Source organism: Amycolatopsis decaplanina DSM 44594 (assembly GCF_000342005.1).
GTDB classification, from domain to species: domain Bacteria; phylum Actinomycetota; class Actinomycetes; order Mycobacteriales; family Pseudonocardiaceae; genus Amycolatopsis; species Amycolatopsis decaplanina.
The window spans coordinates 1-57671 of sequence record NZ_AOHO01000043.1; the positions used below are offsets into that span (position 1 = coordinate 1).

Sequence of the window (57671 nt, forward strand, 5' to 3'; positions counted from 1 at the left end):
CCCGCCAGCAGCCACCACATCCAAGCCTGCCAAACCAGACTCGAACACAACCCATTAGGCCTCCTTGAGGGACTCTGGGTCCCTCAAGGGGTCCTTCACGGACACGCGCCATCCGGCACCGCAAGTAGCCGGCGAAACGCGAGCGGCAAGCCGTCGGCGAAACGCGTGCCGCCGGCAGGACACCCCCTAAACTCCATCCCGTGCGTGAATACTTCTCTCGCCGCCGCGCGGCGCTGCGTTCCCTGCTGGCCGACTCCGGGGTGGACGCGCTGCTGGTCACGGACCTGCTCAACATCAGGTACCTGACCGGCTTCACCGGGTCCAACGCCGCTCTCCTCGTCCACGAGAGCGGGGACGACAAGACGATCTTCTGCACCGACGGCCGCTACACGGTCCAGTCGGCGACGGAGGTGCCCGACCTCGAACGGGTGCTGGACCGCGCGAGCGCGGCCAAACTCGCCGACCTGGCGGCCGAAAAGGACTTCGGCAAGACCGGGTTCGAGAGCCAGCACGTGAGTGTCGAGCAGCACGAAGACCTCAAGGTCCGCTTCGACCGGGTCGAGCTGGTCCGGACGCCCGGTCTCGTCGAGCAGCTGCGGCTGGTCAAGGACGAGCAGGAGATCGAGGCGCTGCGCCAGGCATGCGCGGCGGCCGACAGGGCGCTGGAGGATCTGGTGTCCGCCGGCGGGCTCCGGCCGGGACGCACCGAGCTGGACGTCGCCCGTGACCTCGAGAATCGCATGCTCGGCCACGGGTCGACCGGGCCTTCCTTCGACACCATCGTCGCGGCGGGTGTCAACTCCGCGATCCCGCACCACCGGCCCACCTCGGCCGTGCTGGCGACCGGCGACTTCGTCAAGATCGACTTCGGTGCCACGGTCGACGGCTACCACTCCGACATGACCCGCACGTTCGTGCTCGGCAAGCCCGCGGCGTGGCAGGAGGAGATCTACGAGCTGGTCCAGCGCGCGCAGGCGGCGGGCTGTGACGCCGTCCTCCCCGGTGCCGAAGTGTCCGAAGTGGACAAGGCGGCCCGTGGCGTGATCGTCGGCGCGGGGCGCGGCGAGGAGTTCGGACACGGTCTCGGCCACGGGGTCGGACTGCAGGTGCACGAGGCGCCCAGCCTCGCCGCCACCGGCGTCGGTACACTGTCCGCCGGTATGGCCGTCACCGTCGAACCTGGTGTGTATCTGCCCGGACGCGGAGGCGTGCGCATCGAGGACACGCTGGTCGTGCGGGAAGGTACGCCCGAACTCCTCACGCTGAGCACCAAGGAACTCGTGGTCGTCTGACGGCGGCCCGGAAGATCGACACAGGAGACTGCACACTCGTGGCCACCACCAACGACCTGAAGAACGGGCTCGTCCTCAACCTCGACGGCCAGCTCTGGACCGTCACCGCGTTCCAGCACGTCAAGCCGGGCAAGGGCGGCGCGTTCGTCCGCACCACGCTCAAGCACGTGCTGACCGGCAAGGTCGTCGACAAGACCTTCAACGCGGGCACGAAGGTCGACACGGCCACCGTCGACCGCCGCAACATGACCTACCTGTACAAGGAAGGCCAGGACTTCGTGTTCATGGACGCGGAGACCTACGACCAGATCACCGTGCTGGCCGAGACCGTCGGCGACAACGCGAACTACCTCCTCGAGAACACCGAGGTCCAGGTCGCGGTGCACGAGGGTGTCCCGCTGTACATCGAGCTGCCGACCTCGGTCGAGCTCGTCGTCCAGCACACCGACCCGGGTCTGCAGGGCGACCGCTCCACCGGTGGCACCAAGCCGGCCACCCTCGAGACCGGTGCCGAGATCCAGGTGCCGCTGTTCCTCACCACCGGCGAGAAGATCAAGGTCGACACCCGTGACGGCCGCTACCTGGGCCGCGTCTCCAGCTGATGGCCGATTCAGGTAAGTCCGGCAAGTCGCCGAACCGCGGCGGCCCGATCAGCCGTCGGCAGGCCCGGCGGCGCGCCGTCGAGATGATGTACGAAGCCGCCCAGCGCGGTGCCGACGCGGTGACGCTGCTGGCGGACAGGGTCGGTTCGGTCGAGGTCGACCCGATCGCGGACTACACGATCTCGCTGGTCGAGGGCGTCACCGGCCGCAAGACCCAGATCGACGAGCTGCTCTCGGAGCACGCTCAGGGCTGGACGCTGGACCGGATGCCGCCGGTGGATCTGGCGGTGCTGCGGGTCGGCGTCTACGAGCTGCTGTGGGCCGAGGACGTGCCGGACCCGGTCGCCATCGACGAGGCCGTCGGGCTGGCGAAGGAGCTGTCGACCGACGACTCGCCGCGGTTCGTGAACGGCGTGCTCGGCCGGATCGGCACCATCGCGGACAGGCTCCGCGCGGTCCTCTAGAAGACGTACTACAACGGGCCGTGTCCTCGTCGCGAGGGCACGGCCCGTTCTCGAGCTCGGTGGCTCCGGTTGGCGTTTCCGGTCCCCCCGGACCGAAAACGTCGCCATCTCTAGTCCTCTTTGGACGGTCGAGCCTCGGGCGGCAGCACACCCCAGTCGATCAGCTGCTCGGTGAGCTCGCCGGGGGTCATGTCGTAGATGATCGCCAGGGAACGCAGGTCCTCGGTGCGGATCGAGAGCACCTTGCCGTTGTAGTCGCCGCGCTGGCTCTGGATGGTGGCCGCGTAGCGGGCGAGCGGCCCGACCTTCTCCGCCGGGAGCTGCTGGAGACGCTCCAGGTTGATGACGATCTTCGTGGCGGGCTCGGCACCCGACGGCACCCGGCCCTCCGGCAGCAGTTCGACCACCGGGACGCCGTAGAAATCGGCGAGCTCGGCGAGCTTCTGCACGGTGACGGCGCGGTCACCGCGCTCGTACGAACCGACGACGACGGCCTTCCAGCGGCCTCCGGACTTCTGCTCGACCCCGTGCAGGGACAGGCCCTGCTGCTGGCGGATCCCGCGGAGCTTGGCCCCGAGCGCCTTGGCGTAATCGCCCATCTGGTGGTTCTCCGTTTCCTCACCCCCAACCGGTCGGGGTGACCGGTCCAGGGGACTCCTAGAGTCGAATACTCAGAGTAATGGTTACGCATAGTTGTCACCAGGTCAAGCGGGTGCTTTCACGAGGCCTTCGTCACCTGGGGCGCGCCACCCGTAAGAATGAGGGCCAACTCCTGCTAGTGTCGACTCGATTTCCTCGCTACGCAGGAAGTCGACGTCCTTTAAGGACCCGTCCAGAGAGGCGGGGAAGGAGGTCCGCCTTGTCGTCACGCCCGCGTGGCGCGGCGGAACCGGCGGGAGAGCGCGAGCTGCTCTCGTCCGGGGATGTCGCGCGCACGATCGCCCGAATGGCCCACCAGGTCATCGAGAAGACCGCTCTCGGTGCCGGTGGCTCGACTCCGCCCGTGTTGCTGGGCATCCCCACCCGGGGAACCCCGCTCGCCCTGCGGCTCGCGGACAAGATCGCCGAGTTCTCCGGCATCCGTCCGCCGACCGGCGCGCTGGACATCACGCTCTACCGTGATGATCTCCGCCGCCGCCCGCCCCGCGCGCTCGAACATTCGCAGCTGCCGCCGACCGGTATCGACGACGCGGTGGTGATCCTGGTCGACGACGTGCTGTTCTCCGGCCGCACCATCCGTGCCGCCCTCGACGCCCTGCGCGACCACGGCCGCCCCCGCGCGGTCCAGCTGGCCGTGCTGGTCGACCGCGGCCACCGCGAACTGCCGATCCGCGCCGACTACGTGGGCAAGAACGTGCCCACCTCGCGCGCCGAGGGGATCGAGGTCCTGCTGTCCGAAGTGGACGGACGGGACACGGTTCTGCTTCGCGCGCAACAAGAAGGAGATCGATCGTGAAGCACCTGCTCGCCACCGACGGGCTCGACCCGGCGCTCGCGACAGCCGTGCTGGACACCGCCGAAGAGCTCAAGCACACCCTGCTGGGCCGCGAGGTCCGCAAATTGCCGACGTTGCGCGGCCGCACCGTCATCACGTTGTTCTACGAGAACTCGACCCGCACCCGTGTCTCGTTCGAGATCGCCGGGAAGTGGATGAGCGCCGACGTGATCAACGTTTCCGCGTCCAGTTCCTCGGTCAACAAGGGCGAATCGCTGCGGGACACCGCGCTGACGCTGGCCGCGGCCGGCGCCGACTGCGTGATCATCCGGCACCCCGCCTCCGGGGCGGCGCAGCGGCTTTCGGGCTGGCTCGCCGAAGCGGGGACGGCGGTCGTCAACGCGGGGGACGGCACCCACGAGCATCCGACGCAGGCCCTGCTCGACGCGGCGACGCTGCGGGAACGCCTCGGTTCGTTCGAGGGTCGCCGCGTCGGGATCGTCGGCGACGTTCTGCACAGCCGGGTCGCGCGGTCGAACATCCACCTGCTGTCGGCGCTGGGCGCGGAGGTGGTGCTCGTCGCGCCGCCGACGCTGCTGCCCGCCGGTGTGGAGAGCCTGCCGGTCACGGTGTCGCACGAACTCGATGCCGAACTGCCCGTCCTCGACGCGGTCATGATGCTGCGGGTCCAGGCCGAGCGCATGCACGGGGGCTTTTTCCCTTCGGCGCGTGAGTACTCGATCGCCTACGGCCTCAACGAACGGCGGATGAAGCTCCTGCCCGAGCATGCCGTCGTCCTGCATCCCGGCCCGATGCTGCGCGGGATGGAGATCGCCTCGGCGGTCGCCGACTCCCCGGCCTCGGCCATCACCGAACAGGTCCGCAACGGCGTCCACGTGCGCATGGCGGTCCTTTACCACCTGCTCGCCAGCGAAGGGGCCGCCGCATGAAGACCGTCCTGATCAAGGGCGCCCGCCCCTACGGCGAGGGCGATCCGGTCGACGTGCTCGTCGAGGACGGGGTGATCACCGACATCGGCGCCCTGGACACCCCCGAAGACGCCGAAGTGATCGAAGCGGGCGGCCAGGTACTGCTCCCCGGTTTCGTCGACCTGCACACCCACCTGCGTGAACCCGGCCGCGAGGACACCGAGACCATCGCCACCGGTTCGGCCGCGGCCGCGCTCGGCGGCTACACCGCGGTGTTCGCCATGGCCAACACCGACCCGGTGGCCGACAACGCGGTGATCGTCGACCACGTGTGGCGGCGCGGCCAGGAGGCCGGACTGGTCGACGTGCACCCGGTCGGCGCGGTCACCGTGGGTCTCAAGGGCGAGAAGCTCGCCGAACTGGGCACCATGGCGAAGTCCGAAGCCCGGGTGAAGGTCTTCTCCGACGACGGCCTCTGCGTCGCGGACCCGCTGCTGATGCGCCGCGCGCTGGAGTACTCGACGGCGCTCGGCGTGGTCATCGCCCAGCACGCCGAGGAGCCGCGGCTGACCGTCGGCGCGCAGGCGCACGAAGGCGAGCAGGCCGCGCGCCTGGGCTACACCGGCTGGCCCGCTTCGGCGGAGGAGTCGATCGTCGCCCGCGACTGCTTGCTCGCCGAGCACGCGAACGCGCGGCTGCACGTTTGCCACGTCTCGACCGCCGGCACCGCCGACATCCTGAAGTGGGCCAAGGAGCGCGGCACCAAGGTCTCGGCCGAGGTCACCCCGCACCATCTGCTGCTGACCGATGAGCGGCTCGCGACCTACGACCCGGTCAACAAGGTCAACCCGCCGCTGCGCACCGGATCCGACGCCGAGAAGCTGCGCGCCGCGCTGGCCGAGGGCGTCATCGACTGCGTCGCCACCGACCACGCGCCGCACGCGGTCCAGGACAAGGACTGCGAGTGGAGTTCGGCGAGGCCCGGCATGCTCGGTCTCCAGACCGCGCTGTCGATCGTGGTCGAGACCATGGTCCGCACCGGCCTGCTGGACTGGCGCGGCGTCGCACGGGTGATGAGCGAGCGGCCCGCCGAGATCGGCAACCTGTCCGACCACGGCCGTCCGATCGAGGTCGGCGAACCGGCCAACCTGACGCTGGTGGACCCGGACACCGAATGGACCGTGCGGGGCGCGGAGCTCGCGAGCATCGCGGCCAACACCCCGTACGAAGGAATGCGGCTCCCCGGCGTGGTGACGGCGACGTTGCTGCGCGGGCGGATCACCGCGCGGGAAGGGAAGATCGCCTCATGAGCGACCGGATCCTGCTGACACTGGCGGTCTTCGCCTTCTTCCTGTTCTGCGTCTTCCTGATGTGGCGCGGCTGGCGGCGGAAGTCCCGGGCGCAGAGCGTCCAGGTGCCGCCGTTCCCGGAGATTCCCGCGCAGCCCGGCGAGGCGTCGCTCGAATCGACCGGCCTCTACGTCAGCACGACGACCGCCGGGCACTGGCAAGACCGTGTCGTCACCCGTGGCGCCGGCCTGCGCACCGGCGCGGTGTGGCGCCTGCACGAAGACGGCGTCGCCATCGAACGCGGCGGCGCCCCGGACTTCTGGATCCCGCGTGCCTCGGTCACCGGCGTCCGCAAGGACAAGGGGATGGCCGGGAAGGTGATGGGCATCGACGCGCTGCTGGTCATCACCTGGCTGGCCGGCGACGTCGAACTGGACACCGGATTCCGCGGCGACGACGTCGACGACTATCCACAGTGGATCGAAGCTTTGCAAGACACTCGCAACGACATCAAGGGAGGTGCCTGATGAGCACCGCGAACAACACCAGGACCCCCGCCGCGCTGGTCCTCGAAGACGGCAGGGTGTTCCGCGGCTCCGCGTACGGCGCCCGCGGCCGGAGCCTGGGTGAGGCGGTGTTCTGCACCGGCATGACCGGCTACCAGGAGACGCTGACCGACCCCTCGTACCACCGGCAGATCGTGGTCCAGACCGCGCCGCAGATCGGCAACACCGGCTGGAACGACGAGGACGACGAGTCCTCGCGCATCTGGGTCTCGGGCTACGTCGTCCGCGACCCGGCGCGCACCCCGTCCAACTGGCGTTCCAAGCGCACGCTGGACGAGGAACTGGAGCGCCAGGGCGTCGTCGGGATCTCCGAAGTGGACACCCGCACGCTGACCCGGCACCTGCGCGAGCAGGGCGCCATGCGGTCCGGCGTCTTCTCGGGCGACGCGCTGGGCACCGACGAAGAGATGCTCGCGCAGGTGCAGGCGAGCCCGCAGATGAAGGGTGCCGACCTCGCCGGCGAGGTCAGCACCAAGCAGGCGTACGTCGTCGAGGCCCAGGGCGAGCGGAAGTTCCGCGTCGCCGCGCTGGACCTGGGCATCAAGTCCAACACCCCGCGCCTGATGGCCGCGCGCGGCATCGAGGTGCACGTGCTGCCCTCCTCGTCCACTGTGGACGATCTGCTCGCGGTCGAGGCGGACGGCGTTTTCCTGTCCAACGGCCCCGGCGACCCGGCGACCACCGCGCACGCGACGGAGCTGACGAAATCTGTGCTGCAGCGGGAAATCCCGCTGTTCGGCATCTGCTTCGGCAACCAGATCCTCGGCCGAGCGCTGGGACTGGGCACCTACAAGATGCGCTACGGCCACCGCGGCATCAACATCCCGGTGATCGACGTGGCCACGAAACGCGTCGCGATCACCGCGCAGAACCACGGTTTCGCCCTCGAAGGCGAGCCGGGACAGCGGTTCGAGACGCCGTTCGGCGCCGCGCAGATCTCGCACTACTGCCCGAACGACGACACCGTCGAAGGTGTCCGCGCGTTCGACGTCCCCGCGTTCTCGGTGCAGTACCACCCCGAGGCCGCCGCCGGCCCGCACGACGCGGCACCCCTGTTCGATGAGTTCGTCAGCTTGATGGAGAAGAAGGCCAAGTAATGCCGAAGAGGACAGACATCCAGCACGTGCTGGTCATCGGCTCCGGGCCGATCGTGATCGGCCAGGCGGCCGAGTTCGACTACTCCGGCACCCAGGCCTGCCGCGTGCTGCGGCAGGAAGGGCTGCGCGTTTCGCTGGTGAACTCGAACCCGGCGACGATCATGACCGACCCCGAGTTCGCCGACGCCACCTACATCGAGCCGGTCACCCCGGACTTCGTCGAGAAGGTCATCGCCGAGGAGCGTCCCGACGCCATCCTCGCGACGCTGGGCGGGCAGACCGCGCTGAACTGCGCCGTCGCCCTGCACGAGCGCGGTGTCCTGGAGAAGTACGGCGTCGAGCTGATCGGCGCCGACATCGACGCCATCCAGCGCGGCGAGGACCGGCAGAAGTTCAAGGACATCGTCCGCACGATCGGCGCCGAGGTGCCGCGCTCGCGGGTCTGCCACGACATGGACGAGGTCCGCGCGACCGTCGCCGAGGTCGGCCTCCCGGTGGTCATCCGGCCGTCCTTCACCATGGGCGGGCTCGGCTCGGGCATGGCGCACACCGACGAGGAACTGGAGCGGCTCGCCTCCACCGGGCTCAGTGAGTCGCCGGTCACCGAGGTCCTCATCGAGGAGAGCGTCCTCGGCTGGAAGGAGTTCGAACTCGAGCTCATGCGCGACCGGCACGACAACGTGGTGGTCGTCTGCTCGATCGAGAACTTCGACGCGATGGGCGTGCACACCGGCGACTCGGTCACCGTCGCGCCCGCGATGACCCTGACCGACCGCGAGTACCAGCACATGCGTGACGTCGGCATCGCGGTGCTGCGCGAGGTCGGCGTCGACACCGGCGGCTGCAACATCCAGTTCGCGATCAACCCGGCCGACGGCCGCATGGTCGTCATCGAGATGAACCCCCGGGTGTCGCGGTCGAGCGCGCTGGCGTCGAAGGCGACCGGTTTCCCCATCGCCAAGATCGCCGCGAAGCTCGCCATCGGCTACACCCTCGACGAGATCCGCAACGACATCACCGGCGAGACCCCGGCGGCCTTCGAGCCGACGCTGGACTACGTCGTGGTGAAGGTGCCGCGGTTCGCCTTCGAGAAGTTCCCCGGCGCGGACCCGACGCTGACCACGACGATGAAGAGCGTCGGCGAGGCGATGTCGTTCGGCCGCAGCTTCCCCGAGGCGCTCGGCAAGGCGCTGCGGTCCATCGACACCAAGGCGACCGGCTTCTGGACCCGTCCCGACCCCGAAGGCGCGACGCTGGAGTCCGTCCTGGAGGCTCTGCGGACGCCGCACGACGGGCGCGTCTACGAGGTCGAGCGGGCGCTGCGGTTCGGCGCCACCGTGGAGCAGGTGCACGAGGCGTCGGGCATCGACCCGTGGTTCATCGACCAGATCGCCCTCATCGGCGAGGTCGGCGCGGAGGTCCGCGACGCACAGGTGCTCGACGAGCCGCTGCTGCGGCGGGCCAAGCGGATCGGCCTCTCCGACCGCCAGATCGCCGCGCTGCGACCGGAACTGGCCGGGGAGGACGGTGTCCGCGCACTGCGCCGCCGTCTCGGTGTCCGGCCGGTCTACAAGACCGTCGACACCTGCGCGGCCGAGTTCGCGGCCAAGACGCCGTACCACTACTCGGCTTACGAGACCGATCCCGCGGCGCAGTCGGAGATCACCCCGCAGACCGAGAAGCCGAAGGTCCTGATCCTCGGCTCCGGGCCGAACCGCATCGGGCAGGGCATCGAGTTCGACTACTCGTGCGTGCACGCCGCGATCGCCCTGCGCGAAGCCGGTTTCGAGGCCGTCATGGTCAACTGCAACCCCGAGACCGTGTCCACCGACTACGACACCTCGGACAGGCTGTACTTCGAGCCGCTGTCGTTCGAGGACGTGCTGGAGGTCGTCAACGCCGAGCAGGAGTCGGGCACCGTCGCCGGGGTCATCGTGCAGCTGGGCGGCCAGACCCCGCTCTCGCTCGCGAAGCGCCTCGCCGACGCCGGTGTCCCGGTGATCGGCACCTCCCCGGACGCGATCCACCTCGCCGAGGACCGCGGCGCGTTCGGCGAGGTCCTCACCGACGCCGGGCTGCCCGCGCCGAAGTACGGCACGGCGACCTCGTTCGAGGGCGCGAAGCGGATCGCCGACAAGATCGGCTACCCGGTCCTCGTGCGGCCGTCCTACGTCCTGGGCGGGCGCGGCATGGAGATCGTCTACGACGAGGAGTCCCTCGCCGGCTACATCCACCGCGCCACCGAGGTCACCCCCGAGCACCCGGTGCTGGTGGACCGCTTCCTCGACGACGCCATCGAGATCGACGTCGACGCGCTGTTCGACGGCGAGGAGCTGTACCTCGGCGGCGTCATGGAGCACATCGAGGAGGCCGGGATCCACTCCGGCGACTCCTCCTGCGCGCTGCCGCCGATCACGCTGGGCCGGACCGACATCGAGACGGTGCGCCGCTCGACCGAGGCCATCGCGCGGGGTGTCGGCGTCCGAGGGCTCCTGAACGTCCAGTACGCGCTCAAGGACGACGTCCTGTACGTCCTGGAGGCCAACCCGCGCGCGTCGCGGACGGTGCCGTTCGTGTCCAAGGCGACCGCGGTGCCGCTGGCCAAGGCCGCGGCGCTGATCATGACGGGCTCGTCGATCAAGGGCCTGCGCGAGTCCGGCGTCCTCCCGGCCGAGGGTGACGGAGGCCACATGCCCGCCGATTCGCCGGTCGCGGTCAAGGAGGCGGTCCTGCCGTTCCACCGCTTCCGCACCCCCGAGGGACACGGCGTCGACTCGCTGCTCGGCCCGGAGATGAAGTCCACCGGTGAGGTCATGGGCGTGGACGTCTCCTTCGGCAAAGCGTTCGCCAAGTCGCAGGCGGGCGCCTACGGTTCGCTGCCGACGTCGGGCAAGGTGTTCGTCTCCGTCGCCAACCGCGACAAGCGTTCGCTGGTGTTCCCGGTGAAGCGGCTGGCGGATCTCGGCTTCGAGATCCTCGCCACGTCGGGAACGGCGGAAGTGTTGCGGCGCAACGGAATCGCCTGCACCGTCGTGCGCAAGCACTACGAAGGTTCCGCCGAAGGCGAGCAGAACGTCGTGGACGTCATCCTCAGCGGCGAAGTGCAGATGGTGATCAACACTCCTTACGGCAACAGCGGTCCCCGCATCGACGGCTACGAGATCCGCACCGCCGCGGTGTCCCGGGACATCCCCTGCATCACCACGGTGCAGGGCGCGGCGGCGGCCGTGCACGGGATAGAGGCCGTCATCAAGGGCGACATCGGCGTGCGGTCGCTGCAGAGCCTCCAGGCGGCGCTGAAGGCCAAGGCATGAGCGAACGGTTCGGGGCGAGGCTGGCGCGGGCGGTCGCCGAGAAGGGGCCGCTCTGCGCCGGGATCGACCCCCATCCCGGGTTGCTCCAGGCGTGGGGTCTTCCGGCGGACGCGGGCGGTCTGGAGAAGTTCGCCCTCACGGCCGCCGAGGCGATCGCGCCCGAGGTCGCGGTCATCAAGCCCCAGTCGGCCTTTTTCGAGGCCTACGGGCCTCCTGGGGTCGCTGTCCTGGCCAAGACGATGAAGGTGTGCCGGGAGGCGGGCGCGCTCGTCCTGCTGGACGTCAAGCGCGGAGACATCGGTTCCACGATGGCGGCGTACACGGCGGCTTTCCTGCCCGCCGGTGCGGAACTCGAGGCCGACGCCATCACGGTGTCGCCGTACCTCGGTTTCGGTTCGCTGGCCCCCGCGATCGACGTTGCGCAGGCGCAAGGCAAGGGCCTGTTCGTCCTCGCGCGCACCTCCAATGCGGAGGCGCAGGGATTGCAGAACGCCTTGCTGCCCAACGGAAAGACCGTCGCACAGGACATCGTCGACACGGCGGCCGCGTACAACGCGGCCGTCGGGCCGTTGGGTGACATAGGTGTCGTCGTCGGCGCCACCATCGCGCCGGGAGAGCTCGACCTGAGCAAGCTGAACGGTCCGGTCCTGGCGCCCGGTTTCGGGGCGCAGGGGGCCACTCCGGCCGATCTGCGAGCCCTTTTCGGCCCGGGACTGCCGGGTGTGCTCCCCGCGTCGTCCCGTGACGTCCTCAAGCACGGGCCGGACCCCGAAGCTTTGCGTGCGGCCGTTCGGCGGACCCGGGATTCCCTCGGTCCCCTGGAAAAAGGCCAATAGCAGGCCCGGGAATCGGTCATGACCGGCCACCCCCGCATTGTGGGCCGGGGTAACGGGTGGGTACCGTCGCCACACCCACCCAGATTTGAGAACTACCGGAGGAAAACGTGGCACTTCCCCAGCTGACAGAGGAACAGCGCGCTGCGGCGCTGGAGAAGGCCGCCGCCGCCCGCCGCATCCGTGCTGAGCTGAAGGAGCGGCTGAAGCGGGGCGGTACCACTCTGGTCGACGTGTTGAAGCAGGCCGAGGAGAACGAAGTCCTCGGCAAGATGAAGGTCTCGGCTCTGCTCGAGGCTCTTCCGGGCGTCGGCAAGGTCCGTGCCCAGCAGACCATGGAACGACTGGAGATCGCACCCAGCCGTCGTCTTCGCGGCCTCGGCGACCGGCAGCGCAAGGCGCTGCTGGCCGAATTCAGCGGCGAGTGAGCGGCACCGGTCAGGACCACCCGGTGAACCCGGGCGCTGACCGCGGCGGTGAGCCGGTGGCGGGAGTTTCATCCCGGCACCGGCTCACGGTCGTATCGGGGCCTTCGGGAGTCGGGAAGTCGAGCGTGGCGAAGGAGCTGCGCAAGCTGGATCCGGAAATCTATTTCAGTGTCTCGGTGACCACCAGGAAGCCGAGGCCGGGTGAGGTGGACGGCGAGCACTACCACTTCATCGACCGGGCCGAGTTCGACCGCATGGTCGCCGACGGCGCACTGCTGGAGCACGCCGAGTTCGCGGGCAATTGCTACGGCACCCCGCGCGAGCCCGTGGAGCGGGTGCTGGCCGCCGGCCGCAACGCCGTGCTGGAGATCGAACTCCAGGGCGCCCGGCAGGTCCGCAAGGCGATGCCGGAGGCCCGGCTGGTGATGCTGATGCCGCCGTCGTGGGACGAACTGGTCGGCAGGCTGACCGGCCGCGGCACCGAGGACGAAGCCGCGGTGAAGGCCAGGCTGGCCGAGGCCGAACGCGAACTCGCCGCCGCCGGGGAGTTCGACGAGCGCGTCGTCAACGCCGACGTGCGAGAGGCCGCTGAGCAGTTGCTAAACTTGATAACCGGCGATATCTAACCCGAAGATTCGGAGCACCACGAGTGACGACTCAGGCCACGCTGCACGAAGAGCTCGAAGGCATCACCAACCCGCCCATCGACGACCTCCTCGAGAAGGTCAGCTCGAAGTACGCGCTGGTGATCTACTCGGCCAAGCGCGCTCGCCAGATCAACGACTACTACGCCCAGCTGGGCGAGGGCCTGCTGGAGTACGTCGGCCCGCTGGTCGAGCCGGGCCCGCGCGAGAAACCGCTGTCCATCGCCCTGCGCGAGATCCACGGCGGCCTGCTCGAGCACACCGAGGGTGAGTAAGAAATCAATGGCCACGGCGGCCGTCAAGATGACCCGGCGCGACCCTGCCGAGAACACCGTTGAGTAAACCCAAGGTCGTTCTGGGCGTGGGCGGCGGGATCGCCGCCTACAAGGCCTGTGAGGTCCTGCGCGGACTGACCGAATCCGGTCACGACGTCCGCGTGGTCCCCACCGAAGCCGCGCTGAACTTCGTCGGCGCGGCCACCTTCGAGGCACTGTCCGGGAACCCGGTGCACACCGGCGTGTTCACCGAAGTGCCCGAGGTCCAGCACGTCCGCGTCGGCAAGGAAGCCGACCTGGTGATCGTCGTACCCGCCACGGCGAACCTGCTCGCCAAGGCCGCGCACGGCATCGCCGACGACCTGCTGACCAACACCCTGCTCACCGCCCGGTGCCCGGTCGCCTTCTTCCCGGCGATGCACACCGAGATGTGGGAGCATCCGGCCACCCGCGACAACGTGGCGCTGCTGCGCTCGCGCGGCCTGGTCGTCGCCGAACCCGCCGCCGGCAGGCTCACCGGCGCCGACACCGGCAAGGGGCGGCTCGCCGATCCCGCCGAGATCGTCGACCTCGCCCGGCTCCTGCTCGCCGTACCGAAGGCCCTCCCGCGCGACCTCGAAGGCGTGCGCGTGGCGATTTCGGCGGGCGGCACCCGCGAACCGCTGGACCCGGTCCGTTATCTGGGAAACCGTTCGTCGGGCAAACAGGGCTACGCGCTGGCCCGGGTCGCCGCCCAGCGTGGTGCCGAGGTCACCCTGGTCGCAGCACACACGATCGCGCTGCCGGAGCCCGCGGGCGCGAAGGTCGTCCACGTGTCGACCGCCGAGGAGATGCGCCAGGCGATGCACGCCGAGGCCGCCTCCGCCGACGTGGTCGTGATGGCCGCGGCCGTCGCCGACTTCCGGCCCTCGAACCGGGCGGACCACAAGATCAAGAAGTCCGACGACTCACCGGATCCCGTGGTCGAGCTCGCGCGCAACGCGGACATCCTGGCCGAACTGGTGCGAAATCGGGCGAACGGTCAGGTGGTCGTCGGCTTCGCCGCGGAAACCGGGGACGACAAGGGCGGCGTCCTCGACCACGCCAGGGTCAAACTGAAGCGCAAGGGTGCGGACCTGCTGGTGGTGAACGCAGTGGGGGAGGGAAAGGCGTTCGGGACCGAGGACAACTCGGGCTGGCTGCTCGGGGCCGACGGGACCGAGCTGCCGATCCCGCTCGGCGCCAAGGCTGAACTCGCGTCCACATTGTGGGATGCTGTTGTGACCTTGATGAAGCGTTGAGAGTCCTCCCAACGATAGTCAGTAGGCTTGAGTACAAGCTAAGGGGTGCCTAACTTACTGGGCATCAGACGTCTAGGTGAGGGAGTGACGGCCACCGTGACCGCGTCCACGAGCAGACTGTTCACATCGGAATCGGTGACTGAGGGTCATCCCGACAAAATTTGCGATGCCATCAGCGACTCGATCCTGGACGGTCTGCTGGCGAAGGACCCGCGCAGCCGGGTCGCGGTCGAAACCCTCATCACCACCGGGCAGGTGCATGTCGCCGGCGAGGTGACCACCGAGGCCTACGCGGACATCCCGACCATCGTCCGCGACGTGATCCTGAAGATCGGCTACGACTCTTCGGCCAAGGGCTTCGACGGCAACTCTTGCGGCGTCAACGTCGCGATCGGCTCCCAGTCGCCCGACATCGCGCAGGGTGTCGACACCGCGTACGAGTCCCGCGTGGAGTCCGACGAGGACGAGATCAACCGCCAGGGCGCCGGCGACCAGGGCCTGATGTTCGGCTACGCCTGCTCGGACACCCCTGAGCTGATGCCGCTGCCGATCGCGCTGGCGCACCGGCTCTCGCAGCGGCTGACCCGGGTCCGCAAGGACGGCGTGCTGCCGTACCTGCGCCCGGACGGCAAGACCCAGGTCACCATCGAATACGCCGGTGACCAGCCGGTCCGCCTCGACACGGTGGTCGTGTCGACCCAGCACGCGGACGGCATCGACCTGGACCAGATGCTCGGCGTCGACGTCCGCGAGCACGTGGTCGCCCCAGAGATCGCCGAGCTCGGGCTCGACACCTCCGACGTGCGGCTGCTGGTCAACCCGACCGGCCGCTTCGTCATCGGTGGCCCGATGGGCGACGCGGGCCTGACCGGCCGCAAGATCATCGTCGACACCTACGGCGGCATGGCCCGTCACGGTGGCGGCGCGTTCTCCGGCAAGGACCCCTCCAAGGTGGACCGCTCGGCCGCGTACGCGATGCGCTGGGTGGCGAAGAACGTCATCGCCGCCGGTCTCGCCGCGCGCGCCGAGGTCCAGGTCGCGTACGCGATCGGCAAGGCGGCCCCGGTGGGCCTCTTCGTCGAGACCTTCGGCACCGAGACGGTCGACCCGACGAAGATCCAGGCCGCCATCACGGAGGTCTTCGACCTGCGTCCGGCCGCGATCATCCGTGATCTCGACCTGCTCCGCCCGATCTACGCGCCGACGGCCGCGTATGGCCACTTCGGTCGTCCTGAGCTGGGTCTCCCGTGGGAGAGCACGGCGCGGGCGGCGGACCTGAAGTCGGCCGCGGGCGCCTGATCTGTCCGTGAAGGCCTCCTTGCCTACCTTGAGGGTGGGGAAGGAGGCCTTCACTACGTCGCCGACCTGATGTGCCCCAGGGCGTGACTTGCGTGCTTGGAGACGGAACTCAGGTGTGCGGCTTCCAAGCACGCGAGATCCGTCTCTGAGCACGCGAGTTCCGGATTCGGCCACCCCGGCGACGCGGTACGGGCGGTGCCGGGGGAGTCTGGTAGAGATCACCGGGTGAGCAGCAGTCCCGAACCGACCCCGCTGTGGGACCTCCCGGAGCCTCCGCCGAAGGCCGAGCCGGCGCGGAAGGCCAAACCGTCGCGCGCGAAAACGGCCAGCCGTCGCGGCGCGCAGAACCCCGCGCCCGAAAACCCGGTCGCGCGGATCGTCGTGGACATCCCGCTCACGCATCTCGACCGGACCTTCGACTACCGGATCCCCGAGAAGCTGCACGAGGCCGCCGTGCCCGGCTGCCGGGTGCGCGTCCGGTTCGCGGGCCAGCTCGTCGACGGGTACCTCGTCGAACGCGCCGACACCACGGAGTTCACCGGGAAGCTCGCGTACATCGACAGGGTGACTTCCAGCGAGCCCGTGCTGCCTCCGGCGCTGCACACGCTCTGCCGGTCCGTCGCGGACCGCTACGGCGGCACGCTCAGCGACGTCCTGCGGCTCGCGATCCCGTCCCGGCACGCGAAGGTGGAGGGCGAACCGCCCGCCGAGCCCGCGCCGACGCCGGAGCCGCCCGAAACCACGGCCTGGGAGAAGTACCAGAGCGGTCCGGCGTTCCTGGAGGCCGTCGCGGAACGGCGTCCGGCCAACGCCGTCTGGCAGGCGCTGCCGGGTGAGGACTGGCCGCGCCGCCTCGCCGAAGCGGCCGCCGTCGCGGCCGCCGCGGGCCGTGGTGTCGTCATGGTCGTTCCCGACCACCGCGATCTGACGCGGTTGCACGACGCTTGTGTCTCCTTGCTGGGTAACGATTCCGTGGTCGCGCTGATCGCGGGGCTGGGCCCCGCCGAGCGCTACCGCCGCTGGCTCGCGGTGCTGCGCGGCGCGGTGCGCGTCGTCGTCGGCACGCGCGCGGCGATGTTCGCGCCGGTCGCCGATCCCGGCCTGTTCGTGGTGTGGGACGACGGCGACGACGTCCACCTCGACCAGCACGCGCCGTATCCGCACGTCCGCGACGTGCTGATGGACCGCGCGCACGCCGCGAAGGGCTCCATGCTCGTCGCCGGTTTCGCGCGGACCGCCGAGGCGCAGTTCCTGGTGGAGTCGGGCTGGGCGCAGCCGCTCGTGGCGGCCCGCCCCGAACTGCGGGCGGCCGCGCCAAGGGTCACCCCGGTCGGCGAGGACTTCGACGTCGCACGGGACGAAGCGGCCAAGGCCGCGCGGCTCCCGTCGGTCGCCTTCGAGGCGGCACGGCAGTCGCTGGCCGGCGGATTCCCTGTCCTGGTGCAGGTTCCGCGTCGCGGGTACGTTCCGGGACTCGCCTGCGGCAACTGCCGGACGTCGGCGCACTGCCGCCGTTGCGCCGGCCCGCTTTCCTTGCCCGGCGGGCTGATCGACGGCGCGCCGAGGCCACCCGCCTGCCGGTGGTGCGGCGTACCCGAGACGAACTTCCATTGCACCGCTTGCGGTTCGGTGCGGTTGCGGGCGGTCGTGGTCGGCTCGAAGCGGACCGCGGAGGAATTGGGCCGCGCGTTCTCCGGATTCCCCGTACGGACCTCGGGCGCGACGGAGGTTTTGGCTTCAGTGCCGGGAAAACCGGCGTTGGTGGTGTGCACGCCGGGAGCCGAGCCCGTCGCGGAAGGCGGCTACGGCGCGGCGCTGCTGCTCGACGGCTGGGCGCTGCTCGGGCGGCAGGACCTGCGCGCGGGCGAGGAAACCCTCCGTCGCTGGATGGCGGCCGCGGCCCTGGTGCGGCCGGGGACCGAAGGCGGTCGCGTGTTCGTCGGCGCGGAAGCGGGCCTTTCGGTCGTGCAAGCGCTGGTGCGCTGGGACCCGGGCTGGCACGCGAGCCTGGAACTGGCCGAGCGGCGCGAACTCGGCTTCCCGCCCGCGATGCGGATGGCGAGCATCGAAGGCACGCCGGACGCGGTCGCCGGTCTGCTCGACGACCTCGCCCTCCCGGAGACCGGCGAAGTGCTGGGCCCGGTGCCGCTCGGGGACGTCGACGAGGACGGCAACGCCGAACGCGAACGGGCACTGGTGCGCGTCGCGCGCCCGGACGGGAAGGCGCTCGCCGCCGCCGTCCACGCCGCGGCCGCGCGCCGGGACGCGCGCAAGGCCTCCGAACCCATCCGGATCCAGCTGGACCCCCTGGAACTCATCTAGCCCTCGCAATTCGGCACCTGGTTGCGATCCTTGCGTGTGCAACCAGCGCAACCAGGTGCCGAATTGCCTGGGGTCAGAGCGTCGTGCCGGGGATGGCGAGGACGTCGGCGCGAGCCGAAGCACCCGGAGCGGGCGTAGCCGCCTTCGAGGCGGAGCCGCCCAGGGCGGCGGTGAGCAGCGTGACGATCTGCGAAGAGATCGCCGCCCGCCGCGCCTCGAAGTCCGCATCGGTCAGCGCCGAAGGATCAGCGGGCGTGCCGAGCACGGGCGTGTGCAGGTGCCCGCCCGCGATCCCGCTCAAGCCGAGCCCCGTCCGCAGCCGGTTGCTGCGATACATGGACTCGTTGCTGAGATAGTTGCCGCCGCCACCGGAAGCGGCGACCTCACCGGGCTTCGGCGCGTCCGTCCGGCACACCGCGGTCCCGGTCCCCGGCTTCGTGCTGTCGGGCCAGACGCAGAACGCCTGGTTGTACCGCACCTGGTAAGCCCCGGCGGGTGCGGCGAGCATCTTTTCGTACGGCAGCGTGGTTTCGATGAACTGGACGTCCGGCTGCGGCCAGCCGCCGGCGGGTGGGACCGGACCGCGAACGGGCTCGTCGAGGTTGTCCGGCGAACCACCGCGCCAGGCACCGGCCCATCGCTCGATGTCGAACCGGCCGGGACGGCCCTGGCTGATCGTCATGATCAGCTCCGGACGGCGGAAGCGGTCCTCGAACGCCTGGCCGTAGGCCGCCTCGACGATGCCGGCGTCGAAGTAGCTCCACACCACCGGGAACGACACGGCCTGCACCAGCGCGGGCCCGGTCGGCGTCTGGATCACCTTGCCGTCCAGGTGCAGCGCGGCCGCGCCCGACGGATTCGCGATGCGGACGCCGGCGCCGTTGAGGGTGAACGGGTCGAACCCGCTCACCAGCACCCGGCGCGGTTTCGGGCCGGGCGGGAAGCGGGAGTCGCCGAGTCCGCGCGCGCCGAAGTCGAACGCCTTCAGCAGTTCCGCCCGGGCCGGTGCGGACAGCGGGAAGCGCGGCGTCCACTGCCGCAGCGCCTTGCTCATCTCCAGACGTGCCCAGTAGAGCGGCCGGTCGTCCGCCTTGTCGATGCTGCCGAGATCGGGACGGCGGCCCTGCGCGCGGTCGACCGCGGTGCGCCAGAGCCCGTCACCGGCGGTCTCGGCGAGCTTCTCGGCGCGCAAGGCGGTCTTCGTCGCGCAGAGGCGCGTCTTGAAGTCGGAGACGAGCTTGTCGAATCCGGCGAGCCGGACGAGTTCCGGGCCGACCGCCGGACCACCGGAAGGCATGGTCGCGGTGAGCCGCTTCTCTTCGACGGTGATCGCGGCGAAGTCGTCGAAGCAGGCACGCGCGCCTTCGGCCTGTGCGACGCCGGGGACCGCGAAAACGGGGAGAGCGATGAGCAACGGGAGGAATGCGCCCCACCGCGTGCCGGGAATCTTCATGGCCCGCATTCTTCTCATCCCGGCAGGGCCGCACCACCGACGAACGCAGGTCTGAACGGGTCTTGTCCAGGGTGGACAGGCGAGGCAGACTCGCGCCATGGCCGCGCACAGAAGCACTCTGGGACGCATCACCGCAGTCACCGCGATCGCCGCCCTGGTCGGCAGCGCCGCGCCGGGAACCGCGGCGGCGGCACCACCGACCCCCAAGTCCCCGACCGCCGTCGGCTATCTGGGCGCGGTGTCGAGCATCGACGCGGACGCGACCGCGATCGGCACGAAGATCCTGCGCGAGGGCGGCAACGCCGTCGACGCCGCCGTCGCGACAGCAGCCGCGCTGGGCGTCACCGACCCGTTTTCCGCCGGGTTCGGCGGTGGCGGCTTCTTCGTCTACCACGACGCTCGCACCGGCAAGGTGCACACCCTCGACGGCCGCGAGACCGCGCCGTCGACGGCGAACGAGAACCTCTTCGTCGAGAACGGCAAAGCGATCCCGTTCGCGGAGGCCGTCACCAGCGGATTGAGCGTCGGCGTGCCCGGCACACCCGCCACGTGGCAGGAAGCCCTGCGGAGGTGGGGGACCAAGTCGCTGGCGAAGGCGGTCAAGCCCGCCGAAGACCTCGCCCGCAAGGGTTTCACCGTCGATCAGACCTTCAACACCCAGATCTCGAACAACGCCGCCCGTTTCGCGGCGTTCCCGTCGACGAGGTCGTTGTACCTGCCCGGCGGCGCGCCGCCCGCGGTCGGCACGACGTTCAAGAACCCGGACCTCGCGGACACGTACGCGCAGCTCGCCGCGAAGGGCACCGACGTGCTCTACCGAGGCCCGATCGGCGCGGCTGTCGTCGACACCGTGCGGAAGCCGCCGGTCGACCCCGCGTCGACGCTGAAAGTGCGCCCCGGCGACATGACGGCGGCCGACCTCGCCGGGTACCGCGTCGTCGAGCGGAAACCGACCAAGACGCGGTACCGCGGTCTCGACGTCTATGGCATGCCCGCGCCGTCGTCCGGCGGGCTGACCGTCGGCGAGGCGCTGAACATCCTCGAGAACACGAAGCCCGCCACGCTGGATGAAGCCGACTACCTGCACTACTTCCTGGAGTCGACCCGGTACGCCTTCGCCGACCGCAACCGGTGGATCGGCGACCCGGCCTTCGTCGACGTACCGGCGAAGGAACTGATCAGCCAGAAGTTCGCCGACGGCCGCGCGTGCCTGATCGACCCCGCGAAAGCCGGGACGAGCCCGGTCGCGCCCGCCGACCCGCGCGCGCACACTCCGTGCGTGGCCGGGACGAACGCCGCGCCGACGCCGTACGAGGGCGAGAACACCACGCACCTCACGGTCGCCGACCGATGGGGCAACGTCGTCGCCTACACCCTGACCATCGAGCAGGAGGGCGGGAGCGGCATCGTCGTGCCGGGCCGCGGGTTCCTGCTCAACAACGAACTGACCGACTTCTCCTTCACGCCGGTGACTCCTGGCGTGCCCGACCCGAACCTGCCGGGCCCGGCCAAGCGGCCGCGTTCGTCGATGGCGCCGACCATCGTGCTCGACCACGGCAAGCCGTTCCTGGCGGTCGGCTCGCCCGGTGGCGCGTCGATCATCACCACGGTGCTGCAGATCCTCACCGGCCGCATCGACCGCGGGCTGAAGCTGGTCGACGCGATCGCCGAACCGCGCGCCTCGCAGCGGAACTCGGCGGCCGCGCAGGTGGAGCAGGCTTTTCTGGATCAGACCGAGGTGCTCGCGGCGCTGAAGGCCAAGGGCCAGGGCTTCTCGACGGCGCCCGCGGAGATCGGGGCCGCGACCGGCGTCGAACGGTTGCGGGACGGCCGGTGGCTCGCCGCGGCCGAACCCACGCGCCGAGGTGGCGGCTCGGCCGCCGTGGTCCTGCCCTGGCCACCGCCCCGGTAGGGACCGACCCCACAGGTGACCGGCAGTACGTCTCCTGGGAGCGCGTCAGCGCGACAGGAGACTTCACCGTCGTGCGCCTCTGTCGGCCGAAGGCCACGGCGACATTTTGCGGGGCGCCCACTGCACCCACGTGACAGCGGTGCCGCGCCCTGCGGAATGTTTCCGTCAGCGCGCGACATAGACTTCAGAGCGATGTTCGCCCAGTCAGAGGTACCCGTCCCCCCGGCGGAGGTGCGTTGATGCGCCTCGTCTTCGCCGGCACCCCCGAACCCGCCGTCCCGTCGCTGCGCGCGCTCCTCGCGTCCGAACAGCACGAGGTCGTCGCCGTCGTGACCCGCCCGGACGCCCAGGCGGGCCGCGGCCGCCGTGTCGTCCGGTCCCCGATCGGCGCGCTGGCCGACGAGCACGGGATCGAGGTGCTGACCCCGCCGAAGGCGAGCGACCCCGCGTTCCTCGCCCGGCTCGCGGAGATCTCGCCCGACGCGTGCCCGGTGGTCGCGTACGGGGCGCTGCTGCCCCAGGCCGCGCTGGACATCCCGGTGCACGGCTGGGTCAACCTGCACTTCTCGCTGCTGCCCGCGTGGCGCGGCGCCGCGCCGGTCCAGGCCGCGATCCGCGCCGGGGACGAGATCACCGGCGCCACCACGTTCCGCATCGTCAAGGAACTCGACGCGGGCCCGGTCTACGGCGTGGTCACCGAGCAGATCGCCGGTACCGACACCGCGGGTGAAACCTTGGCCAGGCTCGCGGAGTCCGGGGCCAAGCTGCTCGTGTCCACGATGGACGGAATCGCCGACGGCACGCTGCGCGCGGTCGCGCAGACCGGGGACGGCGTGAGCTACGCGCCCAAGGTGACCGTCGAGGACGCGCGCGTTTCGTTCGCCGACCCGGCCGCCGCGGTCGACCGGCAGATCCGCGCGGTCACGCCGGAGCCGGGCGCGTGGGCGGAGTTCCGGGGTGAACGGCTGAAACTCGGCCCGGTGACGGTCGTCGACGAGCCGGGGCCCCCGCCGGGAGAACTGGTCGTGGAACGCAAGCGGGTCCTGGTCGGCACGGCGTCGAAGCCGGTGCGGCTGGGCGAGGTGCAGGCGCAGGGGAAGAAGCGGATGGCGGCCACCGACTGGGCGCGCGGTACGAGGATCGGACAAGGAGAGCGCCTGCAGTGAACGAGCGTAGGGAACGCCGGCCGTCGAGGCCGGAGCGAGGCCGTCCGGGCCCGCGCAAGGAAGGGCCCAGCCGCCCGCCGCAGATCGACCCGGCCCGGCAGGTCGCCTTCGACGTCCTGCGCGCGGTCCGGGAAGAGGACGCGTACGCGAACTTGGTGCTGCCGCAACTGCTGCGCACTCGCCGGATCTCCGGTCGTGACGCGGCGCTGGCCACCGAACTGACCTACGGCACCTGCCGCGCGGTCGGCATGCTGGACGCCGTCATCGAGGCCTGCCTCGACCGGCCACTGGCCAAAGTGGACGCCATCGTGTTGGACGGGCTGCGGCTCGGCGCGTACCAGCTGCTGCGCACCCGCATCCCCCAGCACGCCGCCGTCGGGTCCACTGTGGACCTCGTCCGCGCCGAAGTCGGTTCCTGGATCGCGGGTTTCGTGAACGCCGTGTTGCGTTCGGTGTCCGAAAAGGACGAAGAGACCTGGCTGAACGAACTGGCCCCGGACGAGGCCGCCGACCCGATCGGGGCCTACGCCCTCCGGACGGCGCATCCGCGCTGGGTCGCGAGGTCGTTCGCGGAAGCCTTGGGGGACAAGGGAGCCGAGCTGAAGGCGGCCCTGGAGGCCGACGACGACCGCCCCGACGTCCACCTGGTCGCCCGGCCCGGCGAGATCAGCGCCGACGAGCTCGCCGCCATCACCGGCGGCGACGTCGCCCCGTACTCGCCCTACGGTGTCCGGTTGCCCGCGGGCTCCGGTGACCCCGGCGACATCGAGCCGATCAAGGAAAAGCTGGCCGCGGTGCAGGACGAGGGCAGCCAGCTGTGCGCCGTCGCCGTCACGAAGGTCCCGCTCACCGGCTCCGACGAGCGCTGGCTGGACCTGTGCGCCGGTCCGGGTGGCAAGGCCGCGCTGCTCGGCGCGCTGGCGTCGATCAGCGGGGCGACCGTCGACGCGGTCGAGAAGGCGCCGCACCGCGCGAAGCTGATCGAGAACGCCGTCCAGGGGCTTCCGGTGACCATTCACGTCGCCGACGGCCGCGAGACCGGTCTCGAACCGGGCTACGACCGTGTCCTGGTCGACGCGCCGTGCAGCGGTCTCGGCTCGCTGCGGCGCCGCCCGGAGGCACGCTGGCGCCGCCAGCCCAGTGACATCTCGGACCTGACGAAACTGCAGGGTCAGCTGATCACCGCGGCCCTGGACCTGGTCCGGCCCGGCGGCGTCGTCACCTACGTCGTCTGCTCGCCGCATCTGGCCGAGACCGAAGGCGTCGTGGGGGAGACCGCGCGCCGCGCCGGTGCCCAGATCGTCGACACGCGGGAGTTCTTCCCGGGTGTCCCGCAGCTCGGCAACGGCCCGTACGTCCAGTTGTGGCCGCATCGCCACGGCACGGACGCGATGTTCTGCGCCGTCCTGCGGAAGCCGGACGCCGCCGGGTGAGCAGGGTCCTCGGCCTGGTCGCGAGCTCGTGCGGCGGACTGGACACCCGGTTCGCCGCGCAGCTCGCGAAACCGGCCGCGGACCGCGGCTGGGAGCTCGCGATCACGCTGACCCCCACCGCGGCCCGCTGGCTGTCGGAGACCGGCGGGCTCGGTGACCTGCAAAAGTGCACCGAGCTGCCGGTCCGCGGTACCGCCCGGCTGCCGGGCGAACCCCGGCCGCATCCGGATCCCGAGGTGTTCCTGTTCGCGCCCGCGTCCGCGAACTCCGTGGCGAAACTGGCGCTGGGCATCGCCGACAACCAGGCGCTGACCCTGCTCGGTGACGTCCTCGGCACCCCGGGCATCACGATCGTGCTGGGCTACCAGATCCAGGACACGCGGGTGCACCATCCGGCCTGGCAGCGCCATCTCGACACGCTCGCTTCCGCCGGGGTCACCACCGCGAGGCTCACCCCGGAGTCGCCCTGGACGTCGGTGCTGGACCTGCTCCCGGTGCCTTAGCGGGCGCAGAACCCCGTGTCCAGCGCCTTGGCGAGGTCGTCCGAAGCCGTATCCGGCAAGGGATCCTGGTTCACCACGACGTTCACGCGCTTACCGTGCGGGACGGCGCCCGACAGGTTCGCGAAGCCAATGATGTTCCCGCCGTGCCCCCAGAACCGGCCGCCGCACGACAGGGGCACGGACGCGATGCCGAGTCCGTACTCCGCGCCGGGGATGCCGACGGGCGCCGGAACGGTCCGCTGCATCTCGGTCAGCTGCGGGCGCGGAAGGAGACGGCCGTCCACGAGCGCGCCGAAGAAGCGGTCGAGGTCCTCACCGGTCGAAACGAGCCCGCCCGAGGCTCCGGCGGCCGACGGATCGAAGTCGGTGAAGTCGGCGAGCCCGGTCGCGCGCGGCGTGTATCCCCGCGGGTGCGGTGACGGCAGGCTTTCGTCGCCGCGCAGCGGGAGGTAGGTGTCGCGCAGGCCGAGCGGTTCGGCGATCCTGCTCCGGATCTCGGTGGCGACGGAACGGCCGGTCAGCTTCTCGATCAGCATTCCGGCGACGACGTAGTTCGTGTTGGAGTACGACCAGCTCGTGCCGGGAGCGAACAACGGTGGATGCTCGAGGCCGATCGTCACCAGCTCTTCGGGTTCGGCGCCACGATGACGCCAGGCGTCGACGTCGAGATCGCGGACATAGTCGTAGAGCCCGCTGGTGTGCTGCAGCAGCTGCCGCACGGTGATCTTGGAGCCGTCGTTGCCGTTCCCGGCCACGAGACCCGGCAGGTACCGGTCGATCGGGGTGTCCAGCCGGACCTTTCCTTCGGCGACCAGCTGCAGGACCACGACGGCGACGAAGGGTTTGGTGACACTGGCCGCCCGGAACTTCGCGCCGCGCGGGAACGGTGTCCGGTCCTCGATGTTCCCGACGCCTTCGCGCTCCGACCAGGTCCGGCCGGACGTGGTCGTCACCGTCGCCTGCGCGCCGGGGACTCCGTCCTGTACCAAGGTCTTCAACGCTTTGTCGACGTCGTGATGGGGTCCGGTCACGGCGAGCGCCGGGGTGGCGGTCGTCGCGGCGAGCAGCGCGACCAGTGAACCGACGGCGATGATCTTCTTGCCTGGCAAGGATTTTCGCATGAAGCAAAACTAAGGACGCCGTGCCTGGGAGGACATGGGGCGGGCCCCCTTGTCGTACGGGGGTCAGCCCCACCATGTCAGCGCAGGCTGTGCCCCGGTGCGACGATGCCGGTCTCGTAGGCGAACACCACCGCTTGGCTGCGGTTGGCCGCGCCCAGTTTCCCGAAGATGTTGCCCACATGGGTCTTGACGGTTTCGAGACTGATGACCAGCTCGGCCGCTATGTCCACATTGGACTTCCCGGTGGCGATGAGCCGCAGTACCTCGGTCTCCCGTTTCGTCAGCGAGGACGGCCGGGGAGCGAGGCCGGACGGCGCCGGACGCGCGGTGACCATCCGTCGGATCGCGTCGGGGAACAGCAGTGTCTCCCCGGCGGCGATCGTCCGGATGGCGTGCGCGAACTCCTCCTTGCGCGCCCGCTTCAACAGGAACCCGCTCGCCCCGGCCAGCAGCGCGTCGTAGACGTAGTCGTCGTTGTCGAACGTCGTGATCACGAGGACCTTCGGCGGGTCGGGGATTTCGGCCAGTACCCGCCGGGTCGCCTCGATCCCGTCCACGCCGGGCATACGCACGTCCATCAGGACCACTTCGGGGCGCGTCCGCCGCGCCAGGTCGACCACCTCGCCGCCGTCGCCTGCCTCGCCCACCACGGACAGATCGGGCTGGTTGTCCAGCAGCGAGCGCAATCCGGCGCGCAGCAAGGGTTCGTCGTCGACGATCAGGACGCGCAGTGTCATGAGCGCGACCGTAGCGGGATCGTGGTCACCAGCCGCCACAGCGGTTCCCCGTCGATGGCCGGCCCCGCGACGAGCTCGCCGCGCAGTGCTTCGACGCGTTCGGTGAGCCCCGGTAGTCCGTTGCCGCCGCGGCCGGAAGCGACCGCGTGCTCCACGAGCGGGTTCACGATCTCTATCCGCAGCGCGTCGGCGAGCACCGCGACCCGCACGGTCACCGGGCCGGGATGGGCGTGCCGAAGCGCGTTCGTCAGTCCTTCTTGGACGATCCGGTACGCCTCCCGCGAAACGGTGGCGGGCAGTTCCGCGGCGGGCCCGGTCAGCTCGTAGTCGATCACCGCGCCACCCGCGCGGGCTCGTTCGGCCAGCGTCCCGGCCTCGATGAGCCGTCGTTCGGGCTCACGGGAGGACCGGTCGTCCCGCAGCAGGCCGAGTACGTGGTCGAGGTCTTCGAGCGCCACCCGGGAGGACTCCTCGATGGTGCCCAGCGCCTGGCGCACCAGCTGAGGTTCGGAATCGACCAGTTCGGCGGCAGCGGCGGCCTGGATGGTCGACGTCGTCAGCGTGTGGCCGATGGAGTCGTGCAGCTCGCGGGCCAGCCGGTTGCGCTGCTCGAAGTGGTTCGCCCGGACCTCGGCCGCGGCGACGCGTTCGGCGGCCGACGGCCCGAGCAGCGCGACCGCGCTGTACTGGAAGAGCTTGGTGAAACCGGCGAGGACGTACGCGATCACCACGAGCGTGAAGAACCCGATAGGCAGCGTCCACGCTCCGGCGGCCCCGGGCTCGATCGTCACCTGCTCACCGAAGATCGCGATGGGACTGCCGCCTCCCGTCGCCCACACCAGGGTCAGGACGAAGCCGAGGAACAGGAAGCAGCCGAGGCCGAACAGCACCCAGCCGAGTCCGGTGTGCACGACCAGCCAGGCAGCCGAGCGCCAGCGCTCGGGCCAGGCGACCTTCGTGTCCGGCGGGGGCTGCGCGATCCGGGTGCCCATCATCTGGTTGGAGAACCAGATACCGACCCGCCGCATCGGTCCGGGCAAGCCGGCCAGCGCGACCAGTACGCCCATGGCGAGCACGCCGTAGGCCATCTTCGCCCTCACATCGCCCGGGATGAGGACGGCGGGGATGAGCGCGATCGGGAACGGGATCGCGGTGATCGCCATGCCGAGGAGTCCGAACGGGACGCTGCGGTAGCTGCCGATCCGGATCAGGGGCTTGAGTGGGTTGACCATGAGGGGAACGCTATTCGGCGGCGCGTGCGCGCACCTCCCACTGCGGTGCCATTTCGCGTCATACTCCAGACCGGGGGCTCCCGCCGGGGCCGGTCACAGCCGGTTAGCGGGCGTTAGCGGCGCCCTCCTACACTCGGGCGCGTGGCTCACCGACCTTTGATCGCACCCAGCATCCTCTCCGCGGACTTCGCCCGGCTCGGCGACGAGATCCGCGCCGTCGCGGGGGAGGGGGACACCCGCGCGGACTGGGTCCACGTCGACGTCATGGACGCGCACTTCGTGCCGAACCTGACCCTGGGCCTGCCCGTGGTGCAGTCGCTGCTCAAGGCCACCGACGTGCCGATCGACTGCCACCTGATGATCGAGAACCCCGACAAATGGGCCATCGGCTACGCCGAGGCGGGTGCCTACAACGTCACCGTGCACGTCGAGGCCGCGCACGACCCGATCGCGCTGGCGAAGAACCTGCGCGCGGCCGGGGCGAAGGCCGGTCTGTCGATCAAGCCGAACACGCCGATCGAGGACCATCTCGAGACACTCAAGCACTACGACACGCTGCTGGTGATGTCGGTCGAGCCCGGTTTCGGCGGCCAGTCGTTCATCGAGGGCGTCCTCGACAAGGTCCGCACCGCGCGGCGCCTGGTCGACACCGGCCACCTCAAGCTCGTCGTCGAGATCGACGGCGGGATCAACGCCGACACCATCGAGCAGGCCGCCGAAGCCGGTGTGGACTGCTTCGTCGCCGGTTCCGCCGTCTACGGCGCCGAAGACCCTGGTAAGGCTGTCGCGGCGTTGCGCGAGCAGGCGGCCCGCGTCCGCGGCTGATCCCGCCTCGTGATCCGCCGTCGGGTCAGGAGAAGGAATCGGCCCCGATGGGTGTTGGATGAGGGGAGCGCCGTTTCCAGCGACGGTGCGAGCCAGGAGGAGGGCAGCAGGAGTGTTCACCGGCATTGTCGAGGAACTCGGCGAGGTCACCGCGGTCGAGCAGGTCCCGAACGCCGCGAGACTGACCGTGCGGGGGCCGCTGGTGACCAGCGACGCCGGGCACGGCGACTCCATCGCGGTGAGTGGCGTGTGCCTCACCGTGGTCGCGGTGGCGGGCGGTGAGTTTACCGTCGATGTCGTGCACGAAACCCTGCAGCGCTCCAGCCTCGCGAAGGTGCACGTCGGCGACGTCGTGAACCTCGAACGCGCGACGCCGGCGGGTGGCAGGCTCGGCGGGCACATCATGCAGGGCCATGTCGACGGCACCGGCGTCTTCCTCAAGCGCGACGAGCAGGGACTCACCACCTTCGCGTTGCCGAAGAAGCTGTCCCGGTACGTGGTCGAGAAGGGGTCGATCGCGGTCGACGGCGTCTCCCTCACGGTCGCTTCGGTGACCGACGAGGAGTTCTCCGTCGCCCTGATCCCGACCACCCTCGAACTGACCACCCTCGGCCGGAACACCCCGGGTGACCTGGTGAACCTCGAGGTGGACGTGGTCGCCAAGTACGTCGAGAAGCTCGCCATGCCGCACCTGCGCGCGCAGGGTGACAATGGCGGCACGGAGGAGCGGGCGTGAGCGAGACGAGTGCGATTCCGGGGTCGGCCGACCTGACCCCCTGTGGAGGCGGGGTGGCCGTGAACGCCGATGCCATCGAGGCGGCCATCGCCGACATCAAGGCGGGCCGTCCGGTCGTCGTGGTGGACGACGAGGACCGCGAGAACGAGGGCGACCTGATCTTCGCGGCGGAGAAGGCCACGCCGGAACTGATGGCCTTCATGGTGCGCTACACCTCGGGTTACGTCTGCGTGGCGCTGACCGAGGCCGAGGCGGACCGGCTCGACCTGCCGCCGATGTACCACACGAACCAGGACCAGCGCGGCACCGCGTACAGCGTGACGGTCGACGCCGCCGAGGGCATCACCACCGGTATCTCGGCGGCCGACCGGTCGCACACCGTCCGGCTGCTCGCCGACCCGGCGTCCAAGGCGTCGGACTTCCGGCGGCCCGGCCACGTGGTCCCGCTGCGCGCCAAGCAGGGCGGCGTCCTGCGGCGCCCGGGGCACACCGAAGCCGCTGTCGACCTGTCCCGGCTCGCCGGGCTCTCGCCGTCCGGAGTGCTCTGCGAGATCGTGTCGCAGAAAGACGAGGGCGACATGGCCCGCCGCGACGAACTCGAGGTCTTCGCCGCGGACCACGACCTCAAGATGATCACCATCGCCGACCTGATCGCGTACCGGCGGCGCACCGAGAAACAGGTCGAGCGGGTCGCCGAGGCGCGTATCCCGCTGGCCGCGGGCACGTTCCGGGCGGTCGGCTACGACAGCCTGCTCGACGGCATCGAGCACATCGCGTTCGTCTACGGCGAGATCGCCGACGGCGAGGACATCCTGGTCCGCGTGCACTCCGAATGCCTCACCGGCGACGTCTTCGGCTCGCTGCGCTGCGACTGCGGCCCGCAACTGGAGGCCGCGTTGGAAGCGGTGGCCAAGGAAGGCCGCGGTGTCGTGCTCTACATCCGCGGTCACGAGGGCCGCGGCATCGGGCTGCTGCACAAACTGCAGGCCTACCAGCTGCAGGACGCCGGCGCGGACACCGTCGACGCGAACCTGCAGCTCGGCGTCCCCGCCGACGCGCGGGACTACGGCACCGGCGCGCAGATCCTGTGCGACCTCGGCATCCGCTCGATGCGGCTGCTGACGAACAACCCGGCCAAGCGCGTCGGGCTGGAGGGCTACGGCCTGCGGGTCACCGGTCGGGTCGGGCTGCCGATCTCGCCGAACCCGGAGAACCTGCGCTACCTCAAGACCAAACGGGACCGGATGGGGCACGACCTGTCCCAGCTGGAGCATTTCGACCAGGTCGGCGCCGAGGTCGACCAGGGCAACGGAGGTGGCACGCGGTGAGCGGCGAAGGCCGTCCGGACGTCGAACTCGACCTGTCCGACTGTAAGAACATCCGGCTCGGGATCGTGGCCACGCGCTGGCACACGAAGATCACGGGCGCGCTGCTGGAACGCGCCCTCGAGGCGGCCAAGGCGGCCGACCTGGAGGAGGAGCCGACGGTCGTGCGTGTCGCGGGCGCCGTCGAACTGCCCGTCGCCGCGCAGGCGCTGGCCCGCACACACGACGCGGTCGTCGCGCTGGGCGTGGTCATCCGGGGCGGGACGCCGCACTTCGAGTACGTCTGCGACGCGGTCACCGCGGGCCTGACCAGGGTCGCGCTCGACGAGAGCACCCCGGTCGGCAACGGCGTCCTCACCTGCGACACCGAGCAGCAGGCCCTCGACCGGTCCGGGCTGCCCGGCTCCGTCGAGGACAAGGGCTACGAAGCGACGGTCGCCGCGCTGGACGCCGCGCACGCGCTGCGGAACCTGCGCCAGCCGTGGACCGAGCGGGGCTTCGTGTGAGCGTCGAGGCGGATGTGATGACGGAGTCCGAGGTCGTGGTGGTACGGCCACGCCGTGCCCTGGTGATGTGCTCGGTGCTGGCGGTGATCCTGCTGGCTACGTTCGTGGTCGTCGCGGTGCTGCTGCGCGGCTCGGACACCGGGGTGATCTTCCAGCCGTCCGACCAGGCGGCGATGATCGGCATCGGGATCCTGCTCGCAGCGGGCACGATGCTGTTCGCGACCGCGCGCGTGAAGGCCGACGCCGACGGCATCGAGGTCCGGAACGTGCTGATGACCAAGAAGTTCGCTTGGAGCGAGGTGCTCTCGGTGAGTTTCCCGGACGGGGCCTCGTGGGCCCGGCTGGAACTGCCGGACGACGAGTACTACTCGGTCATGGCCGTGCAGGCGGTGGATCGGGAACGCGCGGTGGCCGCGGTGCGGGCGCTACGGCGGTTGCACAAGGCGGCCTGGGAAGGCTGACGCCCTTTCGCGCCCTTTCGCACGCTGGCCGCAAGTCCGTGAAGGCCTCCTTGAGGGACCCAGAGTCCCTCAAGGAGGCCTTCACGGACTTGCGGCCAAGGGGCCGCTCAAAGCGACAGGTCCACCACGATCGGCGCGTGGTCCGAGGGGCCCTTCCCCTTCCGGGCCTCACGGTCCACGTAGGAATCCGTCACCGCGCCGGCCACCGTCGCGTCGGCGTATACGAGGTCGATCCGCATTCCCTTGTTGTTCGGGAAGTTCCCGGCCCGGTAGTCCCAGTACGTGAACGGGTGGTCGTACTTCAGCGGCCGGGGGAACACGTCCGACAGCCCGAGATCGCGGAGCGCGGCGAGTGCCTTCCGCTCCGGTTCGGTCACGTGCGTCGACTCGGCGAACAGGCCGATGTCCCATACGTCCGCGTCGGTCGGCGCGATGTTGAAGTCGCCGAGCACCGCGAACGGCAGTCCGCGCGCCTGCTCCTCCCGCACGGTCGCCTCCAGCGCCGAGAGCCAGGCGAGTTTGTAGGTGTAGTGCGGGTTCTCCAGGTCACGCCCGTTCGGCACGTACACCGACCACAGCCGCAGCCCGCCGCAAGTGGCACCGATGGCCCGCGCGTCGGTCTTGTCCTCGAAGGTGGGCTCGCCGGTCAGCCCGCGCGTCACGTCTTCCAGGCCGACGCGGGACAGGATCGCGACGCCGTTCCAGCGCCCGATGCCGTAGGCGGCCGTCTCGTAGCCCAGTTCCCGCACGGCGTCGACGGGGAAGGCGTCGGTGCCGCTCTTGAGTTCCTGCAGGCACAGCACGTCCGGCCGCACCGTGCCGAGCCAGTCCAGCACCCTCGGCAGCCGGGGCCCGATCGAGTTCACGTTCCAGGTCGCGATCCGCATGCCCGCGAGCGTCCCACACCCCACCGACACGACGACGCGAAAGGGGCCCCTGCCGCGACGGGTCACGTCGCGGCAGGGGCCCGGCCGGGGTAGAGGTCAGACCCCGGTGGTCGAGCGGATCCAGGAGCGGGCCGAAGCGACGCTGCCGTAGTTGTTGGTGCCGCGGATGTTCGAGCCGCTCTGGTTCTGCACGGTCGAAGCGACACCGACCTGGACGCCGTTGGAGACCTGGGGGCCGCCCGAGTCGCCCTTCCAGGCCGAACCGTCGATGCCGACGCTCTGGATGGCCGGGCCGCCGTAGGCGTCGGTCGAGCTGCCGGTGACGCGGACGTTGGCCACCTTCAGCGCCGAAGCGGGCGGGCCGGTCGGGGTTTCACGGCCCCAGCCGTAGAGCTGGTTGGTGCTGCCGACCGACGGGTTCGAGCTCGCCAGGGTGATCGGCGTGACGCCGGCGTCCGAGGCCAGGTGCAGCAGCGAGATGTCGGAGCCGGCCGGCGAGGACACCTTGCGGTCGACGGCGATCTCACGGCCGCCCTGGAGCTGGTTGCTGCCGACGCGGACCCGCATGCCGGTGCCGTCGGAGTCGAGGCAGTGCTTGGCGGTCAGGACCCAGCGCTGGGCGATGACGCTGCCGGAGCAGTTGAACCCGTCCCACTGACGGCCCGGGGTGTTGACGTAGACCTGGGCGCCCCAGCTCACGGTGGGGGCCGTGCCGCCGCCCACGATGTTGGGCTGGACACCGGTGGGGGTGCCCGCGGAGGCGACGGCGCCCGCGGTCATGGTGAGGGCTGCGGCGGCGAGTGTGGCGGCGCTCAGCGTACGAAGACGGCTCACGGTGCAGGAGTCCTTTCGAGCGTCATGGGGACGAAGAACCGAATGAAGTGGAACTGGGACGGAAAGTAATCACCGGATTCACTCGCCAGGAACCAACGAACGTCGGTTCCGGTCGAAGACCCGACTTAGGTCGGTATACGTAGTGGAATACGGACCGGATCGTGGGTATGGCCACTCGAAAGGTGGATCGGACCACGGCTAAGGACGGGGCCTCGTAAGACTGTCGGTGGTGCCCCATAGGCTTGGTGTTGTGGCTGACCCGACCACCTACCGTCCCTCGCCGGGGAGCATCCCGGACGCCCCTGGCGTGTACAAATTTCGCGATGGCACGAAGAGGGTCATCTACGTCGGCAAGGCGAAAAGCCTCCGCAGCAGGCTGAACTCGTACTTCGCCGACATCACGGGCTTGCATCCGCGCACGCGCCAGATGGTGACGACGGCGGCGAGCGTCGAGTGGACCGTGGTGAGCACCGAGGTCGAGGCGCTCCAGCTGGAGTACAACTGGATCAAGGAGTTCGACCCGCGGTTCAACGTCCGCTACCGCGACGACAAGAGCTACCCGGTCCTCGCCGTCACGATGAACGAGGAGTTCCCGCGCCTGCACGTCTATCGCGGCGCGCGCAAGAAGGGCGTGCGGTATTTCGGTCCGTACGCGCATGCGTGGGCCATCCGCGAAACGCTCGACCTGCTGCTCCGGGTCTTCCCGGCGCGCACCTGCTCGGCGGGCGTGTTCAAACGGCACGGCCAGATCGGCAGGCCGTGCCTGCTCGGCTACATCGGCAAATGTTCCGCGCCGTGCGTCGGCAAGGTCTCCGCCGACGAGCACCGCGCGATCGTCGAGGACTTCTGTGATTTTCTCGCCGGCCGCACCGACGCGCTGATCCGCCGTCTGGAACAGGAAATGGCGGCCGCGTCCGAGGAGCTGGAGTTCGAGCGTGCCGCGCGGCTCCGCGACGACCTCGGCGCGCTGCGGCGCGCGATGGAGAAGCAGGCCGTCGTGCTCGGCGACGGCACCGACGCGGACGTCGTCGCCTTCGCCCACGACGAACTCGAAGCCGCCGTCCAGGTCTTCCACGTGCGTGGCGGCCGGGTCCGCGGCCAGCGCGGGTGGGTGATCGACAAGGCCGAGGAGATGGACGTCCAGGACCTCGTCGACCATTTCCTCACGCAGTTCTACGGCGAACAGGCCGAACGAACGGACGATCCCGACGGCGGCCCGCCGGTGCCGCGCGAGGTCCTCGTCCCCGAACTGCCCGCCGACGCGGAGGCGCTCGGCGAGTGGCTTTCCGGGCTGCGCGGGTCGAAGGTGAGCCTGCGGGTGCCGCAGCGCGGCGACAAACGCGCGCTCGCGGAGACCGTGACACGCAACGCCGGCGAGGCGTTCACCCAGCACAAACTGCGCCGCGCCGGTGACCTCACCGCGCGTTCGGCCGCGCTGGCGGAACTGCAGGATTACCTGGCGCTGGAAACCGCGCCGCTGCGCATCGAATGCGTCGACATCAGCCATATCCAGGGCAGTGACGTGGTCGCGTCGCTCGTGGTGTTCGAGGACGGGATCCCGCGCAAGTCCGAGTACCGGCGCTTCGCCTTGCGCGAGGCCGCGGAGGAAGGCGACGTCGCGTCGATCGCCGAGGTCGTCCGTCGCCGGTTTTCCCGTTATCTCAAGGAAAACGCCGAGGGCGTGGAGGTCGACCCGGACCGGCCGGGGATAGACCCGGAGACCGGCAAACCGCGCAAGTTCGCGTACGCGCCGAACCTGCTCGTCGTGGACGGCGCGGGCCCGCAGGCAACCGCCGCCGCGGACGTCCTGTCCGAACTGGGCGTCACCGACATCGCCGTGGTCGGCCTGGCGAAGCGGCTGGAGGAGGTGTGGCTGCCGGGCGACCCCGATCCGGTGATCCTGCCGCGCACCTCCGACGCGCTGTACCTGCTGCAGCGGCTGCGTGACGAAGCACACCGCTTCGCCATCCGATATCACCGGGAGAAGCGGTCCAAGCGGATGCAGGTGTCCGCATTGGACGGTGTGCCGGGACTGGGGCAGGCTCGCCGTACCGCGCTGATCAAGCATTTCGGCTCGGTGCGGAAACTCCGCGAAGCAAGGATCGAGGAGATCGAGGCGGTGCCCGGCTTCGGCAGGCGCACCGCGGAAGCGGTCGTCGCGGCACTCGCAGGGGAGTCCGCGGGGACGGGGGAGTCCGGTACGTGATCGGGGAAAGGACCATCGTGAGTGCGCAAGAAGAAGGCCGCGGTTCGGGGATGGAGGTCGCGGTCGTTTCCGGTCTGTCCGGAGCGGGCCGCAGCACCGCCGCGAAATGCCTGGAGGACCTGGGCTGGTTCGTGGTGGACAACCTGCCGCCCGAGCTGATCGCCACCATGGTCGAGCTCGGCGCGCAGGCGCGGGGCGCGATCACCAAGGTCGCCGTGGTGATGGACGTGCGCTCGCGCGCGTTCACCGACGACCTGGCGTCGGTCATCAAGGACCTCGACGCCCGCGGGTACAAGCCGCGCGTCCTGTTCCTGGAGGCCACGGACGCGGTGCTGGTGCGCCGGTTCGAGGCCGTCCGCCGCGGCCACCCGATGCAGGGTGACGGCAGGCTCGCCGACGGCATCACCGCCGAGCGCACGCTCCTGGAGCCGCTGCGGGAAGAGGCCGACCTCGTGCTCGACACGTCGTCGCTTTCGGTGCACGACCTGCGTGCCAAGATCGAGGACGCCTTCGGTTCCGAGGCGAGCACGCAGACCCGGGTCACCGTGCTGTCGTTCGGCTACAAGTACGGCCTGCCGATGGACGCCGACCTGGTGATGGACGTCCGGTTCCTGCCGAACCCGTTCTGGATCCCGGAACTGCGCGACCACACCGGTCTCGAGGGCGAGGTCCGCAACTACGTGCTCAGCCAGGAAGGCGCGGACGAGTTCCTCGACCGCTACCACCAGCTGCTGCGCCTGATCGGCGCGGGCTACAAGCGTGAGGGCAAGCGGTATCTGACGCTGGCCGTCGGCTGCACGGGCGGAAAGCACCGCAGCGTCGCCATTTCCGAGGAACTCGCCCAGCGTCTGTCCAATGAGGACGGTATGGCCGTGAAGGTGGTGCACCGCGACCTTGGCCGCGAGTAGCGCACCGCGCGCGGTGGCACTGGGCGGCGGGCACGGCCTGCACGCCACCCTCACCGCGTTGCGCCGGGTGACCTCGCAGGTCACCGCCGTGGTCACCGTCGCGGACGACGGGGGCTCGTCCGGCAGGCTGCGCCGGGAACTCGGGCTGCTGCCGCCGGGCGACCTGCGGCAGGCCTTCGCCGCGTTCGCCGCCGAAGACGGCGGGACCCTGTGGGCGGAGGTGTTCCAGCACCGCTTCGGGGGTGACGGCGCCCTCGCCGGGCACGCGGTCGGGAACCTGTTGCTGGCCGGGTTGTTCGAGGTGCTCGGCGACCCGGTCGCGGCGCTCGACGAGGCGAGCAGGCTCATGGGCATCTCCGGCCGGGTCCTGCCGATGTCACCCGAACCGCTGGAAATCCAAGGCGAGGTTTCGGGGCTGGACGCCGAGAACCCCGAGGCGGTCCGGCGGATCCGCGGTCAGGTGGCGGTGGCGACGACCCCGGGACAGGTGCACCGGATCAGCCTGCACCCGACCGGACAGGCCGACCGGCCGCCGCGCGGGTGCGCCGAGGCGATCGAGGCCGTGCTCGGCGCGGACGTGGTGTTCCTCGGTCCAGGGTCGTGGTTCACGAGTGTGCTGCCCCATCTGCTGGTGCCGGATCTGCACGACGCGTTGCTCCGAACGGACGCCACGAAGGTCGTGATCCTCAACCTGATCCCCCAACCGGGGGAGACGGCGGGATTCTCGCCGGAGAAGCATTTGGACGTACTCTTCGAACACGCCCCGGAATTGCGGGTGGACGCGGTCATCGCGGACCGTGACTCGGTGCCCTCACCAGCCCGCTTGCGGGACGCGGCCGGGAGACTGGGCGCGCGGGCGTTGCTGGGGGCGGTGGCTGACCCGGTCGTGACGGGGCGGCATGATCCTGATGCGCTCGCGGGCTGCATGCGGGACGCTCTCGGTCTCACCGGGGGAGAAGCTGAAGGTATGGAGGGGCAGCGATGGCGATGACCGCCGCCGTGAAGGACGAGCTGAGCCGGCTGGAGATCACCAAGATCGGCCCGCGCCGCGCGGAGGTCGCGTCGATGCTGCGATTCGCGGGCGGGTTGCACATCGTGGCCGGCCGTGTCGTGGTGGAGGCCGAACTCGACACCGGTTCGGTGGCGAGGCGGCTGCGCAAGGAGATCCACGAACTGTACGGACACCAGTCCGACGTCCACGTCATTTCCTCCAGCGGCTTGCGCAAGGGCACGCGGTACGTCGTCCGGGTGGTCAAGGACGGTGAGGGACTCGCCCGGCAGACCGGCCTGATCGACCAGCGCGGCCGTCCGGTGCGCGGACTGCCCGCCGCCGTCGTGTCCGGCGGTGTCGCCGACGCGGAAGCCGCCTGGCGCGGCGCGTTCCTGGCGCACGGTTCGCTCACCGAACCCGGCCGCTCGTCGTCACTCGAGGTCACCTGCCCCGGTCCCGAGGCCGCGCTGGCGCTCGTCGGCGCCGCCCGGCGGATGGGGATACAGGCCAAGTCGCGGGAGGTCCGCGGCGCGGACAGGGTCGTGGTGCGCGACGGTGATGCCATCGGCGCCTTGCTGACCCGCCTCGGCGCGCACACGAGCGTGCTCGCCTGGGAAGAGCGGCGGATGCGCCGCGAGGTGCGTGCCACCGCGAACCGGCTCGCGAACTTCGACGACGCCAACTTGCGGCGCTCGGCCCGCGCGGCCGTCGCGGCGGCGGCCAGGGTGGAGCGGGCGCTGGACATCCTCGGCGAGTCCGCCCCGGAGCACCTGCTCGCCGCGGGCAAGCTGCGGCTGTCGAACCGGCAGGCCTCGCTCGAAGAACTCGGTCAGCTGTCCGATCCGCAGATGACCAAGGACGCCGTCGCGGGCCGGATCCGCCGCCTGCTGGCGATGGCCGACAAGAAGGCGAAGGAACAAGGCATTCCGGACACCGAATCCGCGGTCACGCCGGACATGCTGGAAGAAGACGAGGCGTAACGTCACCTCTCGTGAGTGGTAAGGACGGTTCTAACCGTCCTTACCACTCACGAGGTTTTCCCCGAAGACCGCGCAGGTCCCCCCACGGTTCGTGGTGCACACAGCGCACCCCCAGCCCAGGTTCGACGAACCGGTCCCAGCCCGCGGCCAGCCGCGCCGTGGCGTCGGCGCCGGTCACCACGGAGCCCAGAACCGGGTAGTACCAGTCCATCGCGTGCGGTTTCGCGGCGAACAGCCGCGGCTCGCCGAGCAGGGCCACACGGAGCCGATGCGCCGCGTCTCGCCATTGTGGACGGTCCAGCCCCTTCAAGGACGCGAGCGCCAGCGCCTGGGGCAGCGCGTGATGGATGCTGCTGCATCCCGCGACCAGCCGGATCTCGGGATCGGCCCGCCAGGAGACGGCGCCCGACGGTTGCTGCCGCCGCAAGACGGCGTTGATGGCCCTGTCCACGACCAGCCACATCCGGTCCAGCCAGGCATCGCCCCCGGCCAGCAGGAAATGGTGCCGCGTCCCGACCGCTACGTAGGCGGTGAAGTTCGTGTCCATAGTGGACAGCTCGACTTCGCCGTCGCGGTATCGGGCCGCCCAGGATCCGTCAGGGCGCTGGTTCCGGACCAGCCAGTCGTACGCGGCTTCGGCCTCGGCCCCTGGCTGGCTACGTCCAGTCCCATGGCGGCTTCGAGGTGGTTCCACGGATCGAGGTGCCCGCCGGGCTCCCAGGGGATCCCGCCGTCGGCCCCTTGCACGGCCGCGATGGTGGCGGCGGTGGCCTTCACGGTTTGCGCGCGTAGACGACGAGGCTCGTGCCGAGCACGGGGTTCAGCGCCCACTCGGCGAACCGCACCGGCCGAGTTCGGCGAGCAGGTGCCCGATGTTGTTGCGGATGCTCAAGACGTCTTCGTCGCCACCCGACAGGGTGGCCGTGGCGATCGGCAACAGTACCTCGAACCGGGCGAGTGCTCCGGCCGCGTCGCCCGCCTTGCCGGTCCAGGTCGCGTGCCGTGCCTCGCAGCGCAGCGTGATCCGGTCGGTCTCGCCGAGTTCCCGTGCCGCGCGGTTCGCCCAGGCCGCCCAGCGTTCCCGGTTCTCGACGGGGATGTGGGACGCCCGGCGCTCCAGCGAGGCGAGGGCGTCTTCGCGGAGTCCGGCGAGCCAGAAGTGCTCGGCCTCGTTGGCCGCGGCGTAGCTCTGTTCGAGCGTCGGCTCGTCGTCTCCGGTCACGACTGCCACCTCCGAGGTCGCCGCCGCCAGCCGGGCGTGCAGCCGTGCCGCCACGTCGGGGAAGAGGACGGGCGGGCCGGCGGTCCACAAGACGGTTTCGTCGGCCAGGCCCGCCCGCGTCCGGCTCACCGAATCACCGAGTCCGGCCAGGAAGTCGCGGACGTGCACCCGCCGGTCCGGACCACCGGCCGCCGCGCTCGCCGCGGTGAGGATCGAGATCGGGATGGGCCCGCGGGTGGCGGCCGCCCCCAGCAGCTCCAGCAGGACCGCGGGATCCGGCCGCGGCGAGGCCACCGCGCCGGTGCCTTGCCCGACGTCGAACCGGTCTTCTTCCTCGTCCTGGTCCTCTTGCGTGACACTGATGAAGGTGACCGTCGAATCGCCGAGCCGGAGCACGTCGCGATGCGCCAGTTCGGCGTTCAGCACCCGGTTTCCGTTGACGAAGGTGCCGTTGGCGGAGTCCCGGTCGGTCAGCCACGCCGTCGTGCCGTTCCACTGGATCTCGCAGTGAAGCCGGGAGACCCGTGAATCCCCGAGACGGAGTGCCGCTTTCCTGCTGCGGCCGAGCGTCGTGAGCCCGAACGACAGTTCGTGCCGCACGGGCGGCTGACCGGGGACGTCGACGATCAGCGTGGCGGGCGTGATCCTCGGCGAAGTGGGCGAACCTGTGTCGTACCCGGGCAGAGGCTGTCCCCCGTAGGCTTCTTCCGGTTCGCGGCTCGGTCCGGGGACGCCGCCCGGCTGACCGAGCCGGATCACGAACGCGGACGGCAGGAGATCCGGTTTCCGGGTCGCCACCACTGTGGTGATCCAGTCCAGCGCCGGTTCCCGCGACAGGTCAAGGAGAACCGTGCGCAGCCGCCGCTGAAGTCCGGGATCGAGGTCGTCTAGCCCGTCGACCGCGATCCGCACCGGGCTGCCCGTCCTTCGGGGAGCGAGACTGCGCAGCGGGCCGAGAAGCGCCAGCTCCAACGCGCTCGCGCCAGTGCGGGCGACGTCGTCGAGGCCGGCACGATAGGCGTCTTCGGCGTCGGCGAATCCGGGCACGGTGCGCCGCAACTGCCGGGTCAGTTCGCGGGCGATCCGTTCGGCGGTCTCACCTCGGTCGGCGAACAGCACGGCGTGCAGGAAGTCCGGCGGCACATAGGATCCGGCCACCGACGGCCGGGCAAGCGCGGCGAGCATGGTCGACTTCCCCGCGCCGGCCTCGCCGGTGATCGCGACCAGCCGGACGCCGGTGAGCAGATGCCCGACGGTCTCGCCGAGTTTCGGATCCGGTCGGTAGCCCGCGGTCAGCCGTTCGATCCGCGGCGCGGCCGGGTTGCCCGCCAGTGGCGAACGCCGCCAGGCGGGGGAGGAGTTCAGCGCGAGCCACAGTCCCTGGTCGGCCTCGGCCACCTCGCGGGTGCCGTCGAAACCGAGGTGCACGGCGGTCTGCATCGGGCACAGGCCGGTGATCACTCGTTTGAGGTCCGCGCACCGGACGCGCTCGCCGAACTCCGCGTGCCCCGACCGCAGTACCGAGACCAGCGACCGGCTGAAACACCCGTTGGCCGCGACGCGGTCGTCCGAGGCGGTGAGCAGGTCGAATCGTTTGCCCGCTTCGCCGACGATCCGCAGCCAGCGCCGGCCCGCCTGCCTCGCCCCGATGCCGGCGTGGCAGGTGTCGAGCAGGATCACCAGACCGTCCAGCGTCGAGTGGCGGCCGAGGAGTTCTTTGATCCGCTGGGCGAACAGGAACGACCTCCGGCTGTCCACCGGCAGCCCGGTGTCCTTGGTGAGGAAGTAGAAGTCGTCGTCGGAGTATTCGCCGTGCCCGACGAGCGAGAGGAAGAGCGTCGCCTCGTCCTCCGACGCGCGTTCGAAGGCTTCGGCCAAGGCGTCGTCCAGCTCGACCATCGTCGGGTCGACGAGCAGGCCGCGGCCGTCTTCGAGCGCGGGGACGCAGCCGCCGATCTCGGGGTCGAGCAGGGCCGTCGAAACCTGCCGGCCCGCGTCGGGAAGGAACGAGAGAAGGTTCAGGGAGTCGCATTGCGACGCGACCACCAACGATCTCCGCTCTCCCACGGAGATCACTTTGTCTCATCGGACGGTCACCGGCAAGGGCGGCCGCGATACTGTGCGCCATGGCTCGGATCGTTCTGGTGCACGGCATCGCCCAGGAACAGAAGTCCGCGGACACCCTCGAGGCGGAATGGCTGCCGAGTCTGGCGGGCGGGGTCCGGCTCGCCGGTGACGCCGCGCTGGCCGACACCCTGTGGCGCGACGCCCGGCCCGGCGACGCGCGGATGGCCTTCTACGGTGACCTTTTCCTGAAGGACGGCCAGCAAGGCGGTGCGGACGAACTCACCGCGGACGAGTGGGGGCTCGCCGAGGCCCTGGCGGCGGAATGGCTCCGGAACGCGGCCTTTTCGGCGTCCCGCGAGACGGACCGGGACCGGGCGAGGGCCGAATTGGCCCAGCTCGGTGGCCCGGCCGGGGAAATCCAGGGTGTGCGTGCTGCCGCCCGCCCGGTCCTGAACGCGCTGGTGCGGCTGAAGCCGTTCGCGAGGCTCGGGGTGGCGTTCGCCGAACGCGTGGAGGTCAAGGCGCTCAAGCAGGTGACGCTGTACCTCACCGACGAGACGATCCGGGAACGCGTGCAGGAGCGCGTCGCCGAGCACATCGGACCGGAGACCGAGGCGATCATCGGGCATTCGCTCGGTTCCGTCGTCGCCTACGAAGCCGCCCATCTGCACGGCCGCCCGCTGCCGTTGCTGCTCACCCTCGGCTCGCCGCTGGGCCTGCGCACGGTGGTCTACGAACGGACCCGCCCGCAGCCGCCGTCCGTCCCGCCCGGCGTCGCGCGCTGGGTGAACCTGGCCGACCGGGACGATCTCGTCGCCGCCCGGCCGGATCTCAGCGGGATGTTCCCCGGCGCCGAAGGCGTCCTGGACAGCGGCTACACGATCGACAACGGGGCGAAACCGCATGAGGCGTCCTTCTACCTCGCCAAGCGCCGCACCGGCGAAGCGCTCTCCGCCGCGCTCGCCTGGTAAGGCAGACGACACGCGTCCCTCCGACGGATATCGGCGGAGGCGGACACGTGGCTCGCGCGGCGCAGCAGCCGCCGCTGGAGAGTCTCCCGCCGGAGATCCGGCCGGAGAACTCACCCTTGTTGCGCAGGACCGCTTATGGTCAGTGTTTTCTCGGGCTGCCAGCCCGGTGGGCCGAACACGTACCCGAGTTTGTCCCGCCACGATCCGGCGGCGCGGACGTCGCGCAGGATCGAGCCGTACTCGTGGAAGCCGACCTTGAGCAGGTTGTAGGACTCGACGTTCTTGGTCAGCCCGTAGGTCGGCCGCTTGCCTTCGGGCACGAAACTGCCGAACATCCGGTCCCAGATGATCAGGATGCCGCCGTAGTTCGCGTCCAGGTACTCCTTGTCGCTGCCGTGGTGCACACGATGGTGTGAAGGCGTGTTGAACACGTACTCGAACCAGCGCGGCAGCTTCCGGATCTTCTCGGTGTGCACGAAGAACTGGTAGACGAGATCGATCGACAGGCCGATGAGGATCATCCACGGCGGGATGCCCGCCAGCGCGAGGATCGACCAGAACGGCAGCTGGAAGTACGGGGTCCACTTCTGCCGCAACGCCGTCGAGAAGTTGTAGTGCTCGCTCGAATGGTGCACCTGATGGCCCGCCCACATGATCCGGACGCGGTGGCTCGCCCGGTGGTAGGCGTAGAAGACGATCTCCTGGCCCAGCAGCATCAGCACCCAGGTCCACCAGTCGTGCGGGCTGAACTTCACCGGCGCGAGTTCGTACAGCGCGGCGAACACGAACAGCATGGCGATGCGGAAGACACCGTTGATCACCACCGCCACCGCACCCATGGACATGCTGGTCCGGGTGTCCTTGACGCTGTAGCCGATGACGTTGTCGTCGTGGCCCAGCACGTGCAGCGCGAGGATCTCGATCGCGACGAACAGCAGGAACACCGGCGTCGCCATCAGCACCGGATCACTCAGATGGGCAAGAAAATCCGCCACCGCACCTCTCCCTGTCTCGCCCCCGACATCTGACCTTCAGGTAACTTACCCTGCGGTCATTTACCTAAGGGTAAGATAACCGTCGTGACAGAAGCAAGGGCCGTCGGCACGAAGGGGGTGCCCCGCGAGGAGCGGGAAACCCAGATCGTGCGCGCCGGGACGGAGGAGTTCGGCAAGAACGGATACGCCGGGGCGTCGATGGTGGAGATCGCCCGCCGGGTCGGCGTCACGAAACCCTTGCTGTACCAGTACTTCGGCTCGAAGGACGGGCTGTACCTCGCCTGCTTGCACCGGGCAGGGGACAGGCTGACCGAAGGGGTCGCCGAGACGATGGCGGAGGAGGGTGAGCCGCCGGAACGGATGCCGCTCGCGGTGCTCTCGGCCATTTTCGAGACGTTCGACAACGACCGGTACGCGTGGAAGCTGCTCCGTGACCCGACGGTGCCCTCGACCGGCGAGATCGCCGGCGTCGCGGTCGACTACCGCTACCGGCTAGACGGGTTCGCGCTGGTCGGCGCCGCGCAGCTGATGCGCTCGCGGGGACTGGACGACGACCGCGACATCGAGGCGATCGCCCAGGTGTGGACCGGCGTGGTCGATTCCCTGATCAGCTGGTGGATCGACCAGCCGGATCAGGACGCGGCGGCGATGACCGAGCGGTGCTCGCGGATCATGCGGAACCTGTTCGGCTGGTGAATGCCGTCGCCGCGGCCTCGCAATCGGCGAAGGCGAGCGGCGGGCGATCGGCCAGCGGGAACCAGGCGTACTCGGAATTCTCTTCCGACAGCACGATTTCCGCGCCGGGCGGGAGCTCGCAGACGAAGGCGAGCCCGATCGTCTTCAGGCCGGTTTCGCCGTAGACCGACGGATACGATCCGGCGAACCGGAGGTTCCTGAGTTCGCAGCCGATTTCCTCGAGTCCTTCGCGGACGAGGTTCTGCTCGGCGGTCTCGGCGCCGGAGAGGAAACCGCCGACGGTGTCCCACTCGCCCTTCCGGGGCTCGTGTGCCCGGCGCAGCAACAGGATCCGGTCGCCGTCGACGATGAGACCGACCGTGGTCGGCAGCGGATTGTCATATTTGGTGAAGCCGCAGGCGGGGCATTCGGCGTGCGTGTCCTCGCCGTCGCCGGCGATTCGTGTCCGGTCGCCGCAGCGGGGGCAGAACGTCCAGTCCTTCACCGGCCGAAGCCTAGCGGCCGGTGAAGGACTGGACATCAGGAACTTACGAGCGCCGGGATCGGGTCATTGAGGGGTAAGGCAAACGTGGCGAGCCTCGTGAGTGGTAAGGACGGTTAGAACCGTCCTTACCACTCACGAGCCCACCACGGTCCGCCGCTCAGGTCGCCTAAGTACGTGCACCTGGCCGACCATGCGCCCCGCCACCGCCAACGTCGCGAAAGCCACTTTCGGGACATCCAACGTCGCGAAAGTGGCTTTCGCGACACACCCCGACACCACGCCACGTTTGCTTCAAGAGAACCACCACTGGTTCTTGGCGCCCGCCACGAAGACCCACAGCTGCACGACGTCGCCGTCGCGCCCGGCGGTGCCGAGGTACGTGTCCTACTGGGCGGCGATGCCCGCACCGTGGATCTTGGCGGGCTGCGGCTTCAGCTGACCGAGATCGACGTGCTCGTCCGCTGGGCGGCGGGCGCGCCGAACAGCGCCGAGAATCCGGCGAGAACGGTTTCCCACGAAAAACGCCACCCCGCCGGGAAATCCCGAACGGGGTGGCGTTCTATCCAGTAGCACTGGATACGGTCGGGGTGCCCGGCGCCGCTCCGGACACCCCGGCCGTGACTCAGGACGCGGCGCTGGATTTGCCGCGCAGTTTGACGTTGCCCGTCGAGGCGTTCTTGATCGCCGTCTCGATCTGCGCCATCGTCGAGGACGAGGACAAGCCCGGCACCGTCGCCGACTTCAACGCGTAGAGCGTGAAGGTGTAGGGATGGCTGGAGTCGCCGGGGCAGGGGCCGAAGTACTTCTGCGAGTTCGCCCCGCTGCCCATGGCCTTTTGCTTGGCACCGTTCTGGTTCGGGACGCTGTAACCCGCTCCCAGACCTTCGGGCAGCGACGCCGCGGACGCCGGGATGTCCCAGATCGCCCAGTGCAGTTTGTTGCCGTTGTTGGCCACGTCGGCGAAGACGATCGCGTAACCCTTGGCGCCGGTGGTCCCGGCACCCCACGCCAGCGGCGGAGAGGTGTCCTGGCCCGCGGTGCCGTCACCGGCGCAGGTGAACTTGTCCGGGATCGACGCGTTGTCGGCGAACGCGGAACTGGTCAGCTTGAACGCTCCCGGCTGCGAGGCACCGGGGAACTTCAGCCGGACCACCACGTTGTCGATGCCGGTCGGCGTGCCGCCGTTCTTGTCCTCGTTGGTCGAGGTGACCCACAGCCCGCCGTCCGGTGTCTTCGTGACCGAGCGGAGCCTGCCCCAGCGGCCGGAGAACAGCGACTGCACCGAGCCGACGCCGTTGCCCGCCGCGTTGATCTGGGTGGCGAAGAGCTGCTCGCTGGTGACGGCGGCGACGTAGATCCAGTCGTTGACGATCTCGATCCCGCTCGGCCCGCCGGAACTGGTCGGCCAGGTCTTCTTCGGCGCGACCGTGCCACCGCAGGAACCCTCGGTTCCTTCGCACTGGGGCCAGCCGAAGTTGCCGCCCTTCTGGATCAGGTTGAGCTCGTCCAGTTTGCCGTCGCCGAATTCCGAGGCCCACAGCTGGCCACGGGAATCCCACGCCAGGCCCTGCGGGTTGCGGTGCCCGAAGCTCCAGACGTAGCGGGCGTTGCCGCCGGTGGAGAAGAACGGGTTGTCGCCCGGCGCCGAACCGTCGGGGTTGACCCGCAGGATCTTCCCGTTGAGCGATCCCTTGTTCTGCGCGGTGTCCTTGTTCTGCCCGTCGCCGACGGTGGCGTAAAGCTTGCCGTCCGGGCCGAAGCGCAGCCTTCCGCCGTTGTGGTAACGGTTCTTGGCGATCCCGGTGAGCACCGGTGTCGACGTCGAGGACAGCTTTCCGTTGTCGTAGGTCATCTTCACGATCCGGTTGTCCCCGGAGGCCGTGTGGTACAGGTAGATCGCGTGATCGGTGGCGTAGTTCGGCGAGATCGCGATGCCGAGCAGACCGCCCTCGCCGTTGGTGCCGACCGCGCCGGGGACCTTGCCGACCGTGGTCTTCTCGCCCGATGGCGTGATCCGCAGGATCTCGAACCGGTCCCGTTCGGTCGCCAGCGCGGTGCCGTCCGGCAGGAAGTCGACGGACCAGGCGAGGTCCACCTTCGTGATGTCCTTGTCGTACTCGGGAATCCCGCCCCCCGCGGCGCCGCTCGTCTTCGCGGTCAGCGCGTTGCTCTCGGCCGAGGCGTTGCCATCGAGGTCACGCGCCTTCACCGTGAACGTGTACGAGGTGTTCGCCGTCAGCCCGGTGACCGTGGTTTCGAGCGAAGGTGTCGTCGCGACCTTCGTGGTGCCCTGGTAGACGTCGTAACCGGCGATGGTGCCGCTGTCGTCCGTGGAAGCGTTCCACGCCAGGGAGACGCTGTTCGCGGTCACCGACGTCGAACGCAGGTCCCCCGGCACCGTCGGCGGTGTGGTGTCCCCGCTGGACGGCGTCGTGAACTGGACGACATTGCTTTGCTGCGAAGGGTTTCCGGCCGCGTCGAAGGCGCCGACCGAGATGTCGTAGGCCGTGTTCGGCTGCAGGTTGTCGACGGTAGTGGTGAGCGTGTTCCCGTCAACGCTCTTGAGGACGTTGCCACCGCGCATGACGTCGTAGCGGACCACACCGACGTTGTCGGTCGCGGCCTCCCAGGTGAAGGTGGCGCTGCGGGCCTTGATGTCCTTGGCGGCCAGGTTCTTCGGCGGAGTCGGTGCCTCGGCGTCGACCACTCCGCTCACGGTGAGCTTGTCCGCGTTGGGCCCGCCGTTCTCGGTCGTGGCGGTGGTGCGGATCTTGTTGGCCCCGGCGGCCAGCGTGACGTCCTTGGTGACGGTCTTCCAGGTGGTCCACGCACCGGTGCCGGGGAAGGACAGCGTCCCCGCCGCGGTGCCGTTGACGCTCAGCGAGACCGGCCTGTCGATCGTGGTTCCGTTGGCGTAGCGGAAGGTCAGCGTCTGGGTTCCGGCCTGCGCGGCGTTCACCGTGTACTCGACATAGCTGCCGACGACGTTGTCGAAGTTCACGAACCCGGTGCCGGAATAGCCCGCGTGGTTCTTTTCGACGGCGCCTTGGGAGATCGTCGCTGTTTCGGATTCGTGGTCGGTCGGTGCCGCGCCGGCGGGCGGAGCCGGCAGGACGGCGAAGGTCATCGCCGTCGCGGCAGCACACGTGAGCAGCGCGCGCCACGGTGGTCGGGGTGCCACTGGAGCCTCCATGCGTGAAGTTCGGGGTCGGGAGGTGCAACGGCGGGCCGGGCGAGCCCGGCGGGGAAGTGGAGATTTAGTTAGGAAACTTTCCTATCTATGGTTCAGATCACACACCAGTGGGTGCTTCGTGTCAATACTTGACCAGTATCAACACGGAGAGTCATGCCTCCTCGAACGCAATTAGTCCCCTGGATGCGGTACTTGCACGCGCAAGTACCGCATCCAGGGGACTGATTGCGATGAAGAGAGGACTCAGCCGGCGATGTCGGCTCGCGCGATCACCTTCACGATCCGTGCCCGCACCAAGGACTCCTCGGGCACGGCGTTGCGCTTGCCGTAGGCCTCCGCCTTGTCCTCACCCATGTACCGCCCACCGAGCCTGGTCGCCCATTCGAGCATCTCGCCGAGGTCGTGGTGCAACACGGCTTCGGCGGTGAACTGCACGTACGAGTAAGGCGGTTTCTGGTCGTCGACGGCCAGCGAGAGCCGCGGATCGCGTCGCAGTGCCTTCCCCTTGAGGGTGTCCGTGCCGGTGGTGAAGATCAGCTCGTCGCCGTCGGGCCCCTCGTTCAGCAGGAACCACACCGGCGTCACGATCGGCGCCCCGTTGGCGCGGACCAGGCCGAGCATGCCCGTCCGGGTGCCCTCGCTCGCGAACTCCCACCATTCGTCCCGGCTCATTTCACGCATGAACCAGACGCTACCGCCGCCCCGGGCACCGGGCACCCCGGTCACCCGTGCGGGGCGACGGGGGCGGCGACTAGCCTGGCCTGCTGTGCGAGACGACGAGCTGACCGGGATGGGGCTGGCCGACGAGGGGCTGACCCGCCGCCTCAAGGCGCTGGCCTGCACAGCGCCCTTGCACGACCTCGACGCGCGCAAGGCGAAGCTGGACTGGGCGGACGCCACGATCTACCAGATGGCCGAGATCGCCCTGCACACGATCGACCAGGTCACCGTCTCGATGGACTTCGACACCGGCGCCGACCACGAACAGGTGATCGCGCGGCTGCTGCCCTTCGTCGCGCTCCAGGCGCCCGGCCGGACGCCGGACGAACACGCCAAGGTCGCCCGGTGGGTCCTCGACAACCTCATCAACGTCGGCACCACCGATCGCGGCTTCCGCCGCGTCTACGGCTCCATCGGCCCCGGCGGCGGCTACCAGCGCCGCCAGTTCGACTTCAAGCTGCTCGTCGAGCTGGCCGCGCCCGACGGCGAGGTCTACCTGCGCGCCACCGACGAGGCGATCAACGTGCTCGTCGGCGCGCTGGACACCGACGTCGAGTCGGCCCAGATCGCGGCCGAGGTCAAACTGGAGAACCTGATCAACCGTGGCCGCCTCGCCGACGCGAAGCTCGCCGCCGAACAGGCCCGCTACCGGACGGTCCAGTACGGCGAGACCTTGCGCGCCAAGCTCGACGCCACCCGGCGCGACGTGCGCGCGGTCGACTGGGAGCGTGAGGTTCCGGACCTGCTGGATCAGGCGCTGTCCCATATCGAGTCCCGTTTCCGCGCCGAGAACGCGATCCTCAAGAACATCACCGCGTCGAGGGACGAGACCGAGGACCTCGACCGCAAACGCCGTGCCGCCGAACTCGTCGACATCGTCGGAGACTGCATCCGCCGGCACACCCGCCTCCAGTCGCGCCTCGCCGACGCGGGCGCGGTGTTCCGCGCCGAACAGGACCGCCAGCAGTTCTCCGGGCCGCCGCAGCGCGCGACGATCGACCTGTTCGGCCAGCTCCTGATGCCGACGCTGGGCCTGCCGATCGCCGAGGCCGTCGCGCCCGCCGAGTCGTTCTTCCACGCCGGTGCCGGGATCTCCCCGCCGACCGTGCCGTCGCTGTCCTCGCTGGTGTCGCTGCTGCTGCGGCCGGCCCCCGAGCGCGACCAGCTCGTCGGCGAGATCCCCGAACCCGAGCTCATGCCCGCCGAGGTCACCGACAAGTTCGGCGACGAGCAGTGGCGTCTCGCCGACGACCTGCTCGACCTGCCGGAGGTGCCGCGACGGCTGTCCGGGCTGCTCGAAGAGGCCCGCCGGATCGATCCCGGGCTGCCCGCACTGGTCGCACTGAGGGCGGTGCACGCCTACAGCCCCGAGGTCGGCGCGGCGCTCCGGCAGGGGGAGGTCCAGGTGCTGCTGGCCGTCGACGACGGCACGCTGCTCGAAGATCCCGAGTTCGGCGGAGCGGATCTGCTGCTTTCGTCGGCGCGGGTCGATCGCGAGGATCACGAAGAAGAGGAGGTCGCGTGACGACCACAGGGGACGTCGAATCCGCGGCCCGGCTGGTCTCGTTCGGGATGCGCCCGAAGCAGTTGCCGTCGCGGGACGTCGTGTACGGCGATCTCGTCCGGCGCTACGGCGAGGACAGGGCGTTCAAGCAGCTCACCCACGCGGTCGCGGCCGGGCTCGGGCTGATGGTGCTGGAGGTCAACCTCCAGGCCGGTGCCGTGCTGGCGGCGACCGACGAGTCCGTCTTCGAGATCAAGATGGACAGCTACGCGCGGCAGAGCAAGATCCGCGAACGCCGTGAGACCGAGAAGGTCCTGCATGGTCTCGTCCACCTGGCCACCGCCGCGCTCGGTTACCCGCGTCCGGACGATCTCGCCAACGACACCTACATCGGCCGCGTCAGTGTCGAGCAGGTGGACGCGATGGTGCGTGAGGCCTGCCGGATCCTCGACGAGCGCGCGGCGGAGGCCGAAGCGAACAACGACCCGCTGGCCGACGCGCCCGAACTCGAACAGGCTTGGCGGGCCTACGCCCGACGTCCGGCGGCCGCCGCGACCAAGGACGGCAGGCTGTCGTCGGACACCACGCGCGGCATGGTCGCGCGGGCCCTGCGGTTCCTCGCCGATCAAGGCTTTCTCGTCCAGGTCAGCGGAGAACAGGGCGGGACCTACCGGACGACACCGCGCTATCAGGTGCAGGTGCGTGAACTCGCCGCCGACGCGGCCTTCGACGATCTGCTCGAACTGAACGTGGTCTCGGTCGCCAACGGAGGCGGGACTTTGCGGGCCGCCGCGTCGGACACGCTCTAACGGGCTGGTGAGCGGAGCTGTGGTGATGAGCGGAAACGAGCCGATGCGAACCCGCCCAGGCCGAAGGCCCCGCTATCGCGGCGGCAGGGCGCAGGGAAGCGCGCCGCGGGCGGCAAAGGGAACCAGCGCCCTGGCGACGCGATCGCGGACGCGGGTTCTCGGATAAGGGGAGGGAAGAGATGTACGAGCTTTCGCGGGTTCGCCTGCACTCGGTGGGCCCGGCGGGCGCGCGGTACCAGGATGTCGTGCTGGACTTCAGCGGCGTCGGCGCGGCCATCACCGCGCCCAAACAGGACGCGCTGTTCAGCGCCGGGATCCACCTGGCGGGGGAGGGGCCGCCGCGGCGCCCGTCGCCGGCGAGCGTGCTGTTCCTGGAGAACGGCGGCGGCAAATCCGTCCTGATCAAGCTGATCTTCTCGGTCATGCTGCCCGGCCGCCGCCAGGTCGTCGGCACGACGAACACCAAGGTGCTGGAGAAGTTCGTCGCCGCCAAGGACGTTTCGCACGTCGTGCTGGAGTGGCTGCAGGTCGAGACCGGTCATCGGGTGATCACCGGCAAGGTGTCGGAGTGGCGCGGGCACGTGGTGTCGGCGGATTCGGAGAACCTCGCCGACTCCTGGTACTGCTTCCGGCCGACGCCCTCGCTCGATCTGGACTCGCTGCCGCTGACGTCGGACGGCAGGCTGCTGACGATGTCCGGCTTCCACGACCAGCTCGACAAGGTGCACGGCGGCGAGCCGGAACTGGAGCTGTTCTGGACCCGGCGGCATCACGAATGGACGTCCCGGCTCGACGGTCTCGGCCTCGACACCGAGCTTTTCCGGTACCAGCGCGCGATGAACGCCGGTGAGGGCGAGGCGGCCGACGCTTTCGCCTTCAGCACCGATGAGGCGTTCGTCGAGTTCCTGTTGCGCGCGGTGCTTTCGGAGGAGGAGCCGAAGGACCTCGCCGAGGTCGTCGCGACCTACGCGCACAACCTCGCCCAGCGCGGGGACCTGTTGTCGGAGCGGGACTTCGTCGCGGGTGCGCTCGACCTGCTCACGCCGCTGGCGGAGGAGGAAGGTGTCGCCGCCGCGTCGCGGAAGCTCGCCGACGCGGCCCGCGCCGAGATGCGGACGCTGGCCGGTCAGGTCGCCGCTCGTGACAAACTCGAGAACGAGCGGCTGAGCGGGCTCGAACAGCACGTCGACGAGGTGAAGTCCGCGGAGAAACTGGCCGAGGGAGACCACCGCCGTCTGACCGCCGGGGTCACCGAACTCCGCCGCCTGGTCGGGAAACTGCGGCTCGACGAGGCGCAGGAGAACAAGAAGCGGATCGACGGCGAACTGGCCGAGGCCAAGACCGCCGCCGAGGCCTGGCGTGAATGCGCCACCGTGCTCAACCACCTCAACGCCGCCCGCAAGGCCCGCGATTTCCGCGAACTGGTGGGGAATCGCGAGCAGAAGGCGCAGCCCGCGCTGCAGGCGCGCAACGCCGCCGCGGCCGCGCTGGCACGGGGCCTGCTGGCGCTGGCCAAGAACGCGACCGAGCAAGCGGCGAAGGCCGAAGCCCATGTCGGCGCCCTGCGTGCCGAGGCGGAGAAGGCCCAGGCGGAACGGGACGAGTCGGCGAACCTCGCGGCCTCACGCCGGGCGGAGGCCCGTGGGCTGGGAGCGCGGATCGCCGAGATCCGCGAAGAGATCGCGGAGACCGTCCGGTCCGGCGCGCTGAAGGCCGGGGCCGACGTCGCCGAAGCAGCGCGTGCGGCCAGGGCCGAGGCCGAGGCGACCGCCGCGGAACTCGTCCGCCGTGAACAGGAACTCGAACGCGTCGCCGAGGATCTGCGTTCCGCGCAGGCCACCGTCAACGACGCGCACCGGCTCGCGGGGTCCACGAAGGACCGTTTGGAGCGCGCGGCCGACGAACTCGACCGGGCCAACCGGCGCACCGACGCGCTCGCCGTCGAACCCCGGCTGAGCGAGCTCCTCGGCGCGGAGGACGTCACGCTGGAGACGGACCTTCCGGTGTTGCTGGAACGTCTTCGCGAGGCGGGTTCGGCCGCGGAGAAGGAACAGACCGCGTTGCGGATGGAGGAATCCGTCGACGAGCGCGCGCTGAACGCACTCGGCTCGGGCGGCCTTCTGCCCGCCACCGAAGAGGTCCAGGCCGCCTTGGACGCGCTGGAAGCCGCCGGGATGAACGCGTGGTCCGGCTGGCGGTACCTGTCCACTTTGGACAAAAAGCGGCGGGCGGCCGTACTGGCCCGCGCACCCCAGCTGGTCTCGGGGATCCTGCTCAACGAACCGGAGCAGGTCCGGCTCGCCGAGAAGGTACTGGCGGAGCGGCGTTTGCTGCCCACCACGATCATTCCGGTCGCCACGACCGAGGCCACCACGACCGGCCGTCTGCCGGACGAGGCCGGGATCGAATTCCTCGTGCCGCCCAACCCGGCGATGTACGACGAGGAGGCCGCCGACGCCGAGCGCGAGGCCATCGCGCTCCGGCACGCGGAACGCCAGCGCCGCTTGGAAGCACTGGCGACGTCACTGGCCGACGACAGCGCGCTGTCGTGGAAGCTCAAGACCTGGCGCGAGGACTACCCGCCCGGCAGCATCGCGACGCTGGCCGAGCAGCTGCAGACCGCGCGCACCGCGCACGAGACCGCGCGGACCGCGTTGGAGCAGGCCGAGAAGGAGTTCCAGCGCCTCGGTGAAAAGGCGGCCGGGCTGCGGGAACGGGTCCCCGAACTGCGCACGGCTTCGGCCGAAGCGGGGGAGCGGGCCCGCGGGCTGGAAACACTCGCCACGCGCGCCACGAAGATTCCCGAGTGGACGGACGACGTCGAACGCGCGACCGAGACCGCCGAGCGGGCCGAGGCCACGGCGTCCGAAGCCGCGGTGAAGGCTTCCCGGCTGCGCGAGCAGGCGAGCGAAGAACAACGCACCGCCGACGGGCATCGGCGCACGGCGACGACCGCGAAATCAGAACTGGCCGAGGTCCCCGGATCGAGTGACGTCACCGAGGACGATCCCGCGCCCGCCGAACCCGTGGACGCGTTGCGGCGGACTTTCGCGTCGGCTTCCGAGGCGTACGCGAAGGTCGAGGTCGGCAGCGATCTCCGGGCCGAACTCGACCAGGCCGAGAGTGTCGAGGCGTCCGCACGGGCGGCACTGGAGGCGCTGGACGACGCCGTCCGCGAGCGGGCCGCGGCGCTGCTGGAGACGCCGGACGGTTCCGACGCTTCGGCGCGGGCGGCGGCGCAGGCGCGGGCGAACCGGGCGGTCGCGGTGCTGGAGGAGGAACGCACCGAGATCGTCGGACTCGTCGCGACCCGCAAGGCGGAACTGAGCCAGCTCCCGGAGCAGCCGTCCGCGCTCGCCACGATCTCCTCCGACGCGAGGCCGAAGGACATCGAGCACGGCTTGGCGCTGATCGACGACGCCAGCCTCGAAGTGTCCGCCGCCGCGCGGAAATGGGAGGAGCTGCAGGAGCGCCGCGCCGCGGCCGAAACGACGCTGGAATCCGCGAAGACGTCCGCGTCCGGCTTCGGTCTGCTGGCCGAATCGATGGCGCACCTGCTGTCCAAAGAGGACGAAGTGGCGGCGTTCGACGGCGACGTGGAATCCGCGCGTGCCAAGCATTCGCGGCTCAACACCTCGCTCACCGAGGCACAGGACGCCGCCGACGCGGGCGACCGCCGGGTGCGGGCCGCGGCCGACCAGCTGGCGCAGTACGCCACGGACAAGCGGTTCGAAAAGCTCAGCACCCCGGTGCGGCAGCAGGTGATCTCGGTCCGCCGCGACCAGCTGCCCGCCCACGCCGCGGAATGGGCGGAGGCACTGCGGCCCCGGTTGCGCACGCTCACCGACGATCTCGCGCAGATCGACCGGCACCGCGGCGGCATCATCACCCGCCTGCAGGGCATGGTCGACGGCGCGCTGCGCACTCTCCGTGCGGCACAACGGGTTTCGCGGCTGCCGGACGGTCTCGGCGACTGGTCGGGCCAGGAGTTCCTGCGGATCCGCTTCACCGAACTCGAAGAGAACGTACTCGCCGAGAAGCTGGGCGAGGTCGTCGACGAGGCCGCGGTGGGGAAGACCTCCGACGGCCGGGACGTCAAACGGGACGGGCTTTCGCTCGTGCTGCGCGGCGTGCAGGCCGCCGCTCCCAAGGGTTTCCGGGTCGACATGCTGAAGCCGGACTCCGTGCTGCGGACCGAACGGCAGCGCGTCTCGGAGATCCGGGACGTGTTCTCCGGCGGACAGCAGCTGACCGCGGCGATCATCCTGTACTGCACCCTGGCCGCGCTGCGGGCGAACAACCGCGGCAAGGCCCGCAACCGGCACTCCGGCGTGCTGTTCCTCGACAACCCGATCGGCCGCGCGTCGGCGGGCTACCTCCTGGAACTGCAGCGCGCGGTCGCGGAGGCGCTGGGCGTCCAGCTGATCTACACCACCGGCCTGTTCGACGCCGGCGCGCTGAGCGAGTTTCCGCTGATCGTGCGGCTGCGCAACGACGCGGACCTGCGGGCGGGGCGCAAGTACCTGTCCGTCGACGCGACGATCCGGAACGCGACCGACGAACTCGGCGAGCCGGACGGCGTCGCGCGGCTTTCGGCGACGAGGCTGTTCACGCGGCCGGCGGACGAACCGGAGCCGGAGCCGGAGACGGCCTGACGGCATGTGGCACGCCGTGCTACATCGCGCTACCATGTGTCCATGAGCGTTCAGCACGAGATCTCCCAGCGTGATCTCCGGAACCGGTCCGGCGAGATCATGGACGCGGTCGAGCACGGGGAGACCTTCACCGTGACCCGTAGCGGCTCGCCCATCGCCCAGCTGGTCCCGCTTTGTCGTCGGCACGCCGTTTCGCGGGACCAGTTCGCCACCGGCTCGGCCAACGCTCCGCTCATCGACCCGGACAGGTTCCGCGCGGACCTCGACGACGCTTTCGAAGGGGAGGCGGACGATCCCTATGGCCGCTGAGGTCCACGGCCTGCTCGACACGAACATCCTCATCCTCCGGCGGGCGATCGATCACGCCGAGCTGCCGGACCTGATGTCGATCAGCACGATCACGCTCGCCGAACTTTCGGCCGGCCCGCACTACGCCGCCGACCCGGCCGAGCGGGCCCGGCGCACCGATCTGCTGCAACGGGTGGAGTCCGAATTCGACCCGCTGCCCTTCGGTACCGAGGCGGCCCGGATCTTCGGCCGGGTGTCGGCGTCCGTGCTCGCGATGGGCAGGACGCCCCGGCGCCGGGTGGCCGACCTGATGATCGCCAGCGTGGCCATCGCTCATCGGATGCCGCTGTACACCACGAATCCGCAGGATTTCGAAGGCCTGAAGGAACTTCTCGACCTCGTTCCGGTCACCCGGCCGGCTTGAGGCGCTCGCGGGTCGAGGTCCGGTACCGCCCGGGGGCCTGGTGGCGTGCACGCCGGAACGCCCGGCTGAACGCGTACACCGACGTGTAGCCGACCGAGTGGGCGATGGTGTCCACCGTGTCGTCGGTGTCGCGCAGCCGGACGGCGGCCAGGTCCATCCGCCACTGGGTCAGGTAGTCACCGGGGGTCCGGCCGGTGGTTTCGCGGAATCGGCGGGTCAGCGTGCTGCGCGAGGTCGCCAGCTCCGCCGCGAGCAGATCGGTGGTCCACGGCTTCGCCGGGTCCTCGTGGATCTTGGCCAGTGCCACGCTGACCAGCGGATCGCCCAGGACGCCGAGCCAGGTTCCCCGCGTCTCGGCCGGTTTCTCGGTCCGCCACGCGCGGAGCAACTGGACCAGGAGGATGTCGACGAGCCGGTTGAGGACGAACTCGGTGGCGATCTGCGGGGCCGCCAGTTCCCGCGACAACAGCCGGACGGTGTCGTCCAGCCCGTCGCTGCCGCGGTGCGCGCGGATGTGCACCAGGTCCGGCAGGGTGGCGAGCACCTGGGTGGACACCGCCGGGTCGTAGTCGTAGGACGCGCCGAGGACATGGGTCTCCACCTCCCCGGAACCGAGGCGCAGCACGCCACCGCAGTCCCGCGCCTTCTCCGCCGCCGTGCACAGGTTGGGAATGATCGCGACGTCCGGGGCGCTGCGCAGAGTGTGCTCCGGTCCGTTCGGCAACAGGACGACGTCGCCGGGCATGAGCTGCCGCGGCGGGTGCCCGGCCAGTTCCAGCCAGGCCGTCCCGCAGGTGACGGCGTAGAAGGCGGCTCTGGTCATGCCGTGCCAGAGGATGCCCCACGGGCCGGACGCCTCGATCCGCGCTCCGGCGGTGCCCCGGACGCCGCCCACGGCGAGAGTCTCTGCCAACAGGTCCATGACATCGAGAATAGTGCGACAAATGGATATGTTCATGGTGATTTCAGGCATCGATATGGTCACCGAGTGCGCCATACGATCAAGGTCATGGCAGACACGATCGACTTCGACTTCGACGAGATCAACCGCACCGTGATCGCCGAGTTCCGCCAGACCGGCGGCAAGGCGGGCGGCATGTTCGAGGGCTATCCACTGGTGCTCGTGCACCACACCGGCGCGAAGTCCGGCAAGGAGCGGATCGCGCCGCTCGTCCCGCTCCTGGAGGGCGACCGGATCTACATCTTCGCCAGCAAGGGCGGCGCCGACGACAACCCGGCGTGGTTCCACAACCTGGTGGCCAACCCGGACACCAAGGTCGAACTCGGCACCGAGACCTTCCCCGTCCGCGCGCGGGTGCTCACCGGCTCCGAGCGCGACGATGTCTACGCCAGGCAGT

The 57671-nt window shown here is 70.0% G+C and carries 52 protein-coding genes (1 of these 52 running past the window's edge); 37 read left to right on the forward strand and 15 right to left on the reverse strand.

Annotated features, from left to right (window positions below; genetic code table 11):
* Positions 1-200: 200 nt before the first annotated feature.
* Genes H074_RS08540 through nusB form a run of 3 tightly spaced genes read left to right on the forward strand, consistent with a single transcriptional unit; the run spans position 201 to position 2358 of the window.
* The gene (locus tag H074_RS08540) at positions 201-1292 is read left to right on the forward strand and encodes a M24 family metallopeptidase (RefSeq protein ID WP_007029628.1); all 1092 of its coding nucleotides are present in this window, start codon (positions 201-203) and stop codon (positions 1290-1292) included.
* A 38-nt stretch (positions 1293-1330) separates the two neighbouring features.
* Positions 1331-1894, forward strand: coding sequence for an elongation factor P (efp, locus tag H074_RS08545; protein WP_007029629.1), 564 nt, complete (start codon positions 1331-1333; stop codon positions 1892-1894).
* Positions 1894-2358, forward strand: a complete 465-nt coding sequence (gene nusB / locus H074_RS08550) for a transcription antitermination factor NusB (RefSeq protein WP_007029630.1) — start codon at positions 1894-1896, stop codon at positions 2356-2358. Before efp ends, nusB begins: the two co-directional genes overlap by 1 nt.
* A 110-nt stretch (positions 2359-2468) precedes the next feature.
* Here the strand turns inward: nusB and bldD are convergent, their stop codons facing one another.
* Positions 2469-2957 carry a transcriptional regulator BldD gene (gene bldD / locus H074_RS08555; RefSeq protein WP_003096372.1) on the reverse strand — a complete coding sequence of 163 codons (489 nt, stop codon included), beginning with the start codon at positions 2955-2957 and terminating at the stop codon, positions 2469-2471.
* A gap of 260 nt (positions 2958-3217) precedes the next feature.
* Here bldD and pyrR point away from each other — a divergent pair, with 260 nt between their 5' ends.
* From pyrR to H074_RS08620, 13 genes are all read left to right on the forward strand, one after another.
* Positions 3218-3814 (forward strand): bifunctional pyr operon transcriptional regulator/uracil phosphoribosyltransferase PyrR, encoded by a 597-nt coding sequence (gene pyrR, locus H074_RS08560; protein ID WP_007029631.1) that lies wholly within the window; start codon positions 3218-3220, stop codon positions 3812-3814.
* Entirely contained in the window at positions 3811-4743 is a 933-nt protein-coding gene (locus tag H074_RS08565; RefSeq protein ID WP_007029632.1) for an aspartate carbamoyltransferase catalytic subunit, read from the forward strand. Before pyrR ends, H074_RS08565 begins: the two co-directional genes overlap by 4 nt.
* Positions 4740-6032 carry a dihydroorotase gene (locus tag H074_RS08570; protein WP_007029633.1) on the forward strand — a complete coding sequence of 431 codons (1293 nt, stop codon included), beginning with the start codon at positions 4740-4742 and terminating at the stop codon, positions 6030-6032. The genes H074_RS08565 and H074_RS08570 overlap by 4 nt, the downstream gene beginning before the upstream one ends.
* On the forward strand, positions 6029-6538 hold the full coding sequence (locus H074_RS08575; RefSeq protein WP_007029634.1) for a PH-like domain-containing protein: 510 nt from the start codon (positions 6029-6031) through the stop codon (positions 6536-6538). The genes H074_RS08570 and H074_RS08575 overlap by 4 nt, the downstream gene beginning before the upstream one ends.
* Entirely contained in the window at positions 6538-7674 is a 1137-nt protein-coding gene (gene carA, locus H074_RS08580) for a glutamine-hydrolyzing carbamoyl-phosphate synthase small subunit (protein ID WP_007029635.1), read from the forward strand. Before H074_RS08575 ends, carA begins: the two co-directional genes overlap by 1 nt.
* A complete protein-coding gene (gene carB, locus H074_RS08585; RefSeq protein ID WP_007029636.1) occupies positions 7674-10988 on the forward strand; it encodes a carbamoyl-phosphate synthase large subunit in 3315 nt (1104 codons plus the stop codon). The genes carA and carB overlap by 1 nt, the downstream gene beginning before the upstream one ends.
* Complete coding sequence (gene pyrF, locus H074_RS08590) at positions 10985-11824, forward strand: orotidine-5'-phosphate decarboxylase (RefSeq protein ID WP_007029637.1); 840 nt, start codon at positions 10985-10987, stop codon at positions 11822-11824. The genes carB and pyrF overlap by 4 nt, the downstream gene beginning before the upstream one ends.
* 107 nt (positions 11825-11931) lie before the next feature.
* Complete coding sequence (gene mihF, locus H074_RS08595) at positions 11932-12249, forward strand: integration host factor, actinobacterial type (RefSeq protein WP_003096398.1); 318 nt, start codon at positions 11932-11934, stop codon at positions 12247-12249.
* Positions 12246-12875, forward strand: a complete 630-nt coding sequence (gmk, locus tag H074_RS08600; RefSeq protein WP_083920393.1) for a guanylate kinase — start codon at positions 12246-12248, stop codon at positions 12873-12875. Before mihF ends, gmk begins: the two co-directional genes overlap by 4 nt.
* A gap of 23 nt (positions 12876-12898) precedes the next feature.
* The gene (gene rpoZ, locus H074_RS08605; RefSeq protein ID WP_005152353.1) at positions 12899-13168 is read left to right on the forward strand and encodes a DNA-directed RNA polymerase subunit omega; all 270 of its coding nucleotides are present in this window, start codon (positions 12899-12901) and stop codon (positions 13166-13168) included.
* A 59-nt stretch (positions 13169-13227) separates the two neighbouring features.
* Positions 13228-14448, forward strand: a complete 1221-nt coding sequence (gene coaBC, locus H074_RS08610) for a bifunctional phosphopantothenoylcysteine decarboxylase/phosphopantothenate--cysteine ligase CoaBC (protein ID WP_007029639.1) — start codon at positions 13228-13230, stop codon at positions 14446-14448.
* A gap of 96 nt (positions 14449-14544) precedes the next feature.
* Positions 14545-15747: a methionine adenosyltransferase gene (metK, locus tag H074_RS08615; protein ID WP_007029640.1), complete on the forward strand. Its 1203-nt coding sequence runs from the start codon at positions 14545-14547 to the stop codon at positions 15745-15747.
* 225 nt (positions 15748-15972) lie between these two features.
* Positions 15973-18069 carry a primosomal protein N' gene (locus H074_RS08620; RefSeq protein WP_007029641.1) on the forward strand — a complete coding sequence of 699 codons (2097 nt, stop codon included), beginning with the start codon at positions 15973-15975 and terminating at the stop codon, positions 18067-18069.
* A 73-nt stretch (positions 18070-18142) separates the two neighbouring features.
* Here H074_RS08620 and H074_RS08625 read toward each other — a convergent pair whose 3' ends face one another.
* Complete coding sequence (locus H074_RS08625; protein WP_007029642.1) at positions 18143-19522, reverse strand: pyroglutamyl-peptidase I; 1380 nt, start codon at positions 19520-19522, stop codon at positions 18143-18145.
* Positions 19523-19619: 97 nt separating this feature from the next.
* On the opposite strand from H074_RS08625, the gene ggt reads away from it, so the two are divergent.
* From ggt to H074_RS08645, 4 genes are all read left to right on the forward strand, one after another.
* Positions 19620-21434, forward strand: coding sequence for a gamma-glutamyltransferase (gene ggt, locus H074_RS08630; protein WP_007029643.1), 1815 nt, complete (start codon positions 19620-19622; stop codon positions 21432-21434).
* A gap of 239 nt (positions 21435-21673) precedes the next feature.
* On the forward strand, positions 21674-22600 hold the full coding sequence (gene fmt / locus H074_RS08635) for a methionyl-tRNA formyltransferase (RefSeq protein WP_007029644.1): 927 nt from the start codon (positions 21674-21676) through the stop codon (positions 22598-22600).
* On the forward strand, positions 22597-24033 hold the full coding sequence (locus tag H074_RS08640; protein WP_007029645.1) for an RsmB/NOP family class I SAM-dependent RNA methyltransferase: 1437 nt from the start codon (positions 22597-22599) through the stop codon (positions 24031-24033). The genes fmt and H074_RS08640 overlap by 4 nt, the downstream gene beginning before the upstream one ends.
* A complete protein-coding gene (locus tag H074_RS08645) occupies positions 24030-24536 on the forward strand; it encodes a flavoprotein (RefSeq protein WP_007029646.1) in 507 nt (168 codons plus the stop codon). Before H074_RS08640 ends, H074_RS08645 begins: the two co-directional genes overlap by 4 nt.
* On the opposite strand, the gene H074_RS08650 is transcribed toward H074_RS08645, so the two are convergent.
* The 3 genes from H074_RS08650 to H074_RS08660 all read right to left on the reverse strand — a co-directional run bounded on the left by H074_RS08650 (position 24533) and on the right by H074_RS08660 (position 27626).
* Positions 24533-25657: a serine hydrolase domain-containing protein gene (locus tag H074_RS08650; protein WP_039921894.1), complete on the reverse strand. Its 1125-nt coding sequence runs from the start codon at positions 25655-25657 to the stop codon at positions 24533-24535. The two genes, H074_RS08645 and H074_RS08650, sit on opposite strands and share 4 nt — an antisense overlap.
* Positions 25658-25734: 77 nt before the next feature.
* A complete protein-coding gene (locus tag H074_RS08655) occupies positions 25735-26394 on the reverse strand; it encodes a response regulator transcription factor (RefSeq protein ID WP_007029648.1) in 660 nt (219 codons plus the stop codon).
* Positions 26391-27626, reverse strand: a complete 1236-nt coding sequence (locus H074_RS08660; protein ID WP_007029649.1) for a sensor histidine kinase — start codon at positions 27624-27626, stop codon at positions 26391-26393. Before H074_RS08660 ends, H074_RS08655 begins: the two co-directional genes overlap by 4 nt.
* A gap of 156 nt (positions 27627-27782) precedes the next feature.
* On the opposite strand from H074_RS08660, the gene rpe reads away from it, so the two are divergent.
* The 5 genes from rpe (at position 27783) to H074_RS08685 (ending at position 31479) form a co-directional block, all read left to right on the forward strand.
* Complete coding sequence (rpe, locus tag H074_RS08665; RefSeq protein ID WP_007029650.1) at positions 27783-28451, forward strand: ribulose-phosphate 3-epimerase; 669 nt, start codon at positions 27783-27785, stop codon at positions 28449-28451.
* A 112-nt stretch (positions 28452-28563) separates the two neighbouring features.
* The gene (locus H074_RS08670) at positions 28564-29187 is read left to right on the forward strand and encodes a riboflavin synthase (RefSeq protein WP_007029651.1); all 624 of its coding nucleotides are present in this window, start codon (positions 28564-28566) and stop codon (positions 29185-29187) included.
* A 53-nt stretch (positions 29188-29240) separates the two neighbouring features.
* The gene (locus tag H074_RS08675) at positions 29241-30515 is read left to right on the forward strand and encodes a bifunctional 3,4-dihydroxy-2-butanone-4-phosphate synthase/GTP cyclohydrolase II (RefSeq protein ID WP_007029652.1); all 1275 of its coding nucleotides are present in this window, start codon (positions 29241-29243) and stop codon (positions 30513-30515) included.
* Positions 30512-31018 (forward strand): 6,7-dimethyl-8-ribityllumazine synthase, encoded by a 507-nt coding sequence (gene ribH / locus H074_RS08680; RefSeq protein WP_007029653.1) that lies wholly within the window; start codon positions 30512-30514, stop codon positions 31016-31018. Before H074_RS08675 ends, ribH begins: the two co-directional genes overlap by 4 nt.
* Positions 31019-31035: 17 nt before the next feature.
* Positions 31036-31479 (forward strand): PH domain-containing protein, encoded by a 444-nt coding sequence (locus H074_RS08685; RefSeq protein WP_039921954.1) that lies wholly within the window; start codon positions 31036-31038, stop codon positions 31477-31479.
* 107 nt (positions 31480-31586) lie between these two features.
* Here H074_RS08685 and H074_RS08690 read toward each other — a convergent pair whose 3' ends face one another.
* Positions 31587-32366: an exodeoxyribonuclease III gene (locus tag H074_RS08690; protein WP_007029655.1), complete on the reverse strand. Its 780-nt coding sequence runs from the start codon at positions 32364-32366 to the stop codon at positions 31587-31589.
* 96 nt (positions 32367-32462) lie between these two features.
* The gene (locus tag H074_RS08695) at positions 32463-33200 is read right to left on the reverse strand and encodes a S1 family peptidase (RefSeq protein WP_007029656.1); all 738 of its coding nucleotides are present in this window, start codon (positions 33198-33200) and stop codon (positions 32463-32465) included.
* 250 nt (positions 33201-33450) lie between these two features.
* Between H074_RS08695 and uvrC the strand changes: the two genes are divergently transcribed.
* Genes uvrC through whiA form a run of 4 tightly spaced genes read left to right on the forward strand, consistent with a single transcriptional unit; the run spans position 33451 to position 38285 of the window.
* The gene (gene uvrC / locus H074_RS08700; protein WP_007029657.1) at positions 33451-35406 is read left to right on the forward strand and encodes an excinuclease ABC subunit UvrC; all 1956 of its coding nucleotides are present in this window, start codon (positions 33451-33453) and stop codon (positions 35404-35406) included.
* 50 nt (positions 35407-35456) lie between these two features.
* Positions 35457-36314: an RNase adapter RapZ gene (rapZ, locus tag H074_RS08705; protein ID WP_034311885.1), complete on the forward strand. Its 858-nt coding sequence runs from the start codon at positions 35457-35459 to the stop codon at positions 36312-36314.
* Positions 36301-37305 carry a gluconeogenesis factor YvcK family protein gene (locus H074_RS08710; RefSeq protein ID WP_051071904.1) on the forward strand — a complete coding sequence of 335 codons (1005 nt, stop codon included), beginning with the start codon at positions 36301-36303 and terminating at the stop codon, positions 37303-37305. The genes rapZ and H074_RS08710 overlap by 14 nt, the downstream gene beginning before the upstream one ends.
* Complete coding sequence (whiA, locus tag H074_RS08715) at positions 37296-38285, forward strand: DNA-binding protein WhiA (RefSeq protein ID WP_005152315.1); 990 nt, start codon at positions 37296-37298, stop codon at positions 38283-38285. The genes H074_RS08710 and whiA overlap by 10 nt, the downstream gene beginning before the upstream one ends.
* 40 nt (positions 38286-38325) lie before the next feature.
* On the opposite strand, the gene H074_RS08720 is transcribed toward whiA, so the two are convergent.
* Entirely contained in the window at positions 38326-38979 is a 654-nt protein-coding gene (locus H074_RS08720) for a prenyltransferase/squalene oxidase repeat-containing protein (protein ID WP_152521375.1), read from the reverse strand.
* Positions 38980-39105: 126 nt separating this feature from the next.
* Complete coding sequence (locus tag H074_RS08725) at positions 39106-41574, reverse strand: FHA domain-containing protein (protein ID WP_235096707.1); 2469 nt, start codon at positions 41572-41574, stop codon at positions 39106-39108.
* 59 nt (positions 41575-41633) lie between these two features.
* On the opposite strand from H074_RS08725, the gene H074_RS08730 reads away from it, so the two are divergent.
* A complete protein-coding gene (locus H074_RS08730; protein WP_007029662.1) occupies positions 41634-42545 on the forward strand; it encodes a hypothetical protein in 912 nt (303 codons plus the stop codon).
* A gap of 110 nt (positions 42546-42655) precedes the next feature.
* On the opposite strand, the gene H074_RS08735 is transcribed toward H074_RS08730, so the two are convergent.
* A complete protein-coding gene (locus H074_RS08735; RefSeq protein WP_007029663.1) occupies positions 42656-43540 on the reverse strand; it encodes a sterol desaturase family protein in 885 nt (294 codons plus the stop codon).
* A gap of 84 nt (positions 43541-43624) precedes the next feature.
* Between H074_RS08735 and H074_RS08740 the strand changes: the two genes are divergently transcribed.
* Complete coding sequence (locus H074_RS08740; RefSeq protein WP_235096708.1) at positions 43625-44236, forward strand: TetR/AcrR family transcriptional regulator; 612 nt, start codon at positions 43625-43627, stop codon at positions 44234-44236.
* On the opposite strand, the gene H074_RS08745 is transcribed toward H074_RS08740, so the two are convergent.
* The 4 genes from H074_RS08745 to H074_RS08760 form a co-directional block, all read right to left on the reverse strand.
* Positions 44211-44720: an NUDIX domain-containing protein gene (locus H074_RS08745; protein WP_007029665.1), complete on the reverse strand. Its 510-nt coding sequence runs from the start codon at positions 44718-44720 to the stop codon at positions 44211-44213. The genes H074_RS08740 and H074_RS08745 overlap by 26 nt on opposite strands.
* A gap of 384 nt (positions 44721-45104) precedes the next feature.
* Positions 45105-45236 carry a hypothetical protein gene (locus H074_RS42000; protein WP_268744758.1) on the reverse strand — a complete coding sequence of 44 codons (132 nt, stop codon included), beginning with the start codon at positions 45234-45236 and terminating at the stop codon, positions 45105-45107.
* Positions 45237-45342: 106 nt separating this feature from the next.
* Positions 45343-47847, reverse strand: coding sequence for a PQQ-dependent sugar dehydrogenase (locus H074_RS08755; protein WP_007029667.1), 2505 nt, complete (start codon positions 47845-47847; stop codon positions 45343-45345).
* A 309-nt stretch (positions 47848-48156) separates the two neighbouring features.
* Positions 48157-48594, reverse strand: coding sequence for a PPOX class F420-dependent oxidoreductase (locus tag H074_RS08760; RefSeq protein WP_039921903.1), 438 nt, complete (start codon positions 48592-48594; stop codon positions 48157-48159).
* A 109-nt stretch (positions 48595-48703) separates the two neighbouring features.
* On the opposite strand from H074_RS08760, the gene H074_RS08765 reads away from it, so the two are divergent.
* From H074_RS08765 to H074_RS08785, 5 genes are all read left to right on the forward strand, one after another.
* On the forward strand, positions 48704-50158 hold the full coding sequence (locus H074_RS08765; protein WP_007029669.1) for a hypothetical protein: 1455 nt from the start codon (positions 48704-48706) through the stop codon (positions 50156-50158).
* Positions 50159-50205: 47 nt separating this feature from the next.
* Positions 50206-50946, forward strand: coding sequence for a hypothetical protein (locus H074_RS08770; protein ID WP_051071906.1), 741 nt, complete (start codon positions 50206-50208; stop codon positions 50944-50946).
* A 179-nt stretch (positions 50947-51125) separates the two neighbouring features.
* Complete coding sequence (locus tag H074_RS08775; RefSeq protein WP_007029671.1) at positions 51126-55601, forward strand: coiled-coil domain-containing protein; 4476 nt, start codon at positions 51126-51128, stop codon at positions 55599-55601.
* 42 nt (positions 55602-55643) lie between these two features.
* A complete protein-coding gene (locus H074_RS08780) occupies positions 55644-55910 on the forward strand; it encodes a type II toxin-antitoxin system Phd/YefM family antitoxin (RefSeq protein WP_007029672.1) in 267 nt (88 codons plus the stop codon).
* Entirely contained in the window at positions 55900-56313 is a 414-nt protein-coding gene (locus H074_RS08785) for a type II toxin-antitoxin system VapC family toxin (RefSeq protein ID WP_007029673.1), read from the forward strand. Before H074_RS08780 ends, H074_RS08785 begins: the two co-directional genes overlap by 11 nt.
* Here the strand turns inward: H074_RS08785 and H074_RS08790 are convergent.
* Complete coding sequence (locus H074_RS08790) at positions 56297-57235, reverse strand: AraC family transcriptional regulator (protein WP_007029674.1); 939 nt, start codon at positions 57233-57235, stop codon at positions 56297-56299. The genes H074_RS08785 and H074_RS08790 overlap by 17 nt on opposite strands.
* A gap of 87 nt (positions 57236-57322) precedes the next feature.
* Here H074_RS08790 and H074_RS08795 point away from each other — a divergent pair, with 87 nt between their 5' ends.
* Positions 57323-57671: the 5' portion of a nitroreductase family deazaflavin-dependent oxidoreductase gene (locus tag H074_RS08795; RefSeq protein WP_039921908.1), read on the forward strand. It continues 80 nt past the right edge of the window; the window shows 349 of its 429 coding nt (coding positions 1-349); it begins with the start codon at positions 57323-57325; its stop codon lies beyond the right edge, outside the window.

Coding starts and splice junctions, on each gene's coding strand:
- H074_RS08755 (WP_007029667.1), bottom strand. CDS start 47,847: ATGACCTTCGCCGTCCTGCCGGCTCCGCCCGCCGGCGCGGCACCGACC.
- ggt (WP_007029643.1), top strand. CDS start 19,620: ATGGCCGCGCACAGAAGCACTCTGGGACGCATCACCGCAGTCACCGCG.
- H074_RS08575 (WP_007029634.1), top strand. CDS start 6,029: ATGAGCGACCGGATCCTGCTGACACTGGCGGTCTTCGCCTTCTTCCTG.
- H074_RS08730 (WP_007029662.1), top strand. CDS start 41,634: ATGGCTCGGATCGTTCTGGTGCACGGCATCGCCCAGGAACAGAAGTCC.
- rapZ (WP_034311885.1), top strand. CDS start 35,457: ATGGAGGTCGCGGTCGTTTCCGGTCTGTCCGGAGCGGGCCGCAGCACC.
- H074_RS08690 (WP_007029655.1), bottom strand. CDS start 32,366: ATGCGGATCGCGACCTGGAACGTGAACTCGATCGGGCCCCGGCTGCCG.
- H074_RS08655 (WP_007029648.1), bottom strand. CDS start 26,394: ATGACACTGCGCGTCCTGATCGTCGACGACGAACCCTTGCTGCGCGCC.
- H074_RS08790 (WP_007029674.1), bottom strand. CDS start 57,235: ATGGACCTGTTGGCAGAGACTCTCGCCGTGGGCGGCGTCCGGGGCACC.
- H074_RS08570 (WP_007029633.1), top strand. CDS start 4,740: ATGAAGACCGTCCTGATCAAGGGCGCCCGCCCCTACGGCGAGGGCGAT.
- H074_RS08775 (WP_007029671.1), top strand. CDS start 51,126: ATGTACGAGCTTTCGCGGGTTCGCCTGCACTCGGTGGGCCCGGCGGGC.
- H074_RS08650 (WP_039921894.1), bottom strand. CDS start 25,657: ATGCGAAAATCCTTGCCAGGCAAGAAGATCATCGCCGTCGGTTCACTG.
- pyrF (WP_007029637.1), top strand. CDS start 10,985: ATGAGCGAACGGTTCGGGGCGAGGCTGGCGCGGGCGGTCGCCGAGAAG.
- whiA (WP_005152315.1), top strand. CDS start 37,296: ATGGCGATGACCGCCGCCGTGAAGGACGAGCTGAGCCGGCTGGAGATC.
- H074_RS08760 (WP_039921903.1), bottom strand. CDS start 48,594: ATGCGTGAAATGAGCCGGGACGAATGGTGGGAGTTCGCGAGCGAGGGC.
- H074_RS08765 (WP_007029669.1), top strand. CDS start 48,704: ATGGGGCTGGCCGACGAGGGGCTGACCCGCCGCCTCAAGGCGCTGGCC.
- nusB (WP_007029630.1), top strand. CDS start 1,894: ATGGCCGATTCAGGTAAGTCCGGCAAGTCGCCGAACCGCGGCGGCCCG.
- H074_RS08625 (WP_007029642.1), bottom strand. CDS start 19,522: ATGAAGATTCCCGGCACGCGGTGGGGCGCATTCCTCCCGTTGCTCATC.
- H074_RS08770 (WP_051071906.1), top strand. CDS start 50,206: ATGCGCCCGAAGCAGTTGCCGTCGCGGGACGTCGTGTACGGCGATCTC.
- fmt (WP_007029644.1), top strand. CDS start 21,674: ATGCGCCTCGTCTTCGCCGGCACCCCCGAACCCGCCGTCCCGTCGCTG.
- bldD (WP_003096372.1), bottom strand. CDS start 2,957: ATGGGCGATTACGCCAAGGCGCTCGGGGCCAAGCTCCGCGGGATCCGC.
- carA (WP_007029635.1), top strand. CDS start 6,538: ATGAGCACCGCGAACAACACCAGGACCCCCGCCGCGCTGGTCCTCGAA.
- carB (WP_007029636.1), top strand. CDS start 7,674: ATGCCGAAGAGGACAGACATCCAGCACGTGCTGGTCATCGGCTCCGGG.
- H074_RS08780 (WP_007029672.1), top strand. CDS start 55,644: ATGAGCGTTCAGCACGAGATCTCCCAGCGTGATCTCCGGAACCGGTCC.
- H074_RS08660 (WP_007029649.1), bottom strand. CDS start 27,626: ATGGTCAACCCACTCAAGCCCCTGATCCGGATCGGCAGCTACCGCAGC.
- H074_RS08685 (WP_039921954.1), top strand. CDS start 31,036: ATGACGGAGTCCGAGGTCGTGGTGGTACGGCCACGCCGTGCCCTGGTG.
- H074_RS08785 (WP_007029673.1), top strand. CDS start 55,900: ATGGCCGCTGAGGTCCACGGCCTGCTCGACACGAACATCCTCATCCTC.